Below are 57,671 nucleotides of genomic sequence, written 5' to 3'. Positions count from 1 at the left end.
CTTGCGATTGAGAAGTTCCTGGCGCAGGCCGGCGTCGTCTACGGCGGGATCGGCGCGGCCCATGACGTCGATCTTCAGGGCCGGACGCTGATGCAAGGCATAGCCGAGCGTATCGAGTTTCTTGCGGATGTCGTCGGTCAGTTCCGATGAGCCGGGTTCGAATTCGATATAGCTGAGTTCGCCTGCGCTGTCGCCGCCGAACATCGAGCTGATCAGCGCAAACGGCGAGGTGACCGCCTTGACGATCAGGTTGACGAAGACGCGCATGATGATGCCGCCGATCGAAAACTGCGGATCGGACAGCGAGCCGGAAATCGGCAGGTTGAGGTTGATGGTGCCGTTGCGGTCTTTCAGCAGGGAGACGGCCAGCATCACCGGCAGCTTGGTGACGTTGGGGCCGTCGACGTGGTCGCCGAAGGTCAACTGTTCGATGCGGACATCGTTTTGCGCGACCAGCTTGTCGTTTTCAATCTTGTATTGCACGTCCATCGACAGCTTGCCCTTGGTGATCGGGTAGCCGGCGTACTTGGCGGAATAGGGCGTCAGGCGCGGCAGCTGCACGCCGTTGGCGCTGGCTTTGACGTCGAGGAACATCGGCTTGAACAGGGGATTGAGCGCGCCGGAGATTTGCAGCGGCGCGTCGTTGTCGATCTTGCCGCGCAGGTCGATGGTCGCCGGCGCCGGCTTGTCGGAGGCGATGCTGCCGATGGTGCCGCCCATGCCGGTCATGTTGGCGGTGTAGTTGGGCTTGACGAAGTTGTCGGTGAAATTGATGTTGCCGCCTTGCAGGACCGTCTGGCCGATGCGGATGACCGGCGCATTCGGATCAGGCGCGGCAGGCGTGACCGGCGCTGTGGAGGTGGTGGTCTTGGCGACGGTGGTGGAGGGTTTGTCGTCGGCGCTGGCCGGCGTCGTGACGGAGCTCGGCGGCTGGTCTTTGGAGACGACGATGTCTTGGAGATTCAGCTTGCCCTGATCGGACAGGATGGCGCGGGCGTAGAAATCGGAGAGGGCGATTTTTTCCAGCGACACCACCGGCTTGCCGTCGATCTTGGCGTTGATGCCTTGCAGGTTCAGCACCCTCCAGCGCAGGAAGTCGCTGGAAGTCAGCTTGTCGAGCACGCGGAAATTGTTCAGGCTGGCCGAGCCGTTATATTGCAGCGCCAGCGTTTGCTTGTTGACGGGCGGCGTCAGTGCGAGCTTGCCCTTGGTGCTCAGGGTGCCGCTGGTGAGCGTGACGTTGAGGTAATCGGTGAAGTAGGTCTGGAACGGTGCAATCGGCAGGTTTTGCGCATCCAGGGCAAGGTCGATGGTCTTCAGTTGCGGCGCTGCCTGGCCGGTGACGTTGAGTTTGCCGTTCTTGTTGAGTTTGGTTTGCAGCGAGATCCTGGTGGTCTGATCCAACTGGCTGGAGAGATTGTCGACCTTCAGGTTGATGCCTTCGGCGCGCAGTTTTTGGGGCGGCGTGGTGCCGCCGTCTTCGTAGGCGATGGTGCTGTCGGTGATGGCCAGGCTGTGCAGTTTGGCTTGCCATGCCGCAGTGTTTGAAGCGGCCGGTGTTGTGGCCTTTGCAGGCGCGTCGGTTTTGGCGGAAGCGTCGGTTGCGGCGGCCGGCTTGCCCGACGCGGCGGACGTGGCAAGCAAGTCTTGCAAGTTCAATACGCCCTTGGCGTCGCGTCGCAGGTCGCCGTTCAGGCCGGCGATGCGGAACGTGTCGGCTTCCGCTTTACGCGCTTGCAAGTCGATCGATGCATTGTCCAGGGCGATGGTTTTGGCGCCGATGACGCTCGCTGCGGATTTTGCTTTGGACGCCAGTTTCAGATCGCTCACCTCGACACCGAGCTTGCCGAGTTTGACCTGGCCGCCGGCGACTTGCACCTCGGTCTGGCCCGAGACCTTGCCGCTGAGCGCGCCGTTGAGGGAACGATTGAGGTAATTCTGATAGCCGCTCAACTGTACCGATTTCAGCGTTGCATTGCCGTTGACGCTGCCTTTAAGCGGTGCGACTTCACCGGTGAAGCCGATTTCGCCGTGGCCGTTTTCGGTGAGCGACAAGGCGATTTTGGCTGGCTTGGCATCGGCGACGGTGGAGATTTCTTCTGCGTCGACGGTGATTTTTTCCAGCTGCACGACCTGGCGCGGCGCGGCGTTGGCGTCGTCCGTCCATTTGACGCTGCCGTCGCGCACCATCAATTTGCGGACGGTAATGGCCGGTGCGGCGGCAGCCGGTTTGGCGTCAGCCGTTGCAGGTGCGGCCGGCGCTGTTGGTGCTGCTTGGGCCGCGGTCTTCTTCGCCGCAGCAGGCTTGGTGTTGCTCTTGCCGATGCGGGTCCAGTTGATCTCGCCCTTGTTGTTCATCTCTGCCCATATTTCGGGCTTGTCGATAGTAATCTGGTCGATGACGCCGCTGAGTTTGACGAGGTCGAGCTTGTTGATTTTTGCCGCGATCGAACCGGCTTTCAGCAATTGCGCTGCGTTCTTTTCCTGTACCGAAATATCCGCCAGCGTCACGTCGCCGTCGAGGGCGATTTGCGGTTTGTCCTTGTCGCGGCTGAAGGTGAGGTCAAGTTGCGTGGTGAGCTTGGCGCTCTCCAGTTTGACGGGCAGCGCAACCGGGACAAACGGCACGTAGCTCGCCAGGTCCAGCTTGTTGATGTCGATGGCCAGCGTGGTGTCGAGCGAGCTGGCGAAGGGTTTGCTGCGGCCTTTGAGCGAAAACGGCGTGCCGTTGACGGTCATCGACAGGACCGGCTGGACAAAGGTATCCACGTTGCGCGGCAGGTTGGACACGAACGGCACGCCGATGTTGAGCGTGCGGATGTCGATGGTCTTGCCGGTGACTTTGTCGTCGAACAGGATGGCGCCGTTTTGCAATTGCAGGTTGGCCAGCGAGAAGAAGGTTTCTCCTTCGCTCTTCGGCATGGCGAGAATGCGGTCGATGATGTCGGAGAAATTGTAGCGGCCGATGCCTTCGTCGCTGAGGCGGACGACGTGGACCCTGGGTTCGACCAGTTTGACTTCATCGAGGATGGCGGCCAATCGCGGCAGGGAGGTGGCGGAGGCGTTGACGACCAGTTCTTTGGCGCTGAACGCGGCGGTTTTCTGATCAGGCTCGTAGAGCGTCACGTCATGTACGCGCAGGGCGAGGATGAAGGGATTGAAACTGACTTCGCCGATGTCGAGCTTGCGGCCGATTTTTGCCAGGGTCTGCTCGGCGGCGATTTTCTTGACCAGCGACGGCAGCGCCAGCCAACTGATCAGTGCGAGCAGCAGCAGGACGGTGGTGGTGTATGCGGACCAGCGCAGTGTGCGCAGTTGCCAGGCAGGACGGGGATGATTCGCCATGATCGTTTCCTCGTGGAGAAGTGCGCTCGCGGCAGGCAAACGCCTTCAATATATTTTGATGTGGCCGGAAGTCGGATGGAAGCGGGCTTCCGGCTGCACTGCAATTGCAATAAATGCGACGATTGAGATCAGGGTGATTATGACCTGATCAGGTCAAGCAGGTGTAGCGGATCGTGCAACAGTGCATCGGCTTCCCATGACGCCGGTTCCGCATGGCCGCAATAGCCCCAGGCAGCCGCCACGGTTTGCATGCCGGCCGCGCGTCCGGCCTGGATGTCGCGCAGGTCGTCGCCGACGTACCAGCAATCCTCCGCAGGCAGCTGCAGGCGACTGGCGGCTTCCAGCAGCGGCGCAGGATGCGGTTTGGTATGCGGTGTGGTGTCGCCGGAGACGATGCAGCCGGCGTGGCCCAGGCCGATCTGAGGCACCAGCGGATCGGTGAAGCGGGATGCCTTGTTGGTGACGATGCCCCAGGCCAGGCCTTGCGCTTCCAACTGTTTCAACAGATCGGGGATGCCGTCGAACAGTTTGCTTTTGACGACCAGGTTCGCTTCGTAGCGGTTCAGGAAGCTGACGCGCAATTCTTCGTAGGCGTCGTCGTCGGGCTTGATGCCGAAGGCGGCGCCGATCAGGCCGCGCGCGCCGGCCGAAGCGACGGGACGGAGCAATTCGTAGGGTGTAGGTTCCAGGCCGCGATCCGCGCGCAATGCATTGACTGCTTCAGCGAGGTCCGGGGCGGTATCGGCGAGTGTGCCGTCGAGGTCGAACAGGATGGCGCGTGGCTTCTTCAGAGGCATTGTGAATTTCTGACGTTGTTGTGGGGACGAAGCCCGTTTATCCGGGCTTCGTTTATGCCAGCGGTTACAGCGGCTTGCGGCAAGCCACCATGTAGTTGACGCTGGTGTCCTGATTGATCGAATACAGTTTGGTCAAAGGATTGTAGGAAAGCCCCTTGATGCCGTCGAGTTCCAGGTCTGCTTCGCGAATGAAACGCGCCAGCTCGGCCGGCGTGATGAATTTGGCGTAATCGTGCGTGCCCTTGGGCAGCATGCGCAGCAAATACTCCGCGCCCAGAATGGCGAACAGATAGGCTTTGGGATTGCGGTTCAAGGTGGAAAAGAATACATGGCCGCCCGGTTTCGCGAGGGCGGAGCAGGCGCGCACGATGGAGGCCGGATCGGGCACGTGTTCCAGCATTTCCATGCAGGTCACGACATCGAATTGTCCGGCTTCACGCGCGGCGAGATCCTCGGCGGCAATTTTTTCGTAGCGGACCTGAACACCGGATTCCATGCCGTGCAAGTCAGCGACTTTCAGGGCTTTTTCGGAGAGGTCGATGCCGGTGACTCTGGCGCCTTTGCGTGCCATGGATTCGGCAAGGATGCCGCCGCCGCAGCCGATGTCGACCACATTCTTGCCGGGCAATGCCGCGCGGGCATTGATCCACTCAAGGCGAAGCGGGTTGATTTCGTGCAAGGGACGAAATTCGGAAGTGGGATCCCACCAACGATGGGCGAGATCGCTAAATTTTTGCAGTTCTAGAGGATCGGCATTCATAGGATGAATGATAGCCGAAGCAATCGGCTTGCTGTCCGACACAAAACAAATTTCCATAAAAAAACCCCGCCGAAGCGGGGTTTAATTCGATTGAAAATCGCGTGCCGGCAATTACTTGTTACGTGTGCCAACAACTTCGATTTCAACGCGGCGGTTCTTGGCGCGGCCAGCTGCAGTCTTGTTGTCTGCGACTGGTTGCGATTTGCCCTTGCCTTCAGTGTAGACGCGGTTAGCTTCGACACCCTTGGAAACCAGGTATGCCTTGACCGATTCAGCGCGGCGGACGGACAGTTTTTGGTTGTAAGCAACCGAACCGACCGAGTCAGTGTGGCCAACAGCGATGATGACTTCCAGGTTCAGACCGTTCAGGTTAGCAACCAGTTCGTCCAGCTTAGCCTTACCGGCTGGCTTCAGGACTGCCTTGTCGAAGTCGAAGAATGCGTCAGCAGCGTAGGTGACTTTTTCCGATGTCGGTGCAGCGGCAGCAGCAGGAGCTGGAGCAGCAGCAGGAGCGGCAGCAGCAGCAGCTACTGGAGCAGGAGCTTCTTCGCAAGGGCCGTTAACAAATGCAGTTTGCCAGCACAGACCGAAACCGCTGCGAGTTACAACGTCACGACCGTCTTGCAGGTACAGGCTGTTTGGACGGACCTTGATGTCCTTGATTTCCTGTGCAGTCGCAGACAGAGCGATGGCTGCGGACGCAGCAGCGAAGACGAGTTTTGCTAATTTGTTCATGTTTCTCCTCTCGGGTGAGATATCCGCAGATAAACTGCGCTACAAAATTACGACATCAAAAAAACGAATAATATCATGTGTTCAGGTCGTCACACGTCCCTTTGCAGGAGCCGTGCAATGAACTTAGCCGCCATTCTGCCACAGGCTGGTGCAATCGGCGAACGTTGCCAAATAGTCCAATCAACGTTTTTAACACTCTGTTGTTTTTTGGTAACAAGACGTTTACCTCTATGAACACACTATATGAGTTGCCAAAAAAGCCAATTTTTGCGTAAAAAACCTTATTTTTCATGCCCTTGCACTGAAATAACCACACGCCGGTCAGGTGATAGGCAGCTTGTTAATTTCTTTCCGGCAAGCTTGTCGCTGCAGTTGGTGATCGGTTCATTATTGCCGGCGCCGACGGTTTGGATCGGTGCGGAAACATTTTTGCCTTTCAGAAACGCAGAAACGGCTTCTGCCCGTTTGAGTGAGATTTCCTGATTATGTTTCTGAGCGCCAAGGCGATCGGCGTGGCCGGTCACGATAATGTTGTCAATCTGGCTGCATGTTTTCAGCTTTTCGACGACTTCCTTATCCAGAATGCCGGCAGCGGCGCTATTCAATTTAGCCGTGCCGAAGCCGAAGGTCTGGTCGCCGCTCAGGGTGACGGTGAAGTTGCAGTTTTCCGCGTCGGCCGGCATGACCTGGCCGGCAGCGCTGATCGCCGTCGGATTGCTGACCAGCGCCGGCGCAATCGGATTGGCGACAGGCGGTTGCAGATCGCCGTCGCAGCCGGTCACCGAATCGGAGGGTGTCCAATAACCCGTGCGCCAGCACAGTCCGTATTGACTGCGCGCAACATTGCCCTGGTTGTCCTGGTTGTAAGCGGACGAGGCGGGCGTCGCCGGGATGTTGGTGAAATTCTGTGCGCCGGCAGAGGCGGCGAGCAGGCTGAGCAGGAGTCCGGCAGTAAATTTATATGACATATTAATTAGTATGTTGAAGCAGTGGCGAGGCGGATTAGGTTGGGATTGGCTGCAAAAGGCGCTGGCAAGGGCCGATTTTGCCGCAAAGAAAAAATGCCTCTTGCTTCGGATTTGCAATTTTTTCAGGGAAGGCTCGCATTTTAATCATAATTGCCGCCTTGCCTCCAACTGTTTATGCCGGCGGCTGCATATTGCTCCAGAGCTAAAACCCGTGGCAACAGGGCTCGCCGTGCTAGAATGCTTGGTTTAAAGTCGCTACCCGCTGTGGACGTTTCCAGCATGCTGTTGCGGGCCTGATTTAACAACCAAGATCAATACCTTCCGACTTGCCAATGGATCAATTCGCCAAAGAAACCATCCCCATTTCCCTTGAAGAAGAGATGCGCAAGAGCTACCTCGACTACGCGATGAGCGTGATCGTGGGCCGTGCTCTGCCGGACGTGCGTGACGGCTTGAAGCCGGTGCACCGCCGCGTGCTGTTTGCCATGCACGAGATGAACAACGTCTGGAACCGCCCGTTCGTGAAGTGTGCGCGTGTGGTCGGTGAAGTCATGGGTAAGTATCACCCGCACGGCGACGCTTCGATTTACGACACGCTGGTGCGTATGGCGCAGGACTTTTCGCTGCGCTACATGCTGGTCGACGGCCAGGGCAACTTCGGTTCGATCGACGGCGACGGCGCGGCGGCGATGCGTTACACCGAGTGTCGCCTCGACAAGATCGCCAACGAGCTGCTGGCCGACATCGAAAAAGAAACCGTCGATTTCGATCCCAACTACGACGGCAAGGAAAAAGAACCTTCGGTTCTGCCGACTCGCATCCCCAATCTGCTGATTAACGGTTCGTCCGGTATCGCGGTGGGTATGGCGACCAACATTCCTCCGCACAACATCACCGAAGTCATCAACGGTGCGCTGCACGTGTTGTCGAATGCCAATTGCACGGTGGATGAACTGATCGAGCTGATCCCCGCGCCGGACTTCCCGACCGGCGGCATCATCTACGGCGTCTCCGGCGTGCGCGACGGTTATCGCACCGGCCGCGGTCGGGTGGTCATGCGCGCCAAGACGCACTTCGAAGAATTCGGCCGCGAAGGCCGTACGGCGATCATCGTCGACGAGCTGCCGTATCAGGTCAACAAGAAGGCGCTGCTGGAACGTATCGCCGAACTGGTGCGCGACAAGAAGCTGGACGGTATTTCCGATCTGCGCGACGAGTCCGACAAGTCCGGCATGCGCGTGGTCATCGAACTCAAGCGCGGCGAAGTGCCTGAGGTCGTGCTGAACAATCTGTACAAGCAGACGCAGCTGCAAGACACCTTCGGCATGAACATGGTGGCGCTGGTCGATCGCCAGCCCAAGCTGCTGAACCTGAAGCAGATGCTGGAATGCTTCCTGTCGCACCGCCGTGAAGTCGTTACCCGCCGCACCATTTTCGAACTGCGCAAGGCGCGCGAACGTGGTCACGTGCTGGAAGGCCTGGCCGTTGCGCTGGCTAACATCGACGACTTCATCGCTATCATCCGTGCGGCGCCGACGCCGCCGGTCGCGAAGACCGAACTGATGGCGCGCGCCTGGGATTCGTCCATGGTGCGCGAGATGCTGGCGCGTACCGGCGCAGAAAACACCGGCGGCATCAACGCCTTCCGTCCGGAAAATCTGCCGACGCACTACGGTATCCAGAACGACGGCCTGTACAAGCTGTCCGACGATCAGGCGCAGGAAATCCTGCAAATGCGTCTGCAGCGTCTGACCGGTCTGGAGCAGGACAAGATCGTCAACGAGTACAAGGAAGTCATGGAGCAGATCGCCGACTTGCTGGACATTCTGTCCAAGCCGGCTCGCGTTACTGCAATCATCACCGACGAACTGAACGCCGCCAAGAACGACTTCGGCATCGGCGCCAAGGACGAGCGCCGTTCGACCATCGAACTCAACGCTACCGACCTCGGCACCGAAGACCTGATCACGCCGCAAGACCTGGTCGTGACCTTGTCGCACACCGGCTACATGAAGTCGCAACCGGTTTCCGAATACCGCGCGCAAAAACGCGGCGGCCGCGGCAAGCAAGCCATGGCGACCAAGGACGACGACTGGATCGACCAGCTGTTCATCGCCAACACGCATGACTACATCCTGTGCTTCTCCAACCGCGGCCGCATGTACTGGCTGAAGGTGTGGGAAGTGCCGCAAGGCTCGCGCAATTCGCGCGGCAAGCCTATCGTCAACATGTTCCCGCTGCAAGACGGCGAAAAGATCACGGTCATCTTGCCGGTTTCCGGCGAGAATCGTACTTTCCCTGAAGACCGTTACGTCTTCATGTCGACCAGCCTCGGCACCGTCAAGAAGACGCCGCTGTCCGACTTCAGCAATCCGCGCAAGGCCGGCATCATCGCGGTCGACCTCGACGAGGGCGACTTCCTGATCGGCGCTGCGCTGACTGACGGTCAGCACGACGTCATGCTGTTCTCCGATTCCGGCAAGGCCGTGCGCTTTGACGAAAACGACGTGCGTCCGATGGGCCGCACGGCGCGCGGCGTGCGCGGCATGAACTTGGAAGACGGTCAGCAGGTCATCGCCCTGTTGGTCGCCGAAAACGAACAGCAGTCCGTTCTGACGGCAACCGAAAACGGCTTCGGCAAACGTACGCCGATCACGGAATACACCCGTCACGGCCGCGGCACCAAGGGCATGATCGCCATCCAGACCAGCGAGCGCAACGGCAAGGTAGTTGCGGCAACACTGGTGGAAGCCAGCGATGAAATCATGCTGATTACCACCGGCGGCGTGCTGATCCGTACCCGCGTCGCGGAAATCCGTGAAATGGGTCGCGCAACGCAAGGCGTGACGCTGATCGCAGTGGAAGACGGCACCAAGCTGAGCGGTTTGCAGCGTGTGGTCGAGTCCGATGCCGAAGAAGACAAGGCTGAAGACGATGTCGAAGGTGCTGTTGGTTCCGAAGGTGGCGATGCTGCTGCCGGCGAAGGCGACGCACCTGCGGAATAAGCCGGGCTGAACAGAAAATGACCGGCTGATGGCCGGTCATTTTCATCCTGCCGCACTTATTGTTTTGTTTGTTCCGCCTGTTTGCCGGGCTTTCTGTTCCTGTCTTTCCTGCTTGCGTTCTTGTATCGTTGCTTCGTCTTTTCTTTATTTTTATCCTGGATCATGGTCTACAATTTTTCCGCTGGCCCGGCCGTATTGCCGAAAGAAGTATTGCAGCAAGCTGCCGATGAAATGCTGGACTGGCACGGCAGCGGCATGTCCGTGATGGAAATGAGCCATCGCGGCAAGGAATACATGTCGATCATCGAAGCAGCATTGCGCGATATGCGCGAGCTGTTTGCGGTTCCATCCGATTACAAGATCCTGTTCCTGCAAGGCGGCGCCATCGCCGAGAACGCCATCATCCCGATGAATCTGGCGGCGCTGCGCGGCAAGACCGGCGTTGCCGATTACGTCAACACCGGTTCGTGGTCGACCAAGTCGATCAAGGAAGCGCGCCGTTATTGCGAGGTCAATGTCGCCGCATCGTCCGAGGCGGAGAAGTTCGCCAGCATTCCGGCGCGCGAGTCGTGGAAGCTGTCGCGCGATGCCGCCTACGTTCACCTGTGCACCAACGAAACCATCGACGGCGTCGAGTACCAGTTCACGCCTGACGTTGCTGCCGATACCGACAATGCGCCTATCGTCGCCGACATGTCGTCGCACATTCTGTCGCGCGCGGTGGATGTTTCCAAATATGGGGTCATCTACGGCGGTGCGCAAAAGAATATCGGTCCGGCCGGCCTGACCATCGTCATCGTGCGCGAAGACCTGCTGGGCCATGCCTTGCCGATCTGTCCTTCCGCTTTCAACTGGAAAATCGTCGCCGACAACGACTCCATGTACAACACGCCGCCGACCTACGCGATTTACATCGCCGGCCTGGTGTTCCAGTGGCTCAAGCGCCAGGGCGGCGTGGCCGAGATGGAGCGCCGCAATATCGCCAAGGCGGACTTGCTGTACAACTATCTGGATAGCACTGAATTTTATAAAACCCGCATTGCCAGGGACTGCCGCTCGCGCATGAACGCGCCGTTTTTCCTGCATGACGAGACATTGAACGAGACATTCCTGACCGGCGCCAAAGAGCGCGGTCTGCTGCAGCTGAAAGGCCACAAGTCGGTCGGCGGCATGCGCGCATCGATCTACAACGCGATGCCGATTGAAGGTGTTGAGGCGCTGGTGACGTATCTCCGCGACTTCGAACAAACTCACGGCTGAGAGCGACTGGCAAAGCACCGCTGGCGGCGTTGCGCCTCCTTGCCGTGCTAGCGCACTGTCTGCGTCGGCGCGCCTTGCCACCGGCGCTTTGTCAGCCGCTCTCCGAGAGCCGGATGGAAAAACGTTTCCTGTAACGGCCGGAATAAGACTGAATCAGAAAGACCTCTATGAGTGACGATAAACTCTTACCCCTGCGTCAGAAAATCGACGCTATCGATGCGCAAATCCTCGATTTGCTGAACCAGCGCGCCCGCGTTGCGCAGGAGGTCGGCCATGTGAAGGCCGAGACCAATGCGCCGGTGTTCCGTCCCGAGCGAGAAGCGCAGGTGTTGCGCAAGGCGGCCGAGCGCAATCCCGGCCCGTTGCTGGGCTCTGACATCCAGACCATTTTCCGCGAAGTCATGTCGGCTTGCCGCGCGCTGGAAAAGCGCGTCGTGGTCGCCTATCTCGGCCCGGAAGGCACCTTCAGCGAACAAGCCGTGTATCAGCAATTCGGCCACGCCGTCGAGGGCTTGCCTTGCGTTTCCATTGACGAAGTGTTCCGCGACGCTGAAGCCGGCACTGCCGATTTCGGCGTGGTGCCGATCGAGAATTCTTCCGAAGGCGTGATCAACCGCACGCTGGATCTGCTGCTGCAAACCACGCTGCGTATCAGCGGTGAAATTTCGATCCCGGTGCATCACAGCCTGATGACCAAGGACGGCGGCATGCAAGGCATCACGCGCATCTGTGCGCATTCGCAGGCGCTGGCGCAGTGCAATGCGTGGCTGAATCAGAACTACCCATCGATCGAGCGCCAGGCCGTGGCATCGAATGCCGAAGCGGCGCGCATGGCCGGCGAAGATGTCACCGTAGCCGCCATCGCCGGCGAGATCGCCGGGCAGAAATACAGCCTGCAAACCGTCAACGCGCATATCCAGGACGATCCGCACAACCGCACGCGCTTTGCGGTGATCGGCCGTCTGCAAACTGCGCCGTCGGGGCGCGACCAGACCTCTATCGTGCTGTCGGTGCCGAACAAGGCCGGCGCGGTCTACAACCTGCTGGCGCCGCTGGCAAAACATGGCGTGTCGATGACGCGCTTCGAGTCGCGTCCGGCGCGCATGGGGGCGTGGGAATATTATTTCTACGTCGACCTTGAAGGCCATGAGCAAGACGAAAAAGTCGCCAAGGCGCTGGCCGAATTAAAAGAGAACGCTGCTTTCTTCAAGCTGCTGGGCTCTTATCCTTTCACCGTTTAAGTCATACGAAGGTTCATCATGTCCACACAATTTGGTCCGGATTACGTGCGCGCGCTCGCGCCGTATCAAGCAGGCAAACCGATCGCCGAAGTTGCGCGCGAGTTCGGCCTGGAAGAGAGCAAGATCATCAAGCTGGCATCCAACGAAAACCCGTTGGGCATGCCGGAGTCGGCCAAGCTGGCCATGCAGAAGGCCGTCGCCGATATCGGCCGCTATCCCGATGCCAACGGCTTCGACCTGAAGGCCGCCATCAGCGCCAAGTACAACGTCCCGCAAGACTGGATCACGCTCGGCAACGGCAGCAACGACATCCTGGAACTGGCGGCGCATGCCTTCGTGCAGCCGACACAGTCGGTGGTCTACGCGCAATACGGTTTCCTGGTCTATGCGCTGGCGACACAAGCCGTTGGCGCACGCGCGATTGAGGTCAAGGCCAAGGATTTCGGTCACGACTTGCAAGCCATGGCGGCGGCCATCGCCGACGATACGCGCCTGATCTATATCGCCAATCCGAACAATCCGACCGGCACCTTCCTGCCGCCGGCGGAGCTGGATGCTTTCCTCAAGGCGGTGCCGCAACATGTCGTGGTGGTGATCGACGAAGCCTACAACGAATACCTGTCCGCCGATTTGCAATATGAGTCGACCGACTGGGTGCGCACTTATCCGAATCTGATCGTCTCGCGCACCATGTCCAAGGCTTACGGGCTGGCCGGTCTGCGTGTCGGTTTTGCGATTGCGCAGCCGGGCGTGACCGATTTGCTCAACCGCATCCGCCAACCGTTCAACGTCAATTCGCTGGCGCAGGCGGCTGCGGTTGCTGCACTTAACGACAAGGCATTCTTGCAAAAGAGCGCCGAGATCAATGCGCAGGGCTACCAGCAACTGATCGCTGCATTCGACGCGCTGGGCTTGAAGTACGTGCCGTCGTACGGCAACTTCGTGCTGGTCAAGGTGGGCGATGACGAGGGCGCCGGTGCGCGCGTCAACCTGGCATTGCTGAAGAAGGGCATCATCGTGCGCCCGGTCGGCAACTACGGCTTGCCGCAATGGCTGCGCATCACCATCGGCCTGCCGGAAGAAAATGCTGCGTTTATCGACGCATTGAAAGTCGTTCTGGGCTGAAGGCTGAACATAGTGAAGAAAATAGTTGTCTTTGGCGTCGGCCTGATCGGCGGTTCGTTTGCACTGGCATTGAAAAAAGCCGGCGCCGTAGAGCGCGTGGTCGGTGTCGGTCGTACGGAAGCATCGCTGGCGCGCGCAAAGGAACTGGGCATCATCGATGAACTCAGCACCGATGTCGCCGATGCCGTGCAAGGTGCGGACCTGATCATGCTGGCGGCGCCGGTTGCTCAGACCGGTGCGATTCTGGCAAGCATTGCGCCGCATCTGCAGCCGGGCACCGTCGTCACGGATGCCGGCAGCACCAAGGCCGATGTCGTTGCCGCCGCGCGCGAAGCCCTGGGCGACAAGATCGCGCAATTCGTGCCGGGGCATCCGATCGCCGGACGTGAACAAAACGGTCCGGATGCGGCCTTGGACGATCTGTACGTGGGCAAGAAAACGGTGATTACTTCCTTGCCGGAAAACACCGAACAGGATATCGATCGTGTGGCGCAAGCCTGGCAGGCCTGCGGGGCGCTGATTCATCGCCTGACTCCGCAGGAGCACGACGCCGTCTTTGCGTCGGTCAGTCACTTGCCGCACTTGCTGGCCTACGCGCTGGTGGACGACATCGCGTCGAAGCCGCATGCGCCGATTCTGTTTCAGTACGCCGCCAGCGGCTTCCGCGATTTCACGCGCATCGCCGGTTCCTCGCCGGAAATGTGGCGCGATATTTCGCTCGCCAATCGCGCCGCTTTGCTGCACGAGCTAGACGCTTATCTGGTCCAGCTGATCCGCATGCGCAAGATGCTGGTCGAGCGCGACAGCGACGGCCTGGAAAAAATTTACGCAAATGCCCAGCAGGCACGGCACAATTGGTCTGTAGCGATCGAAACGGCCGAGCGGCAAAGTAAAGAGGGCGGCGATTAAGCCGTTGGCTAGCTGTCTTTCCGCCATCGCCGAGCCGAAGTATTTTCGCTGTCAGTCTGCTATCAGCCTGTTATTAATCCGCTATTAACCTTGTGAACCACGAATTCCGATGAAGCAAGCTTCCTATCCACATCACATCGATCTGGCGCCTGTCGCCCACGTACAAGGTACGGTCAAGTTGCCGGGCTCCAAGAGCATCTCCAACCGCATCCTGCTGCTGGCGGCCTTGTCGCGCGGTACGACGAAAATCATGGATCTGCTGGCCTCCGACGATACGCTGGTGATGCTGATGGCCTTGCAGCAGCTGGGCGTCAAATGGGAGCAGGTCGACGGCACGCAGGATTACATCGTGCATGGCGTGGACGGCGTGTTGCCGGTGCACCAGGCGGATTTGTTCATGGGTAATGCCGGCACCGCGATTCGTCCGCTGACGGCGGCGCTTGCGGTCATCGGCGGCGACTACACCTTGCACGGCGTGGCGCGCATGCATGAGCGTCCGATCGGCGATCTGGTCGATGCCCTGAACGACGTCGGCATGCAGATCGAATACACCGGCAATGCCGGCTATCCACCCCTGCATATCCGCCGCGGCATGCTCAATGCGCATCGCATGAAGGTGCGCGGCAACGTGTCGAGTCAATTCCTGACGGCGCTGCTGATGGCGGCACCCTTGATGGCCAAGAGCGAGCCGATGACCATTGAAGTCGTCGGCGAGCTGATTTCCAAGCCTTACATCGAAATTACCCTGAACCTGATGCGCCGTTTCGGCATCGAGGTGCAGCGCGACGGCTGGCAATCGTTCACGGTGGCGGCCGGCCAGCATTATCAGAGTCCGGACGTCATCCATGTCGAAGGTGATGCGTCTTCCGCGTCCTACTTCCTGGCGGCCGGCGCGATTGCCGGCGGACCGATCCGGGTGGAAGGCGTCGGCAAGGACAGCATCCAGGGGGACGTGCGCTTTGTCGAGGCCTTGCGCCAGATGGGCGCGACCATCACCATGGGCGATAACTGGATCGAGGCCTCATCCAATGGCGTGTTGAAAGCCATCGATACCGACTTCAACCACATTCCCGACGCCGCCATGACGATCGCAGTGGCGGCCTTGTACGCAGACGGCACCAGCGTCCTGCGCAATATCGCCAGCTGGCGCGTCAAGGAAACCGACCGTCTGGCTGCCATGGCGACCGAATTGCGCAAGCTCGGCGCGACCGTGGAAGAGGGGGAAGACTATCTGAGCGTGACGCCGCCCGCGCAACTGACCCCTGCGACCATCGATACTTACGACGACCATCGCATGGCGATGTGTTTCTCGCTGGCCTCGCTTGATGGCGCCGCGCGCCAGGGCACCCGCGTGCGCATCAACGATCCGAAATGCGTGGCCAAGACGTTCCCGGACTACTTTCGGGTGTTCGAGCATATTGCCGAGCAGACACTGATTTGATCGGCCAGAGTTTTTACTGATTTCACTGATAAACGGGGATTCCCATGAACGCGGCAACTATTCCCGTCATTGCCATCGACGGCCCGACTGCATCGGGCAAAGGTACGGTGGCGCAAAAAGTAGCGCAACATCTCGGCTTCCACTATCTGGATTCGGGCGCCTTGTATCGTCTGACTGCCTTGTCCGCGATCCGTCGCGGCGTGGCGATGAATGACGAACACGCCCTGGCCAAGAGCGCCGAGCATCTGAATTGCCATTTCGACGGCGGCCATATCTTTCTCGCCAACGAAGATGTCACGCAGGCAATCCGGGCGGAAGAAGTCGGCAATACAGCTTCAAAAATTGCTGTTTTATCAACGGTTCGCCATGCTTTGTATGGCTTGCAGCTGGGTTTTCGCAAGGCGCCCGGCCTGGTTGCCGACGGTCGCGACATGGGTACGGTGATCTTCCCGCATGCCCCGTTGAAGGTCTTTTTGACCGCCAGCGTGGAAGCCAGGGCGCAAAGACGCTATAAGCAATTGATTGACAAGGGTTTTCCTGCTAATATGGAAGACCTCTCGAAGGATTTGAGGGAGCGTGATGCACGGGACATGAATCGTGCGTCGGCGCCTCTCAAGCCGGCGGAAGGGGCATATCTACTGGATACTTCCGACATGACAGCCGATGCGGCGGTCAAGCAGGTGCTCAGCTGGTACGCGGCTTTATAAGCGTTTTATTAGCAGTTGTTGCTGTTTTATTTGTTGTTTTGCAATGCCATTGGTGCTCGCCAGATGCAAAGTCCGGCGAGTGTTGATAAACCTAAACCCAATATTCATCGCCCTTTGCGTGCATCGTCAGCAGTTTGATTTCTGCAAATCGCGACCGGATACTGGCCAACACCTTTCTTAAATCTATGTCTACCACTACTGTCCTGGCTCCTGGAGCCGCTGGCGCTGATGCATTTGCAGCGCTGTTTGAAGAATCGCTGTCACGTCAAGACATGCGTTCTGGTGAAGTCATTTCGGCTGAAGTCGTCCGCCTCGACCATAACTTCGTTATCGTCAACGCCGGCCTGAAGTCCGAAGCCTTCATTCCTATCGAAGAATTCAAAAATGACAACGGCGAACTCGAAGTCAACGTCGGCGATTTCATCTCCGTCGCGATCGAATCGCTGGAAAACGGTTTCGGCGACACTATCCTGTCGCGTGACAAGGCCAAGCGTCTGGCATCGTGGCTCTCGCTCGAAAAAGCGATGGAGTCCGGCGAGATCGTCGTTGGTACTGTCAATGGCAAGGTCAAGGGCGGCCTGACCGTTCTGACCAACGGTATTCGTGCCTTCCTGCCAGGTTCGCTGGTGGATACACGTCCGGTCAAGGATACAACGCCTTTCGAAGGCAAGACCCTGGAATTCAAGGTTATCAAGCTGGATCGCAAGCGCAACAACGTCGTGTTGTCGCGTCGCGCCGTCATCGAAGCATCGATGGGCGAAGAGCGTCAAAAGCTGATGGAAACCCTGAAAGAAGGCACTGTGGTTACCGGTGTCGTCAAGAACATCACCGACTACGGCGCGTTCGTGGATCTGGGCGGTATCGACGGCCTGTTGCACATCACCGATCTGGCATGGCGTCGTGTGCGTCACCCATCGGAAGTGCTCACAGTCGGTCAAGAGATCACTGCCAAGGTCCTCAAGTACGATCAAGAGAAGAACCGCGTTTCGCTGGGCGTCAAGCAACTGGGCGACGACCCGTGGACAGGTCTGTCCCGTCGTTACCCACAAGGCACACGCCTGTTCGGTAAGGTCACCAACCTGACCGACTACGGCGCATTCGTCGAAGTCGAGCAAGGTATCGAAGGCCTGGTGCACGTTTCCGAAATGGACTGGACCAACAAGAACGTCGCGCCTAACAAGGTTGTTCAGCTGGGCGACGAAGTTGAAGTCATGGTTCTGGAAATCGACGAAGAGCGTCGCCGTATCAGCCTGGGCATGAAGCAATGCAAGCCGAATCCTTGGGATGATTTCGCGATCAGCCACAAGAAGGGCGACAAGGTCAAGGGCGCCATCAAGTCGATCACCGACTTCGGCGTGTTTATCGGCCTGACCGGCAACATCGACGGTCTGGTTCACCTGTCCGACCTGTCCTGGACTGAAACCGGCGAAGAAGCTGTCCGCCGCTTCAAGAAGGGCGACGAGCTGGAAGCCGTTGTTCTGGCAATCGACGTCGAGCGTGAGCGCGTTTCCCTGGGCGTCAAGCAACTGGAAGGCGATCCGTTCAACAACTTCGCTGCAATGAACGACAAGGGCGCACTGGTTACCGGTACCGTCAAGTCGGTCGAGCCTAAGGGCGCAGTGATCCAGTTGTCCGACGAAGTCGAAGGCTACCTGCGTGCATCCGAAATCTCGCGCGACCGCGTTGAAGATGCCGGTACCCACCTGAAGGTCGGCGACAGCGTTGAAGCACTGGTCATCAACATCGACCGCAAGGCACGCAGCATCCAATTGTCGATCAAGGCAAAGGACAACGCTGAGACTCAGGAAGCAATGCAAAAGATGTCTTCGGACTCCAGCGCCGCTTCCGGTACCACCAGCCTGGGTGCACTGCTGAAGGCAAAGCTCGACAACAAGAACTGATTAGTCGAGCATAATGACCAAGTCTGAGCTGATCGCTCGCCTGGCTGAGCGTTATCCGCAACTTGTCGCCAAGGATGCGGATTACGCGGTCAAAACCATCCTCGATGCAATGGTCGATGCACTTGCAACCGGCCAGCGTATCGAGATCCGTGGTTTTGGCAGCTTTGCGTTAAATCGCAGGCCGCCTCGCATCGGTCGCAATCCCAAGTCGGGTGACAAAGTGATGGTGCCGGAAAAGCGCGTACCTCATTTCAAGCCCGGCAAGGAATTGCGTGAGCGTGTCGACGCCATGGTGGGGCAACCCATCAAGGAAGACTAAGTTGTTGCGCCTGCTGCAGAGCAAGCGGGACCGTTGAGCGCACTGAGTGTAAATAGCGCTTAACAAATCAAACGGCATCTTTGGATGCCGTTTTTTTTCACGTACAATTTCAACTCTGCCGTATCGGCGATCCGGTTAAACAGGTTTCCTGCCGTTTGATCGTCCGTGCAGCATGCTGTACCTTGTCGCCAGGCCATTGCGGCCGGGCCAATACATCAAAAAAAGGATTAGCGCCATGAAGATAATTTCAAGACTGATTGCGGCCATCCTGTTTATTCTTTTCTTTTTCTTTGCGCTGAAAAACACGCAAGAAATCACGCTGCATTTCTTCCTCGGTTATGAACGCACCGATCCGCTGGTGCTGGTCTTGCTGGTCTGCTTCGTCGGCGGCGCCATTCTGGGCGTGCTGGCCATGACGCCGGTCGTGTTCCGCCATCGCCGCGAAGCTTCCAGGCACAAGAAAGCCGTCTCGACGCTGCAGAAAGAACGCGAAGCGCAGCAGCTGGCGCAGATCCAGCCGCCGCAACCGGATAGCATTGTTCCTGTTCCACCGCAGCATCTCATCTAAAAAAAGATTTTTATGGAATTTGAATTCTGGTGGCTGCTGGGTATTCCCGTCTTCTTCGGGCTGGGCTGGATTGCGGCGCGTGTCGATATCAACCAGTTGATTTCCGAATCGCGCACCTTGCCGCGCGGTTACTTCAAGGGATTGAATTTCCTTCTGAATGAACAGCCGGACAAAGCGATCGATGCGTTCATCGAAATCGTCAAGCTGGATCCGGAAACGGTCGACCTGCACTTCGCGCTGGGCAATCTGTTCCGCCGCCGCGGCGAAACCGAACGCGCCATCCGCGTCCACCAAAACTTGCTGGCGCGTCCCGATTTGCCGGCTGAGCACAAGGCGCATGCGCAATACGAACTCGGTCAGGATTACCTGAAAGCGGGCTTGCTGGATCGTGCGGAAGAAACCTTCCATCTGCTCAACGACACGCAATATGGCGCCCAGGCCGGTCGCGCCTTGCTGGAAATTTATCAACGCGAAAAAGAATGGGCGCGCGCCATCAAGGCCGCCGAGACCTTGCAAGCCTCCGGCGCAGGCGGGCGGCAAAAGGAAATCGCACAGTTCTATTGCGAACTGGCGGAAGATGAGCTGGTGCACACCAATCCCGACGCCGCCATGAACATGCTGGAAAAAGCGCTGGCCACGGACCGCAAGAGCGTGCGCGCGAATATCCTGCTGGGCGACGTTTATCTGGCCAAGGGCGATGTGGAAGCGGCATTGCTGGCCTGGCGCCGGGTCGAGCACCAAAGCGTGCCGCATGCCGCCTTGGTGGCGCAGCGTTTGCTCGACGGCTATCAAGCCGTAGGTCGCATGAAGGAGGGCTTGAATTTGCTGCGCGCCTATCTGGCCGAAGCTTCTTCCATCGATTTGCTGGAAGTGGTTTTCAAGGCGGTGCTGGAGCTGGAAGGCGTTGAAGCGGCCAACCAGCTGGTGAGCGATGAGCTGCGCCGTACGCCTACCTTGCTGGGTCTGGACAAATTCCTGGAAGCGCGCATGATCAATGCGCCGGCGGAAATCCGTCCTGAGTTATCGGTGGTCAAGACGCTGGTGCACAGCTATACGCAAAAGCTGGCGCGCTACCAGTGCACGCATTGCGGCTTCAAGGCGCGCCAGTTTTACTGGCATTGCCCCGGCTGCAATCATTGGGAAACCTATCCGCCGCGCCGTACTGAAGAATTGAATGTGATGAACTAGAGTGCTCAGGCGCTCGCATCTGTAGGAATACTATGAAAATTACCATTATCGGCACCGGCTATGTCGGGCTTGTTACCGGAGCCTGCCTGGCAGAGCTGGGCAACGATGTGTTTTGCCTGGACGTCGATCAGTCCAAGGTCGATATCCTCAACAACGGCGGCATTCCTATCCATGAGCCGGGATTGGAAGACGTCGTGGCGCGCAACCGCGCTGCCGGCCGCCTGACGTTTTCTACCGATGTCGCCGCCAGCGTAGCGCATGGCGATGTCCAGTTCATCGCAGTGGGCACGCCTCCGGATGAAGACGGCTCTGCCGATCTGCAATACGTCCTCGCAGCGGCGCGCAACATCGGCAAGTACATGACCGGTTTCAAGGTCATCGTCGACAAATCGACGGTGCCGGTCGGCACGGCCGATCGTGTGCATGCAGCGATCCGGCAAGAGCTGGAACAGCGTGCTGTCAAGGACGCGTCCTTCTCGGTGGTGTCCAATCCGGAATTCCTCAAGGAAGGCGCCGCGGTTGAAGACTTCATGCGTCCGGATCGCATCGTCATCGGTCACGACAATACGCCGGAAGGGCAGCAGGCGTATTCGACGATGAAGAAGCTGTATGCTCCCTTCAATCGCAATCACGAGCGCACCTACTGGATGGATGTGCGTTCCGCGGAGTTCACCAAGTACGCCGCCAACGCCATGCTGGCCACGCGCATCTCGTTCATGAACGAACTGGCCAATCTCGCGGACAAGGTCGGCGCCGACATCGAGGCTGTGCGTCACGGCATCGGCTCCGATCCGCGTATCGGCCACAGTTTCCTGTACGCCGGCTGCGGTTACGGGGGTTCGTGTTTCCCGAAAGACGTGCAGGCGCTGGAACGCACGGCGCGCGACTACGGCCAGGAATTGCATATCCTGCGCGCAGTGGAGCAGGTCAACAACAACCAGAAGCACGTGCTCGGCAAGAAGGTGGTGACGCGCTTCGGTGAAAATCTGCAAGGCAAGCATTTCGCCATCTGGGGCCTGGCGTTCAAACCGAATACCGACGACATGCGTGAAGCCTCTTCGCGCGTCTTGCTGGGCGAACTGATCGAGCGCGGCGCCACGGTCGCCGTGTATGATCCGGTGGCCATGAAGGAAGCCCGGCGCGTGCTGGCGCTGGATTTTGCCGATAACCAGGAAGCGCTGGCGCGTATCCGTTTCTGCGAAAGCCCGATGGATGCGCTGCAGGATGCGGATGCACTGGCCATCGTGACCGAATGGAAGGCGTTCAGAAGCCCCGATTTCGATCAGCTCAAGCGCAAGCTCAAGAACCCGGTCATCTTCGATGGCCGCAATCTGTTTGAGCCGCAAGTGATGGCCGACATCGGCGTTGAATATCATGGCATCGGCCGTTCCATCCTGACCAAGGCGTAAGTTCATGGCGACAACACTTTCTTCCGCGAACAACGCCCGTATCCTGATCGTCGGCGACGTCATGCTGGACCGCTACTGGTTCGGCGAAGTCAATCGCATCTCGCCGGAAGCGCCCGTGCCCGTGGTGCGCGTCGAACGTCGCGAAGAGCGCCTGGGCGGCGCCGCCAACGTGGCGCGCAATGCCGCGACCCTGGGTGCGCAAACCGGCCTGCTTGGGGTCATCGGGCAGGACGAGGCCGGTTCGGTGGTCGAGGGCCTGCTGTCCGAGCTGGGCATCGACAGCTACCTCAATCGCGATCAGGCCATCTCGACCATCATCAAGCTGCGCGTGATCGGCCGCCAGCAGCAACTGGTGCGGGTCGATTTCGAAGATGCGCCGACCGACACCGTACTGCGCGACAAGCTGACGCAATACAATGCGCTGGCCGGCAATTATGACGTCATTATTCTGTCCGACTACGCCAAGGGCAGCCTGGTCAATGTCGCCGACATGATCAGCGTCGGCCGCAAGCTCGGCAAGCGGATCCTGGTGGATCCCAAGGGCGATGATTTCTCGCGCTACAAAGGCGCTTCCATCCTCACGCCGAACCGTTCCGAACTCATCCGGATTGTCGGCCAGTGGAAGACCGAAGAGGAGCTGACTGCAAAGGCGCAGAACCTGCGCCAGGCGCTCGAACTGGAGGCCCTGCTGCTGACGCGCTCCGAAGAAGGCATGACGCTGTATCTGGAGAACGAGGTCGTCAATTTCCCTGCCGTTGCGCGCGAGGTATTCGACGTCTCCGGCGCCGGAGACACGGTGATTGCGACCCTGGCCGTGATGCTGGGGAACGGCGCGGCGCTGCCGGAAGCGGTTCGGATCGCGAATCTGGCCGGCGGCATCGTGGTCGGCAAGCTGGGGACGGCGACGGTTACGCGCGAAGAACTTTCGCTCTAATTTATTCTGGTTTTATTTGGTTGTTTTTTAGTCAACTATTGTTCCGAGGCATCGTTAAATCATATAGCCGGCCGATTTGCTCTGCCGGTGTTGTCAATCACTGATTCAACGCTTACCTCGAAAGGAACACTATGTTGAAAAAAATCTTGCTGGCACTTTGCGCGTTCGTCATGAGCACCGGTCTGGCATTTGCCCAGGTTGACGTTAACAAGGGCGATCAGGCTGCACTGGACGGTATCAAGGGTATCGGCCCGGCGATGTCCAAGCGTATTCTGGATGAGCGCAAGAAGGGCGACTTCAAGGACTGGACCGACTTTGAAACCCGCGTCAAAGGCGTGGGCGACAAAAGCGCCAACAAGCTGTCCGATGCCGGCCTGACGGTCAACGGCCAGCCTCGCAGCAAGTCGCTGGTCACCGGCAAGGGCGAGGCGAAACCTTTCCCTAAAAAAATGAAGGATCAGGATGCCAAGGCGGACAAGCCGGCAGCGACCAAGGGCTGACGAGGCCGATAACGCAGTACGGCAATTGCATGTCGAAAACCCCGCTTGGCGGGGTTTTTTGTTCATGTGGCCGTAAATTGTCATTTAGTCCGATGTTGGCTTGCGCATAAAAATAATCGGCATTACAGTCATCAATAATGATCAACAATAAACAGCCTTGATTTGCCGATATGGCAATTTTCCGGGCGTGCGGTGCAGGCGCCGCCGGACAGGGGGGGGAAATACGGTTACACCAGCATGGCGCGCATGCGTCTCCAGTCTGCGCGCCAACGAGTTCTGTCAATTACCGGGCAAGAAGGGACTTATGAACATTGCTGACATTCCCGTTGACGAGCAAGCGCGCGTCGGCGACTTGCACAACCTGCACATTCTGGATACGCCTCCCGAAGAACGCTTCGATCGTCTGACGCGGCTGGCGCGTCGCCTGTTTGCAGTACCGACAGCCGTGGTGAGCCTGGTGGATGCCAAACGGCAATGGTTCAAGGCGCGTGTCGGCATCGATGCCTGCGAAACCGGGCGCGATGTGTCGTTTTGCTCCCATGCGATCTTGCGCGACGACGTCATGGTGGTGAGCGACGCTTTGCAAGACCCGCGCTTTCACGACAATCCGCTGGTCGTGGGCGATCCGTTCATCCGCTTCTATGCAGGATGTCCGATCCGCAGCCCGCAAGGCTACAAGCTGGGCACCTTGTGCTTGCTCGACACCATTCCGCGTGAGTTTGACGAGGACGACAAAACCATGCTGGCCGACCTGGCGCGCATGGTCGAGCAGGAAATGGCCGCCGTGCATCTGGCAACCATGGATGAACTCACCAAATTGTCCAACCGCCGCGGGTTCGAATCGCTCTCCGAGCATGCGCTGAGCATGTGCAAGCGCTTGGGCAAACCGGCGTCCCTGCTGTATTTCGACCTCGATCTGTTCAAGCAGATCAACGACCGCTTCGGTCACGCCGAGGGCGATCGCGCACTGGTGAATTTCGGGCGCATCCTGCTTGCCAATTTCCGTGAATCCGATGTGATCGGTCGTCTTGGCGGCGATGAATTTGCCGTGTTCCTGACCAATACGGCGGCGCAGGAAACGGCGGCGGTGCTGGCGCATCTGGGCACGTCGGTCAACGAATACAATCAGGCCAGCAAGCGCGGTTACGATCTGCTGTACAGCGTCGGCGCGGTCGAATATGATCCGGCTGCGCATGATACGATTGGCGACCTGATGAACAACGCCGATGCCCTGATGTATCAGCAAAAGAAGCGTCGCCGCGAAGCGCCATGATTCCTTTTGCCTGAGACGCCGGGCAAACGCCATCCAATAACAGCGATAGATTAATGACTTATCTGCAGCCAGTAATTCTCTCAGGCGGCTCCGGTACACGCTTGTGGCCGCTTTCCCGCGAACAATACCCCAAACAGCTGTTGCCGCTGGTCGGCGCCGATACGATGCTGCAGGCGACCGCCTTGCGTATCCGGGATGGCGGCGACGACTATGCCTTGATCGAAGCGCCTGTGGTCGTCTGCAATGAAGAATACCGATTCATCACTGCCGAACAATTGCGTGCCGTCGGCAAGCAAAGCAAACACATCGTGCTGGAGCCCGTTGGCCGCAACACCGCGCCGGCGCTGACGCTCGCCGCCTTGCTCGCCAGCCAGGACAAGGCTGATCCGATCTTGCTGGTGATGCCGGCCGACCATGTGATTCGCGATGTGGATGCGTTCCAGGCGGCGATCAACAGGGCGGTTCCTCATGCGGCGGGCGGGGCGATGGTGACCTTCGGCATCGTCGCCGATCGTCCGGAAACCGGCTACGGCTACATTCAGCGCGGCCAGGCCATCGACGGCGTGTATGCGATCGACCGCTTTGTGGAAAAGCCGAACGCCGAAACCGCGCAGCGCTACATCGATTCCGGCGACTATCTCTGGAACAGCGGCCTGTTCATGATGCGGGCCAGTGTCTGGCTGCGCGCCATCGATCATTTTCAGCCGGAGATGGCGCAAGCCTGCCGCAAGGCATTCGACGGCGGCAAGCAGGACAACGATTTTTATCGGGTTGACAAGGCTGCGTTCGAAGCGTGCCCGGCGGATTCCATCGACTATGCGGTAATGGAAAAACTTGCGGGAGCATCGGCCCTGGGTATCGACGGCCGGATCATTCCGCTGGACGCCGGCTGGTCTGATGTCGGCGCCTGGGACGCATTGTGGGACGTGTCCGAAAAAGACGCCGCCGGCAATGTTGCGCGCGGCGATGTCATGCTGGTGGATGCGTCGAACAACCTGGTGTTCGCACAGGAGCGCCTGGTTGCCTGCGTGGGCATCGACAACCTGGTGATTGTCGAGACCTCGGACGCCGTCATGGTGGCCGACAAGAGCAACATGCAGGAGATCAAACAGATTGTCGCCCGGCTGAAGGGGCAGCAGCGCGGCGAAGCCGTGACGCATCGCAAGATCCATCGTCCCTGGGGCTGGTACGACTCCATCGACGCCGGCGAGCGTTTCCAGGTCAAGCGCATTGTGGTCAATCCAGGTTGCACCTTGAGCTTGCAAATGCACCATCATCGCGCCGAACACTGGATTATCGTCAAGGGCACGGCGCGCATCACGCGCGGCGAAGAAGTCTTCCTGCTGTCGGAAAACCAGTCGACCTATATTCCGCTGGGCGTTACGCATCGCCTGGAAAATCCCGGCAAGTTCCCGCTGGAAATGATCGAAGTGCAATCCGGCAGCTACCTGGGCGAGGACGATATCGTCCGCTTCGAAGATACTTACGGACGGAAATAGTCCGCTCTTCAGGCTGGCATCGTCCGGCGCTTGCCCGGTCAATCAAGCCAATTCCGCGATAGTCGGTTAAGACGGGCCCGAAATAGAATAAAATGCCCGTCTGACCCAACGCCGCTATCCAAACGCACCCCAAGTTTATGTCCTACCAAGTTCTCGCCCGTAAATACCGCCCCCGCAGCTTCGATACGCTGGTCGGGCAGGAACACGTCGTGCGGGCGCTGACACATGCACTGGATCAGCAGCGCCTGCACCACGCCTATCTGTTCACCGGCACCCGCGGCGTCGGCAAGACCACGCTCTCGCGCATCCTGGCCAAGTCGCTCAATTGCGTAGGCGCTGACGGCAACGGCGGCATTACCGCGCAGCCTTGCGGCGTGTGCGAAGCCTGCGTCGCCATCGATGCCGGCCGTTTTGTCGACTACATTGAAATGGATGCCGCCTCCAACCGCGGCGTCGATGAAATGGCGCAGCTGCTGGAGCAGGCGATCTACGCGCCGTCCAATGCCCGCTTCAAGGTCTACATGATCGACGAAGTGCACATGCTCACCAACCACGCCTTCAACTCCATGCTGAAGACGCTGGAAGAACCGCCTGAGCACGTCAAGTTCATCCTGGCGACGACCGATCCGCAAAAGATTCCCGTGACCGTGCTGTCGCGTTGCCTGCAGTTCAATCTGAAGCAAATGCCGCCGGGCCACATCATCGGCCACCTGGACAATATCCTCGGCCAGGAAAACATCGAATTCGAAGCACCCGCGCTGCGTTTGCTGGCGCAAGGCGCGCACGGCTCCATGCGCGACGCCTTGTCGCTGACCGACCAGGCGATTGCCTACGCTGCCGGCAAGGTCACGCTGGAAGCAGTGCAGGGCATGCTCGGTGCGCTTGATCAGTCCTACCTGATCCGCGTGCTCGATGCATTGGCGGCGCAAGATGGCGCAGCCTTGTTGTCGGTCGCCGATGAAATGGCTACGCGCAGCCTGTCGTACAACGCCGCGTTGCAGGATCTGGCGACGCTGCTGCACCAGATCGCACTGGCGCAAACCGTGCCGGCTGCGCTGGCCGAAGACGCGCCGCAACGTGAAGACATCGTGCGTCTGGCATCCCAGTTCAATCCTGAAGAAGCGCAGCTGTTTTATCAGATCGCCGTCCACGGCCGTAACGAGCTGGGTCTGGCGCCGGACGAATACGCCGGCTTCAGCATGACCTTGCTGCGCATGCTGGCGTTCCGTCCGGTTGCTGCAAACGCTGCCGGTTCTGCCGGCAGTGCACCGGCAGCGCCGGTTGCCAGAACCGCTGCGCCGGCCCGGCCGACACCGGCCGCCGCGCCCCTGAGCGCCGCGCCGCAAGTCGCTACCACCAGCACACCGGTTTCGCGTCCGCCTGCTGCTGCGCCGGCTGCCGCAGCAGGTTCGGCCAACTCGGCGCGCGCCGCTGCACTGGAAGCGGCCCGCGCAGGATCGGGCAAGAGTTCGCCGCGTTCCGCCGCTGCCGCCACCGCTGCTCCGGCTCCTGCGCCGGCACCGGTTCAGGCCGCCCCTGCGCCGGCACCGGCGCCTGTGCTGGCGGATGTGTCCGACGACATGCCGCCGCCCTGGGACGAAGAGCCGGCCGGCGCCGACGCTCAAAAAAAAACTGAACAATATTCTGCAGCCGCCGCAAACGAGGCCGTAAGCCGCGTTGTACCGGACAATGCGCAGGAAGCCGAAGACGCCATCGTCGTCGCGCCGCCGGCGGCCGTCAGCACCGTCACGCCCGCCATGCAGGCGCAGACCGCGCAAGTCGCCGCCTCGCTCGGCTGGGACGGCAACTGGCCGCACCTGGCTGCCGAGTTGCCGCTGCGCGGCATGGTGCAGCAGATGGCGCAACAGAGCGAGCTGGTGCGATGCGAACAAGTCGGCAATGCCGTCTGCTTCCATTTGCGCATCCCGGTGGAAACCTTGCGCGCCTCGGGCAATGTCGACAAACTGACGGCTGTGCTGAGCGAGCGCTTCGGCAAGAGCGTCAGGGTAGAAACTGAAATCGGCATGGTGGCGCATACCGCCAATGCCAAAGCGGAAGCCAATCGTGCCGAACGGCAACGCGAAGCGGAGCAGACCGTGCAAAATGATCCCTTCGTGCAAGTCATGATGCGCGAGTTCGGCGCTTCCATCGTCCCGGGGTCGGTGCGGCCGCTGTAAGGGACAATCCGCGGACATGCCGCAACTGCCGATGTGCCATTTCCGCCACGGCATGAGAAAGATGAATCAACTTAGCTACCAAGGAGTACGACCATGATGAAAGGCCAACTGGCAGGCTTGATGAAGCAAGCTCAAGCGATGCAGGACAACATGAAGAAAATGCAAGACCAGCTTGCATTGATCGAAGTCGAAGGACAGTCCGGCGCAGGGCTGGTCAAAGTCGTGATGACCTGTAAGAATGACGTCAAGCGCGTCTCTATCGATCCGTCGCTGCTGGCCGACGACAAGGACATGCTGGAAGATCTGGTTGCCGCCGCCTTCAACGACGCAGTGCGCAAGGCTGAAGCGACATCGCAGGAAAAAATGGCAGGCATGACTGCCGGCATGCCGTTGCCGCCAGGGTTCAAGATGCCGTTCTGAACGATGTGTCGGTGTGATGTTGCAGCTTGCTGTCGACGCGGCAGCGGCTGCTTTCTGAAGGAGGCATCATGTTCGTTATCTCGATTACCTATACCAAGTCGGCAGGCGAAATAGACGCGTTGCTGACGGCGCATAAGCAATTCCTGAACGAACAGTATGCCGACGGCGTGTTCCTGATGTCGGGCCGCAAGATTCCCCGCAGCGGCGGCATCATCATCGCCGACGCTGCCGACCGCGCCGAACTGGAAGCCATCATCGAAACCGATCCGTTCTACATCGGCGACGTCGCAGAATATGAAATCACCGAGTTTGTTCCATCCATGACGGCCGAAGCGCTTTCCGTCTTCCGGCATACCTCAGATCGAAATTGAAAACCCCTTCCAGTCTCACCCTGCTTACGGAGTCCCTGCGTACGCTTCCGGGCATCGGTCCCAAATCGGCGCAGCGCATGGCCTACCATCTGCTGCAGCATGACCGCGACGGCGCCTTGCAATTGAGCCGCGCGCTTGCCCAGGCGGCCGAGACGATCCGCCACTGCGCCCTGTGCAACACCTTCACCGAACAAGTCATCTGCGACACCTGCCAGGACGGCGAGCGCGACACCACGGTGCTGTGCGTGGTCGAGACCCCCAGCGATCAACTGATGATCGAGCAGACGCTGACCTTCAAGGGTTTGTATTTCGTGCTCATGGGACGCCTGTCGCCGCTGGACGGCATCGGCCCCAAGGACATCCATCTGGAAAAACTGATTACGCGCGCCACCGACGGCGTCGTCTCTGAAGTGGTGCTGGCCACCAATTTCACCAACGAAGGCGAAGCCACCGCGCACTACATCAGCGAAACGCTCAAGGCGCGCGGCCTCAGGGTCAGCCGTCTGGCGCGCGGTGTGCCGGTCGGCGGCGAACTGGAATACGTCGACGCCGGCACCATCGCACGCGCCATGCTGGACCGGCGTGCAACATAGTCCGGAGACGGCGGCAGAAGCAAGGCGCCGCACATAACAAAGCAGGAGAGGAGATTCGGGACACGCCGGCTTCGGAGGCTGATCATATCGACCCAGGTCGATATGGTCGAGGCAGTCGATACATCAGCCGCAGCCACTGTCCCGACCATAAAAGTATGGAAAAGAAACAAACAAGCGGCCCCCTGGCCGGCATCAAGGTACTCGAACTCGGCACGCTGATCGCCGGCCCGTTCTGCTCGCGCATGCTGGCGGAGTTCGGCGCCGACGTCATCAAGGTCGAAGCGCCCGAAGTCGGCGACCCGTTGCGCCAATGGCGCGTCCTCAAGGACGGCACCTCGCTGTGGTGGTCGGTGCAGGCGCGCAACAAGAAAAGCCTCACGCTGAACATGAAAGACCCGCAGGCGCAGGACATCGCCCGCCGCCTTGCGTTGGACGCCGACATCATCATCGAGAACTATCGCCCCGGCGTGCTGGAAAAGTGGAACCTCGGCTATGAAGCGCTCAAGAAGCTCAATCCCGCCACCATCATGGTGCGCCTGTCCGGCTACGGCCAGACCGGTCCGCTGAAGGACTTGCCCGGCTTCGGCGCCATCGGCGAATCGATGGGCGGCATTCGCTATGTCTCCGGCCACGCCGACCGGCCCCCGGTGCGTATCGGTATTTCCATCGGCGATTCGGTGGCTGCCTTGCACGGCGTCATCGGTGCAATGATGGCCTTGCGCCATCGCGACGTCACCGGCGGCCGCTGGAACGGCAAGGACGGCGAGCTGTGCGTGGCAGGGCAAGGCCAGATGGTGGATGTCGCGCTGTATGAGTCGGTGTTCAACATGATGGAATCGCTGGTGCCGGAATTCGACCAGGCCGGCGTCGTGCGCGAACGCACCGGCGGCGCCTTGCCCGGCATCGTGCCGTCCAACACCTACACCACAGTCGACGGCAAGAACATCGTCATCGCCGGCAATGGCGACGCCATCTTCAAGCGCCTCATGATCGCCATCGACCGCAACGACATGGCCGACGATCCGCAACTGGCGCGCAACGACGGCCGCGTGCCGCGTACCGAAGAGATCGACCAGGCCATTCAGGCCTGGTGCGACACCCGCACCATCGACGACGCGCTGGCCATCCTGCAGGCGGCGGACGTCCCGGTCGGGAAGATTTACTCGGTGCGCGACATGATGAGCGATCCGCAATTCCTGGCCCGCAACATGTTCGAACAACACGCGTTTGCCGATGGCACGCCTATCAAGTTACCGGCCGTAACACCCAAATTGTCGGAAACGCCGGGCGGCACAAAATGGATCGGTCCGGGCCTCGGCGAGCATAACGATGAAATCTTGCGTTCGCTGGGGTATGATGACGCACAAATTGCGCAGTTGCGGCAAGACAAAGTCATCTGAAGGCAGTCATTCCAGGAACTGTCCGGCATTAAGAATCAGTCAGCATAAGCAAGCACAAATAAGCACGCTCATAGGAGGAGACCACATGAAATTCAACCTGAAGCAATTCGCGATCGCCCTGGCCCTGTTCCTGGCCGGTTACGTGACGTTCAATACCAATCTGTTCGCACAAACGCTGGAAAAACCGAAGGTATCGATCGCCGTCGGCGGCAAAAATTTGTTTTATTACCTGCCTTTGACCGTGGCCGAGCAACTGGGCTACTTCAAGGATGAAGGCCTGCAAGTCGAAATCTCCGACTTCGCCGGCGGCGCCAAGGCCCTGCAAGCCATGGTGGGCGGCAGCGCAGACGTGGTGTCCGGTGCGTATGAGCACACCATCAACATGCAGGCCAAGAATCAGTCCATCGTCGCTTTCGTCTTGCAAGGCCGCGCACCGCAAATCGTGTTCTCGGTCAACAACAAGACCATGCCGAACTACAAGACCATCGCCGACCTGAAAGGCAAGAAGATCGGCGTGACTGCGCCCGGTTCTTCGACCAGCGTCATGGCCAGCTACGTTCTCGCCAAGGGCGGCCTGAAACCGACCGACGTGTCCTTCATCGGCGTCGGTGCAGCGGCCGGCGCCTTGTCGGCCATCCGTTCCGGCCAGATCGATGCCATCGCCAATCTGGATCCGGTGATCGCCATGCTGGAACAAAAGGGTGAAATCAAGACCATTGCCGACACCCGCACGCTGAAAGACACCAATGAAGTATTCGGCGGCCCGATGCCGGCAGCGACCCTGTATGCGCCGGAAGCCTTCATCAAGAAATATCCGAACACCACGCAAGCGCTGACCAACGCCATGGTGCGCGCGCTGAAATGGATCCAGAAGGCCGGTCCTTCCGACATCATCAAGGCCGTTCCGGAGAGCTATCTGCTGGGCGACCGCGCGCTGTACATCGCCGCCTTCCTGAAGGTGCGCGAAGCGATCTCGCCGGACGGCACCTTTCCGGATGCAGGCCCGGCAATTGCGCTGAAGACGCTGCAAGCCTTTGAACCGGATCTGGCCAGCAAGAAGATCGACCTGTCCAAAACTTACACCAACGACTTCGTCAAGAAGGCGAACGCCAAGTACAAGTAAGTGGCCTTCATCAGTCACGACACACGGGCGCCTGCGGGTGCCCGTCTGCAATTTGCAGTCCGGTATTTTTGTATTTTATGAAATCCCTTCCGATGTTCTTTTCGATGTTTTTTTCTAACGCACCAGCATTCGGCCTGGCCGGAGATTCCCCGATATGACGCCAGCACTTTTTCTCGACGACATTACCTGCACCTTTGTTTCCAAGGACGATCGCACGCAGCGTTATACCGCCGTCGCCAATACCACGCTGGCTATCGCGCCGGGCGAATTTGTCTCCGTCGTAGGGCCGACCGGTTGCGGCAAATCGACTTTGCTCAACGTCGGCGCCGGTTTGTTGCAACCGTCCTCGGGCAGCATCAAGGTGTTCGGCGAAGAGCTGGTCGGCATCAACAAGCGCGCCGGTTACATGTTCCAGGCCGAAGCGCTGATGCCATGGCGCAGCGCGCTGGAGAATGTCATCGCCGGCCTGCAATATCGCGGCATCGATGATCGCGAAGCCAAAGAGCTGGGCGAACAATGGCTGGCGCGCGTCGGCCTCAAGGGCTTCGGTGACCGCTACCCGCACCAGTTGTCCGGTGGCATGCGCAAACGCGTGGCGCTGGCGCAGACGCTGATCATGGATCCGGACATCATCCTGATGGATGAACCGTTCTCCGCGCTTGACATCCAGACCCGCCAGCTGATGGAAAACGAAGTGCTCGATCTGTGGAACGCCAAGAAAAAAGCGGTGCTGTTCATCACGCATGACCTCGATGAAGCCATCGCCATGTCCGACCGCGTGGTGGTGCTGTCGGCCGGTCCGGCGACGCATCCCATTGGTGAATTCACGATCGACCTGCCGCGTCCGCGCGACGTTGCCGAGATTCGCACGCATCCACGTTTTGTCGAACTGCACCAGCAAATCTGGTCAGTCTTGCGCGACGAAGTGCTCAAGGGATATCAGCAACAAAAAACTGCGGCCTGAATCTTCAGCCGGCCGACATAGAAAACTGAACAAAGAATCGTCATGTGGAAACTCCTCAAACCAAGTCATAAAAATCTGCGCTTCTGGCAACTGCTGGTGCTGGTCGTCGTGCTCGGCGTCTGGCACATCGCCACGCGCAATGAGCAGACCGCCTTCTTCTTCGGCGAACCGCTCAAGGTCGCCGTGCGCATCTGGCAATGGTTCACCGTCGGCAGCGGCTCGCTGGAAGTCGGCTTCGGCGACACGACTTTCTTTACGCTGAATTTCCCCGCCGAGATTTATTCCCACCTGCTGGTCACATTGACCGAAACGGTGCTGGCCTTCGGTATCGGCACCGTGCTGGGTCTGGGCATCGGCCTCTGGCTGGCGCTGTCGCCGGTGGCATCGGCCATCCTCGATCCTTACGTCAAGGCCGCCAACTCGATGCCGCGCGTGATCCTGGCGCCGATCTTCGCGATGTGGTTCGGCCTGGGCATCTGGTCCAAGGTCGCGCTGGCGGTGACGCTGGTGTTCTTCATCGTGTTCTTCAACGTCTATCAGGGAGTAAAGGAAGTCAGCCCGGTGGTGCTCGCCAATGCGCGCATGCTCGGCGCCAATGCCCGTCAGTTGTTGCGCACGGTGTATCTGCCGTCGGCGACCTCGTGGGTGTTTTCCAGCTTGCATACGTCCATCGGCCTGGCCTTCGTTGGCGCAGTGGTGGGCGAGTACCTCGGCTCGGCGCGCGGCGTCGGCTATCTGATTTTGCAGGCGGAAGGCAGCTTCGACATCAATACCGTGTTCGCCGGCATCGTGGTGCTGACGGCGTTTGCGCTGGTGCTGGACGTGGCGGTCGGGGTGATCGAAAAGCGCCTGATGAAGTGGCAGCCGAAATCGGGCGAGACCGAAAAGCTGTAATCGCTTTTGCGGCTGGCAAGCTGCAGTTTTACGAAAGAAAAGAGGCGGATATCCCGCCTCTTTTTATTTATGTTTCGCGAAAAGCGGCGGCCATGATCGAAGCTTTTCGGCAAGCGTACGACTTGTCGGCGCGTTACAAATTGCGCAGGAACTTGGCTTGAGCAGGGGTTTCTCAATTGGCTGTTGCCGGTTTCGGCAACAGCTTTTGTTTATTCCCTTTCAGGAGAACGCCATGGGCATTCTGAGCAACATTTTCAGCAAGATTTTCCTTCTTCCCATCCCACCCAGAATGACGCAGCCAATACCACCGCGCCTGCATCGGATACCGGCGTCGTCGCAGGACAGGTGACTCCCCTGGTCGATGTGGAAAGCATCCTGAACGACATGGCGGCGAAGAATCCGCAAAAACTGAATTGGCAGATTTCCATCGTCGATCTGATGAAGCTGCTCAATCTGGACAGCAGCCTGGCTGCGCGCAAGGAGCTGGCGACGGAGCTCTTGTATCAGGGCGACACCAACGACTCTGCCTCAATGAACATCTGGCTGCACAAGCAGGTCATGACCAAGCTGGCGGAGAATGGCGGCAAGGTGCCGGATGAATTGAAGAACTGAAATGGAATCTTCCTTGCCATAAAAAAGAGGCGCTGTGGCGCCTCTTTTTTATTGGATTGATTGCCGGACGTGAATGCGTCACATGGCAGAGCGCGTTTCGTCAATCATTTGATTCAGCGTGTGCGTGTCTGCACAGAACAGGCGGATGCCTTCCGCCAGCTTTTCCGTCGCCATGGCGCTTTCGTTCAACCGGAAGCGGAACTCCTTTTCCGAAGTCTTCGGAGGGCGGTGGTCTTGCTCTTGCGCTGCTTCGCGGGTCAGATTGCGTGTCACCGGCTCATTGCTTTCGGTGAGTTTTTTCAACAGATCGGGGCTGATGGTCAGCAGGTCGCAGCCCGCCAGTTCGACGATCTGGGAGGTATTGCGGAAGCTGGCGCCCATCACTTCAGTCTTGTAGCCGAAATAGCTGTAGTAATCGTAAATGCCGCGCACCGACTGCACGCCAGGATCGTTGGCGCCAGTGAATTCCGTGCCTTCTGCCTTCTTGTACCAATCGTAGATGCGGCCGACAAATGGTGAAATCAGACGGACATTGGCTTCTGCACAGGCAATTGCCTGCGGTAACGAAAACAGCAAGGTCATATTGCAACGGATGCCCTGGCGTTCCAGTACTTCCGCCGCACGGATACCTTCCCAAGTGGAGGCGATTTTGATCAGAACACGCTCTTGAGGGATGCGGGCACGGGCATACAGCTCAATGAGCTTGCGGCCCTTATCGATGGTGGCTTGAGTATCGAACGACAAGCTGGCATCGACTTCGGTAGAAACACGGCCAGGAACGATTTTCAGAATTTCGGCGCCGAACGCCACCAGCAGGTGGTCCATGATCTCGTGCTCATTCCACCTGTTGTCGCGCACGGCCTTTTCCAGCAGCGGCTTGTATTCGTCCTTCTTCACTGCCTTCAGGATCAGCGAAGGATTGGTCGTCGCGTCACGCGGCGCAAATTCCTTCATGGACTCGAAGTCGCCGGTGTCGGCAACCACAGTGGTGTACTGCTTGAGCTGTTCTAACTGGTTCATGGCGAGCGATCTCTTGTGAATGGGCCAAATGGCATTTTACGTAAGTTTTGCGGCGCTATCGTTTTTTCGGCAGCGGCGCGCCGACGGCGTTTAGCGATTCCAGATACGCGCCGAGCGGATGGTAGAAATCGGTCTTGCCGTGCGGCGGCTTTTCAGGGCCGTAGCGCGTGTTGTCGCGTTGCAGGATGCGGTACCAGCCGCCGCGTTCCTGATCGATCAGGTGCTGCATGCTGTACTGCCAGAGCTGGTCGTAGACTTCCCAGTAGATCGCCTCGCCGGTGCGTTGCGCCAGCAGGGCGGCAGTGGCCAGCGATTCGGCCTGTACCCAGAAATACTTGTCGCCGTCGCACACGCTGTTGTCGGGGGCAATGCCGTAGAACAGGCCGCCGTTTTCCTCATCCCAGGCGACTGGAATCGTGACGTCGAACAAGGCGCGTGCACGCGGCGCCAGCCAGCTGGCATCGTCTTGCAGATGTTCGGCATGGCGTTCGAGGATCAGCAGCAGCTTGGCCCATTCCGTCATGTGGCCCGGCTGGTAACCCCAGGGGCGGAACATGTTGGTGTTGTCGTGTTTGTTGTAGTCCCAGTCGATCTTCCAGTCGGCGCTGTAGTGTTCCCAGATCCAGCCGTTGGCAAGCGCCGCCTGACGCACGGTGATGTTGCGCGCCAGGCGTTCCGCGCGATGCAGGAAGCGGACGTCGCCGGTGGCTTCATAGGCAGCCAGCAAGGCTTCGCAGCTGTGCATGTTGGCATTCTGGCCGCGGTAGGACGACACCACGCCTTCGGGTGTCGCCTCATCGGCGTAGAGGCCGTGCTGTTCGGACCAGAACAGCTTTTCCATGTGCGCGAAGGTGGCGTCAATGTGGGCGCGCGCTTCTTCCACGCCGATGTCGCAGGCATGTGCGTAGGCCAGCAGTACGAACGCCAGGCCGTAGCAATGTTGCGTGCGGTCGAGCGGGACACCGTTCTTGAGTACCCAGGCATAGCCGCCGTAGCTGGGTTGCCAGTGCTGTTCCTGCAAAAACTTCAGGCCGTGGCGCACCGCATCGCGATGCGCTTCCTTGCCGGTGGCGCGGTACGCCAACGCGTGGCAAAACACCATGCGCGTGCTGTTGACCAGATGGCGGCTGTTGTCGTAGACGCTGCCGTCGTCATTGAGGTAGTGAAAGAAGCCGCCGGCCGGGTCGAACGCGTGTTGCGTGAAGAAATCGATATCGCTTTGCAGGCGCTGGTGCAGGAAGGCCGGTGTGCGGAAGGCGGTAGTCGGTGTCGTTGCTGATGTCATGGAAAAAGCTCAACGAGTGATTGATAACTGAGGGCGAAAGCCTGGCCCTCCAGAGTAAAGGAAAGATGCGATCAAAGAAAGATCAGCGGAAGAAAGAGTCGAACTGCATGTCGAATTTTTGCAGGGATTTCTGCGCGTTTTGCATCTTCTTGCGGAATTCCGGACCGCGGCGCAGCGCCAGGCCGACCGCCAGGATGTCGATCACCACCAGATGCGCCAGGCGCGCCGAGATCGGCGTGTAAGGGTCGATGTTGAAGCTCAGATCGATCGGCACCAGCACCGTCGCCAGTTCCGCCAGCGGCGTGCCGCTCGGTCCCAGCACGATGATGTCGGCGCCGCCCTTGCGCGCCAGTTGCACGCTGCGCAGCAATGCCGCATTGCCGCCGCGCTGCGAGATCGCCACCACGGCGTCGCCGGGCTTGAGCAGCGATGCCGCAATACTGTGGATGTGCGGGTCGGAGTAGGCCACGGTCGGTACGCCCGAGCGGAAGAACTTGTGCTGGGCATCGTTGGCGACGATGCCGGAAGTGCCCTGGCCGTAGAACTCGATCTTGCTGGCGCGCGTCAGGACGTCGAGCGCCAGCTGGATGGCGTCCGGATCGAGATGGTTGCGCAAATCGAGCAGGGTATTGATCGAGCGGCTGCAGATCTTGTTGACCAGGTCGACCGCCAGGTCGTCCTGTCCCAGCGACTCGTTGGCGCCGGGCAGGGCCAGCGCCAGGCTTTGCGCCAGCTTGAGTTTGAAGTCGTGCCAGCCCTCGTAGCCGATGGCGCGGCAAAAGCGGATCACGGTCGGCTCCGACACTTCGGCATTCTTGGCCAGCGCCGTCAGGTTCTCTTGCAGCGCAAGCTGAGGATTGGCGAGGATGGCAGCCGCGACCTTCTTCTCCGATTTGGAGAGCGAGTTGATATGGGTGCGGATGGAGTCGAGTAGCATGGCGCTTCTGTTCAGTCTTTGAATTAAACTTCCGGCAGCGCTTCTTCACGCCATTGCAAACCGTCGCGGCCGATCAGCGCGCTTGCCGCTGCGGGGCCCCAGGTGCCGGCGCTGTAGGGGATAGGATCGCTTTCTTCCTGGTCCCAGTGTTCGAGGATGGGCTCAACCCATTCCCATGCCGCTTCCAGTTCATCGCTGCGCATGAACAGCGTCAGCTGGCCGCGCAGCACGTCGAGCAGCAGGCGCTCGTAGGCTTCCATGCGCGGCGTCTTGAATTTCTCGCGGAAATCCAGTTCCAGCTCGACCGGCTTCAGGCGCATGCCGTCGCCGGGCGTCTTGGCCATCAGGTTCATGTGCAGGCCTTCGTCCGGTTGCAGGCGGATCACCAGGCAGTTCGGCGTGCCGTTGCTCTGCGCGAAAATCGAATGCGGCACGCTTTTGAAGCGCACTACGATTTCAGCCAGGCTGTCGGCCATGCGCTTGCCGGTGCGCAGGTAGAACGGCACGCCGGCCCAGCGCCAGGTGTCGATTTCCGCCTTGACGGCGACGAAGGTCTCGGTGCGTGAATCGGGATTGGCGTCTTCTTCCTTGCGATAACCGGGAACGGCGACGCCGTTGACGTGGCCGGCGCGGTACTGGCCGCGCACCACGTTCATCGCCAGCGTGCTCGGCGTGAAGCGTTTGAGCGAGCGCAAGACTTTCAGCTTCTCATCGCGCACGGAGTCGGCCGAGTTGGAGACCGGCGGTTCCATGGCGACGATGCACAGCAGTTGCAGCAAATGGTTTTGCAGCATGTCGCGCAGCGCGCCGGAGGTGTCGTAATAGTCGAAACGTCCGCCCACGCCGAGTTCCTCGGCGATGGTGATCTGCACGTCGGAGATCCACTCGCGGCGCCACAGCGGTTCGAACAGCACGTTGCCGAAGCGCAGCGCCAGCAGATTCTGCACCGCTTCTTTTCCAAGATAGTGATCGATACGGAAGATCTGCGACTCGTTGAAGTAGCGGCCGACCTGCGCGTTGATGTCCTTGGCGCTTTCCAGGTCGTGGCCCAGCGGTTTTTCCAGCACCACGCGCGCGTTCGGCGTCGCCAGACCGGCTTGCGACAGGTTGTCGCAGATCATGGAGAACAGGGTCGGCGGCGTCGCCAGGTAGAACACGTGCGAGATCGCCGGATCGTTGCGCAAGGCCGCGACCAGGTTCTGGTAGGTGGCGGTTTCCTTGGCGTTGAGCGAGACGTACTGGATGCGGCCGCAGAAGCGTTGCCAGACGTCGGCATCCATGGTCGCGCTGCTGATGTGCGGTTTGGAGTTCTGTTCGACGATCTGCAGGAAGTCTTCGTTGCTCTTGTTGTCGCGGCCGATACAGATGATGCGTGCGGTCGGCACCAGATCGCGCGCGCGGTCGCGGGCGTACAGCGCTGGCAGCAGTTTGCGCATCGCCAGGTCGCCGGTGCCGCCGAATAAAACCAGGTCAAAGTCGGAAATAGCCATAGCAGTCTTCTTGTCTCAGTCAGTTGTTCGGTAAATATTGTTTGATGAATCCGGCGCTCAGGACAGCGCTTGTTTCGCCAGTGCGATCAAGGCATTGGTCGAGCAGTCGTGGCGCGCCGGCACGGCTTCGCCGGACAGCTCGGACTGGATGGTCTTGGCCAATACCTTGCCCAGTTCCACGCCCCATTGGTCGAAGCTGTTGATGCCCCAGATCGTGCCTTGCACGAAAGTCTTGTGTTCATACAAGGCGATCAGCGCGCCCAGCGACGCCGGCGTCAGCTCATCGAGCAGCAGCGTGTTGCTCGGGCGGTTGCCGTTGAAGGTCTTGTGCGGCAGCAGGAAATTGATTTCGTCTTCGTCCACGCCTTGCTTGCTCAGGTCCTCACGCACTTCTTCGGCTTGCTTGCCGCGCATGAAGGCTTCCGACTGCGCGAAACAGTTCGCCAGCAACACGGCGTGGTGGCCGGGCAGGTCGTGGGTCGGTTTGAGCACGGCGATGAAATCGATGGGCGTGATGTCGGTGCCCTGATGCAGCAACTGGAAGAAGGCGTGCTGGCCGTTGGTGCCGACATCGCCCCAGATGAACGGACAGGTCGCCACGCCGACCGCTGTGCCGTCGCGCGTGATGCGCTTGCCGTTGCTCTCCATCTCCAGCTGCTGCAGATAAGCGGGGAAGTGGCGCAGGTCGTGGTGATACGGCGCAATCGAGAGCGATTCGCTGTTGAAGCAGTTGCGGTTCCAGATACCGATCAGCGCCTGGATGATAGGCATGTTCCGTTCCAGCGGCGCTTCGCAGAAATGCTTGTCCATCGCATGCGCGCCGGCCAGCAGGTCGCTGAAGTTCTTGAAGCCGATCGCCAGCGCAATCGACAGGCCGATGGACGACCACATCGAATAGCGTCCGCCGACCCAGTCCCAGAACGGAAACATGTTCTCGGGATCGATGCCGAAGGCGCGCACCGCCTCGGTGTTGGTCGACACCGCGACGAAATGCTTCGCCAGATCGGCCTCGCCCGCGCGCTGCAGGAACCAGTTGCGCGCCGAGGTGGCGTTCATCATGGTTTCTTGCGTGGTGAAGGTCTTGGAGGCGACGATGAACAGTGTTGTGTCGACGTCAACTTGTTGTAGGACTTCGTCCAGATCGTGGCCGTCGACGTTGGAAACGAAGTGCATCGTCAGGCGCGGATGGGCAAAGGTGCGCAGCGCCGTGCAGGCCATTTGCGGGCCCAGATGCGAGCCGCCGATGCCGATATTGACGATGTCGGTGATGGCCTTGCCGCTGCGGCCCAGCCACTGGCCGTCGCGCACGCGCTCGACAAAGCCGTGAATGCGATCCAAAACGGCATGAACGTCGGCGCCGATGTGCTGTCCATCTACTTGCAGGCTCTGGCCGCGCGGTGCGCGCAGGGCGGTATGCAGGACGGCGCGGTGTTCGGTGAAATTGATCTTGTCGCCGTTGAACATGGCGGCGCGCCGGGTTTCCACGCCGCGCTCACGCGCCAGCTCGAACAGCAACTTGAGCGTAGTATTGTCGACGCGGTTCTTGGAGTAATCGAACAGGATGCCGGCGGCCTTCACGGTCATGTGGTCGAAGCGTTTGGCGTCGGCGGCGAACAGGTCGCGCATGTGCCGCTCGCGAACATCGGCGTGGTGAGACAAAAGTGCTTGGAAGGCTGCGGTCGCTGTGAGTGCTGTGTGCGGCATGTTCTGCAATCTTGGCTAGAGTGGGAAGGGTCGGGAAGAATCTTTACTATACATGAATTACTGATTTTATGGTAATTTCACTACAATAATCGCCGCGTCATTCAGCCTTGAAATTGGCTTGTAACGCAGTTGTCATAGGTTGGTAAGAAAAATCGGCAATTGGTTTCATTTGTAGTGCGCGTGAATAAAACAACTGAAAGACGGAGTTTTATTTAAAGTTTTGTAGTAAAATTACATTTGTTAACGCTATCAGGAACCCAACATGTCTCTCAACGCTACCTTAGCCAGCGTCACGCGACGCATCGCCGAACGTAGTCGGCCTTATCGAACTGCCTATCTGGCGCGCCTCGATGCTGCGCGTCATGAAGGGGTGCAACGCAGTGCGCTGTCCTGTACCAACCTGGCGCACGGTTTCGCCGCCTTTCCCGCCAACGACAAGCTGAAACTGAAACAGGATCGCGCGTTGTCGGTGGCGATCGTCTCGTCCTACAACGACATGTTGTCGGCGCATCAACCTTTCGAACGTTTCCCGCAGATCATCAAGGATGCCATCCGTGAAGACGGCGGCGTGGCGCAATTCGCCGGCGGCGTGCCCGCCATGTGCGACGGCATCACCCAGGGCCAGACCGGCATGGAGCTGTCGCTGTTCTCGCGCGACGCCATCGCCATGGGCACTGCAGTCGCCTTGTCGCACAACATGTTCGACGCCGCGCTGTACCTGGGCGTGTGCGACAAGATCGTGCCGGGCCTGCTGATCGGCGCATTGCATTTCGGCCACATTCCTGCCGTGTTTGTTCCCGCCGGTCCGATGACCAGCGGCATGACCAACAGCGAAAAGGTCAAAATCCGCCAGCTGTATACGGAAGGCAAGATCGGCCGCGCCGAACTGCTCGAAGCCGAATCGAAGTCCTACCACGACGCCGGCACCTGCACCTTCTACGGCACCGCCAACAGCAACCAGATGCTGATGGAAGCCATGGGCCTGCACCTGCCGGGCGCCGCGTTCATCACGCCCAACACGCCGATGCGCGACGTGCTGACCGCCGCCGCCGCCAAGCAGGCGCTGAAGATCACTGCGCAAGGCCAGCAATACACGCCGGTCGGCCGTCTGGTCGACGAAAAATCCATCGTCAACGCCATCGTTGCCTTGCTGGCAACAGGCGGTTCCACCAACCATACGCTGCATCTGGTTGCCATCGCCAAGGCCGCCGGTCTGGTGATCGACTGGGATGATTTCTCCAAGCTGTCGTCGGTGGTTCCGCTGGTGACCCGCATTTATCCGAACGGCACCGCCGACGTGAACCATTTCCACGCCGCTGGCGGCACCGGTTTCGTGTTGCGCGAGCTGATCGATGCCGGCCTGATGCACGACGACGTCATGACCATCCTCGGCCAGGGCTTGCGCGCGCATTGCACAGAACCATTGCTGGAAGACGGCAAGGTCACCTGGAAGGCGACACCGAAGGACAGCGGCGACGACACCGTGCTGCGTCCGGCCACCAACCCATTCTCCGCCGACGGCGGTCTCAAGCTGTTGCAGGGCAATCTGGGCCGCTCGGTCATCAAGGTTTCCGCCGTCAAGCATGAGCATCGCGCCGTGCAGGCGCCGGCCATTGTGTTCCATTCGCAGGAAGCCTTCATGAAGGCCTTCAAGGCCGGCGAGCTCGACAAGGATTTCGTCGCCGTACTGACGTTCCAAGGGCCGCGCGCCAACGGCATGCCGGAACTGCACGCGCTGACCCCGGCGCTGGGCATCCTGCAGGACAAGGGCCGCCACGTGGCGTTGGTGACCGACGGCCGCATGTCGGGCGCATCGGGCAAGGTGCCGGCGGCCATTCACGTGACGCCGGAAGTTTTGGCCGGCGGACCGTTGGGTTTTGTGCGCACAGGCGATATGATTCGTCTGGACGCCGAAGCCGGCATCCTGGAAGCCCTGGTGTCGGAAGCCGAATGGGCCGCACGCACATCGGACACCGCCAACCTGGCAGGCAACCAGACCGGCATGGGCCGTGAATTGTTCAGCGTCTTCCGCGCCAACGTGAGCGCGGCGGAAGAGGGCGGCACCAGCTTCGGTTTGCCGCCAATCTTGGAACCGGATCACGCTCTTACTGCGAGGCCGTGATCCAGCGTCGGGCGGTGCTCGGAATCCTCATGTACTAAAGTACACTCCGGTTCCTCCGCTCCGTCCGCCACTGGCTGACGACCTCTCGCTACAGAGCGTGAACCGGTTTTTATAAAATAGAAAGCGACAGTATGAATATCCTCGAAATCATGCGTACCTCGGCGGTTATCCCTGTGATCGCCATCGACAAACTGGAACATGCCGTGCCGCTGGCCAAGGCGCTGGTCGCAGGCGGCATCCGCGTGCTGGAAATCACCTTGCGTACTGAACACGGCCTGCCGGCGATCCGCGCGATTGCCGAGCAGGTGCCGGGCGCCATCGTCGGCGTCGGCACCCTGACCAGCCCGGAAGAATTCGCCGCCTCGCGTGACGCGGGCGCGGTGTTCGGCGTTTCGCCAGGCCTGACGGCTGCGTTGATCGCGGCGGCCAAGTCCAGCGGCCTGCCTTTGCTGCCTGGTGTGATGACGCCGTCGGAAGTGATGGCGGCGCGCGAAGCCGGTTTCCGCCAGCTGAAGCTGTTCCCGGCCGTGCCTGCGGGCGGTGTCGGCATGCTCAACGCAATCGCCGGTCCATTGGCCGACGTCACCTTCTGCCCAACTGGCGGCATCTCGCAAGAGACCGCATCGCAATTCCTGGCATGCAAGAACGTCGCCTGCGTCGGCGGTTCGTGGCTGACACCGAAGAACGCCATCGAGATCGGCGACTGGAACAAGATCACGGCCCTGGCCAAGGCTGCCAGCGCGTTGCGTCCTTAAGCCGGAACCGGCTTCGACAGCGCTTCTTCTCGGAAGCGGTGCCGGCGGCAACAACATGGAAGCACATGCATCGACTATCCGATGCATGTGCTTTTTGTTTTTGTGCAGGGTAAAAACACGGTTGGCAAACAAACTGTAAGATTTCCCGGAACCGAACGACCAAAAGGCAGCAAGCATCCTGCAAGCTTCATACTCTGTTCATCCAGGCAACCAAGGGAAACGCCATGAAAATCTTCAAAACGCTAGTCGTCTTTCTACTCCTGCAAGCCGGTGTCGCCGTTTCCGCATTCGCCGCCGGACAGCATTTCACGCAAGCGCAGTTTGACGCGCTCAACAAGAGCGGCAAACCTGTCGTCGTGCACGTTCACGCGGACTGGTGCCCGACCTGCCGCGCGCAGGACCCCATCGTCTCCGCGCTGATCAAGGATCCTGCGTTCAAGAACGTCAGTTTCCTTGAGGTCGACTTCGACGCCCAGAAAGACATCGTCAAGGCGTTCAACGTCACGCAACAAAGCACGCTGATTGTCTTCAAGGGCGGCAAGGAGCAGGGGCGTTCCACGGGCGACACCCGCAAGGCGTCCATCGACAGCCTGATCAACAAGGCGCTCTGATCGCAGACTGAAAGCAGGCATCGTGGATTTCGGCATCACCTCCTATTTCGTCGCCCTGGCGGCAGGCGTGCTCTCGACCTTGTCGCCTTGCGTGTTGCCGCTGTTGCCGGTGATCATCGGCTCGGCCGTCCACGAGCATCGCTACGGGCCGTTTGCCGTCGCGGCCGGCATGTCGGCCTCGTTCGCCGTGATCGGCACCGTGCTGGCAAGCGCCGGTGCGCGTCTGGGCGTGGGGCAGGGCGACTTTCAGCTGGTGGCTGCGATTGTCCTGGTCCTGATCGGCGTCGTGCTGTTGTCAAAAAAATTGCAGGAGCGTTTTGCCGTCGCCACGTCAGGCGCCAGCGGCGCCGGCAGCAGGATCTTGTCGAGACTGAATGTTGGCGGATTGCGCGGGCAATTCCTGGTGGGTTTGCTGCTCGGACTGATCTGGAGTCCCTGCGTCGGCCCGACGCTGGGCGCGGCGATTACCCTGGCCAGCCAGGGACGCGACTTGCCGCAGATCGTGGCGATGATGGCGGTGTTCGGCTTGGGCGCCGGCTTGCCGATTGCCTTGCTGGGCATGCTGTCGCGTCAGGCGATGCTGAAGATGCGCGGCAAGCTGCAAGGCGCCGGCTCGTGGGGGAAGAGTGTGCTGGGTGTGTTGTTTATCGCCATCGGCGTGCTGATCCTGACGGGATGGGACAAGTCGGTGGAAATTTTCCTGCTCGACCATTCACCGGCGTGGCTCACGACGCTGACGACCTCGCTCTAGGGATTTGCTTCAGAGCCGGATTTTGCCTCGGTTCAATGCGTCGACAGCATCGCCGTTGCCCAGGGAAAATGCTTCTTTCACCGTGGCGCGCGCGGTGCAATCCCAGGTCGAAACCGGTACGCGCATGCTCGGTTGCCAATACCAGCGCCCCTCTCTTCTGAACATGGTCGGCAGCTTGGGGTAGAAGCGCGTGAGCAGCACCAGCGTGCGTGACTTGTCGGCATCGCTTTGCTGCGGTATCGGTGCGTTGTCGATATAGCCGCCATCGATGGCATAAGCGCCGTGAATCCGGCGCGACGACATGAATGGCGGCGCGGCTGCGGCTGCCGATAGCAGCGATTGCGCATCTTCGTGCCCGGCCGCTTCGTGTATGGCGTGAAATTCCTGGCGCAGACCCAGCAGCTTCGGCAGGCGTGGATGGATGCTATGCCACAGATATTTATCCGCGACATAGGCCAGCGTGCCGGCTACCACCGAGCCGCTTACCCCCAGCAGGCGTGCCGGCCGCGTGATGGCGACATGGAGGCGGGAAGGGGATTGCCGGATCTGTTCAAAATTGCCGACGTGGACAAAGCTGCGCAGCCATTCAGGATAGATTTCCTGATGCGCAAATTGCATCTTCAAACTGCGCAATTGGCCCCAGTCAACAATACGCTGATTGGCGGCATACAAGCGCAGGCAGGCATCAAGCGCTGCCTTCGGTCCGTCGGTCAGGCACGATGCGGCAACGGCAGCGCCGGCGCTGGTGCCAATCAGCGTCCCCGGCAATTGCCAGCCTTGGTCCATCAGATAGGAAATCAGCCCGCCCTGCCACCAGCAGCGGTTGCCGCCGCCGGCGAAGGCGACGGTATCGATTTCATCGAGAGGAAGGTGCTCGACCGTTTCGATCTTCAACATGCGTTGCTGAGGTTCAGGCAGTTGACACCGCAGCGCTTTTCTTCCGGTACGCAACGATCAACAGCACGATGCCCAGCACAATCATCGGCACCGACAGCATCTGTCCGGCCGAGATGGTGATGCCGCCGAAGCTGACATTGTAATCCGGCGTGCGGAAGTATTCGGTAAAGAAGCGCGCGCAGCCGTACAGCATCGAGAACATGCCGGCCACCGCCATGCGCGGACGCGGCTTGCGGGCGAAGAACCACAGGATGATGAACAGCAGAATCCCGTCCACCAGCATCTGGTAAATCGGCGAAGGATGGCGCGGCAGATTGTCGACGTTGGGCCAGATCATTGCCCACGGCAGCGACGGATCGGCGATGCGGCCCGGCAGTTCGGCATTGATGAAGTTGCCCAGGCGGCCGGCGGCGTAGCCGAGCGGCACCATCGGCGCGATGAAATCCATGATGTCCATCAGATGGCGGCCGCGCTTGCGGCCCCAGATATACATCGCAATCAGCACGCCGAGGAAGCCGCCGTGGAAAGACATGCCGCCCTTCCACACCGCGATGATGTCGGCAGGATTGGCGAAGTAATAGCTCGGGTTGTAGAACAGCACCTCGCCGAGACGGCCGCCGATCACCACCCCCAGCACGCCATAGAACAGCATGTCGTCGAGGTCCTCCTTTTTCCAGCCGACGGCGGCGATGTGCGGCTGCTTGATGCGCAGGCGGCCCAGCGCGATGAACTGGGCAAACGCCAGCAGATACATCAGGCCGTACCAGTGCACCTGCAGCGGGCCGACGGAAAAGGCGATCGGGTTGGGCATCGGGTGTATCAGCATGAAAACTCTTTCAGAACGAATGTTGGGGGACTACAGTAACTGCAGCAGCGTCAGGTCGCGGGCGGCGTCGCCACCATGCCGAGAAACGCGCGCAGCACCGGTGAAGCGCTGTCGCGCCGCCAGGCCAGCCCGGTTTCGATCAGGGGCGTCTTGCCGGTCAGCGGGCGGTAGTCGACGCCGGGGCGCTGCAGGTTAGACACGGATTGTGGCACAAGTGCCATACCCATGCCAGCCGACACCAGGCCGACGATGGTTTGCATCTGGATCGCTTCCTGTCCGATATGCGGCGTCACGCCGGCGTCACGGAAGCAGCTCACGATGGTGTCATGGAAGGCTGGCGAAATACGGCGCGGGAAGATGATCAGCGGCAGCTCGCGAATCGACTTGAGCGCAATCGCATTCTTGCCGCGCACCACGCCGCTGGGGATCGCCGCCACCAGCGGCTCGGACAGCAGCGGCAGATAATCGAGCGCGCTTTGCGCCTTGTCCGGTAAGGGCGGCAGCAGCAGGCCGGCGTCGATCTTGCCTTGCATCAGGTCTTCCAGCTGAATATCGGTGGTCGCTTCGCGCAAGTCGATCTGGACTTGCGGATAGCGCGCCCGGAATTGTTGCAGCAGCGGCGGCAAAATACTGTAATCCGCAGTCGAAATGAACGATAGTGACAGCAGGCCCGAAGCGCCGCTGGCCGCGCGCCGCGCCAGGTCGGGCAGGGCACCGGCCTGTTGCAGGATGCGCTGGGCTTCCGGCAGCAGCGCCATCCCGGCCGGCGTCAGGGCGACGCTGCGCTTGGTGCGCGCAAACAGCGGCGTGCCCAGCATTTCCTCCAGCGCCTGGATGGTCTGGGACAGCGGTGGCTGGGTCATGTGCAGGCGGATGGCGGCGCGGCCGAAATGTTTTTCTTCGGCAACGGCCACGAAGTAGCGTAACTGGCGCAATTCCAGTCGGGAATCGGAACTCATATGTAATCCGTCTTAATCGATGGTGAATCATATATTTGACAGAAGACATTGCGCAAGGCAATCTAACTCGATAACTTGCAGCCGGAACGACGTCCGCAATGTAGATGGACAGGTTCACGCCAGCTTGGCTTCTGGCGTGAGCTGTAGCGAACCTGTTTGCGATCTGTAGCGAGAGGTCATCAGCCGGTGGCGGCCGGAGCGGAAGAACCGGAGTGTACTTAAGTACATGAGGATTCTGAGCACCGCCCGACGCCGGATCATGACCTCGCAGTAAGATCCCAAACAGGTTCTAATGGAATCAACCAGGAGACACGCATGCCATTCAATCGCCGCTCAAAGAACATTACCCAGGGCGTTTCGCGCAGCCCGAACCGCTCGATGTATTACGCCCTGGGTTACGAAAAGGAAGACTTCGACAAGCCGATGATCGGCATCGCCAACGGCCACTCCACCATCACACCGTGCAACTCGGGCCTGCAAAAATTGGCCGACGTGGCGATCTCCGCCATCAAGCAGGCCGGCGCCAATCCGCAGGTGTTCGGCACGCCGACCATCTCCGACGGCATGTCGATGGGCACGGAAGGCATGAAGTATTCGCTGATTTCGCGCGAAGTCATTGCCGACTGTATCGAGACCGCCGTCAACGGCCAGTGGATGGACGGCGTGGTCGTCATCGGCGGCTGCGACAAGAACATGCCGGGCGGCATGATCGCGCTGGCGCGCACCAACGTGCCGGGCATCTACGTCTACGGCGGCACCATCAAGCCGGGCAACTGGAAGGGCAAGGACCTGACCATCGTGTCGGCCTTCGAAGCCGTGGGCGAGTTCTCCGCCGGCCGCATGTCGCAGGAAGACTTCGACGGCATCGAGCGCAACGCCTGCCCGTCGTCCGGCTCCTGCGGCGGTATGTACACCGCCAACACCATGTCATCGGCGTTTGAAGCGCTGGGCATGGGCCTGTTCTATTCCTCGACCATGGCCAATCCCGACGACGAAAAGACCGGCTCCGCCGCCGAGTCTGCCCGCGTGCTGGTGGAAGCGGTCAAGAAAGACATCAAGCCGCGCGACATCATCACCCGCAAGTCCATCGAAAACGCCGTCTCGCTGATTATGGCGACCGGCGGTTCCACCAACGCCGTGCTGCACTTCCTGGCCATCGCCCACGCGGCGGAAGTCGAATGGACCATCGACGACTTCGAGCGCGTGCGCCAGAAAGTGCCGGTCATCTGCGACCTCAAGCCGTCCGGCAAATATGTCGCCACCGACCTGCACAAGGCCGGCGGCATTCCTGCGGTGCTGAAAGTGCTACACCAGGCCGGCATGCTGCACGGCGACTGCCTGACCATCACCGGCAAGACCCTCGCCGAAGAACTGGAAAGCATCCCCGACCTGCGCGCCGACCAGGACGTCATCCGACCTATCGACAAGGCGCTGTACAAGCAAGGCCACCTGGCCATCCTCAAGGGCAATCTGGCGCCGGAAGGCTGCGTGGCCAAGATCACCGGCCTCAAGAATCCGGTCATCACCGGCCCGGCGCGCGTGTTTGATGACGAATACAGCGCCATGGACGCCATCCTGAGCGACAAGATCCAGTCGGGCGACGTGCTCGTGATGCGTTACCTGGGGCCGAAGGGCGGCCCGGGCATGCCGGAAATGCTGGCGCCGACGTCCGCGCTGATCGGCAAAGGCCTGGGCGAATCCGTCGGCCTGATCACCGACGGCCGTTTCTCGGGCGGCACCTGGGGCATGGTGGTCGGCCACGTGGCGCCGGAAGCCTTCGTCGGCGGCCTCATCGGTCTGGTGGAAGAGGGCGACTCGGTCACCATCGATGCGCGCCAGTTGCTGATCCAGCTCAACGTCGACGACGCCGAAATCGCCCGCCGCCGCGCCAGCTGGAAGCAGCCCGCACCGCGCTACACGCGCGGCGTGCTGGCCAAATATGCAGCACTGGCGTCGACCGCAAGCAAGGGGGCGGTCACCGGCTGATCGCCGTCGCGCAGCACAATAAAAAAGCCGGAGCGATCCGGCTTTTTTATTGTTGAAGCCCAGGGCCTATGCCGATTCTTGCTCAGTCTCCGGCCATGCGTCGAGTCCCAGCAATTTGCGCCCGAGCGCATCGAGTTGTGCCACTTCGAAATGCGTCTTCTCGAATGCGCGCGGATCGCCGGGAAAAGGATCGCCGAGCGGCGCCGTCTGCGCCGCCCAGGTATGAATTCTGGCCTGACGCAATTCCTCATTCTCGAAATCGGCGGGAAACATGGAAATGTACTGCGCCATCCGCACCCGGTTTTCCGCGCGGTTGGGCCGCACGCCATGCGCGAGCAGGCTGTTGAAAATCAGCAGGTCGCCGGCTTCCATCTCGGTATTGACGATAGTGTGGTCGCCGATGTCAGGTTTGAAGGGATTGGCGCCCTCGGGTTGGCGGCTCCACCATTGCTCGATCTCGGCGAAGATGCTCGGGATGCATTGAAAACCGCCGACCTCGCGGTCCTGTTTCTTCAACGAGAGCACGCCTTGCACCGCGATGGGCAAGGGCCGCTGCGAGATGTCGACGTCAAAATGGATGAAACCGTTGACCTGAGCCGCTGCGCGCGCGCCGCGATTGGGCGGATTGAGGTTGGCGCGGTCGATCGCCACCCACAGATCTTCGCGATCCCAGATATCCACGAAGGCATCGTACACGCGCGGATGCTGGCGTGTCGCCCACATCGCCGGCGCGTTGTAGACCTCGATCATGCCGGCGTTGTTGAGCTCCTTCATCTTGTGGTCGCGCAATTGCGGCCGATACCAGGTCGTCTCATCGTGCGGGTCCATTTCCTGAAACTGCCAGAGCATATCGGCCACGGCATCCACTTTTTCTTGCGGTACGGCTTGTCGGACGATGATGTAACCCTTGCTGGTCCAATGCCGCCAGTCCGCCTCGCTGAGCACGCGCAAGGGCAGCTTCTTGCGGATCTGCGCCAGCGGCGTGGTCGCGCCTTTGGCGGCGGGATGGTTGCCGTGGCCGTCCTTGTCGGTGCCGGCATTGATGGCGTATGAGGTCATTGGCGGTCTCCATGCTCTTTGTTGTGGAGAGGAAATTCTATGCGCCGCCCCGGGGTGTCGCACCTGCATATCGATGCCTATACTGATACTATTAAGGCGTTTTTATGTCTTCGACGTCCCTGATCGGTATGAAAGCCATGCCATGCGCGCCATCTTCGAAGCGATAACTCCCGAGCCAGGATCGTCCTGGGCCTTTCTTGACCGGCGTTTGTCCGAAGGAATTCCTTTCGAATGGCATCACCATCCGGAATACGAGCTGACCCTGACGCTCAACAGCCGCGGCTATCGCTATATCGGCGACGACGTCGAGCCCTACGACGATGGCGATCTGGTGCTGATCGGTCCTGGTATTCCGCATAGCTGGCTGTCGCGCGAAGTGATCGATCCGCAATTGCCGCATACGGCGCTGGTGATCTGGTTTACTCAGGAATGGGTAGCCGGACTGGCAGCATCTCTGCCGGAATTCAGTCAGGTACAGGGCATACTCGCGCGCGCCTCGCAGGGTTTGCGTTTCGGTGCGGATGCCAGGCAAGCCGTCACGGCATCGATCGTCGCCATGCGTGAAGCCCCTGTGACCGCCCGACTGCTACTGCTGTTGAACGTACTGCACGAGCTTTCGCTCGACCACGACGCGGCACCCTTGTCCAATGTTCCGCGGCTTGACAATCCTCGGCTGTCGGCCGAGCCGCGCATCGCGCGTGTGCTCAATCACCTGCACACGCATTTTGCGACGCCGCTTGCGGCGGCCGAGATGGCGACAATCGCCTGCGTCAGCGTCTCCGGTTTTCATCGCATGTTCCGTCGGCATACGCGCATGACGATGGTCGACTATCTGAGCCGTCTGCGCATCGGTCGCGCCTGCTCTTTGCTGATCGCCAGCTCGCAGGCAATCTCATCGATTGCCAGTGAAGTGGGCTACACCAATTTGTCACTGTTCAACCGGCAATTTGCGCGCATCAAGGGTGAAGCGCCGAGCGCTTTTCGCAAGCGTCATCGCACCGTGCTCGGCGCGGCGGCGCATTGACACACGCCAAGCGGACTTACGCTCGGGAGGAACGGAAAAGGTATTGCGTGCCTTCTTGTATGCTCCGTGCACTGTCGTGAAAACATGATGTTTATATGCGCCAGCCCATACAAGCGACCTTGCAAAGAGTTGTAGAATACGCATAACTTCTTGGAGGGTAATAATGAAACAGTCTCTACTCATCGCCTCGGTTGTGCTGGCATCCGGCTTCTCCGCCCAGGCATTTGCTCAGGCCGCGCCGGCCGATCTGGCCAAGTCCAAAAACTGCATGGCCTGTCACTCCGTCCAGACCAAGATCGTCGGTCCGGCATTCAAGGATGTGGCGACAAAGTACAAAGGCCAGAAAGACGCCGAAGACAAGCTGACGCAAAAAGTCTTGAAGGGCGGTTCCGGCGTGTGGGGTGCGATCCCGATGCCGGCCAACGCGCAGGTTTCGGAAGCCGAAGCCCGTACGCTGGTGAAGTGGGTGCTAACGCAGAAGTAATTGTACGAAAGCACCTTGCAGTACATGCTGTACCAATAAGAAAGCGCTCAATGAGCGCTTTTCTCTTGCCTGTTTCCGATGCCCGGCAGGTCGCTCGATCATGCCGGGAAAACCGGCGGTGAATGGCGCCGGAGCCGGCCATAAAAAAACGCGCCTGATTTTCATCAGGCGCGTTCTTCATGGTGAAGCGGAAGCTTACTTGACCACAGCCAGCAGGGTGCGTTCACCCTTCTTGTATGTGTACAGTGTCAGCGAACCGTTCTTGATGTCGCCCTTGTCGTCGAAAGCGATGGTGCCGGTCACGCCCTTGTGGCTGATCTTGGCCAGTTCAGGCAGGTACTTGGCTGGTTCAGCCGAGTTTGCCTTCTTCATCGCGTCAGCGACAGTCATCGTTGCGTCGTAAGCGTAAGCAGCGTTATAGACGACTTCGATGCCGAACTTCTTCTTGTACGCTGCGCGGAAATCGTCCATGCCCTTCTTGCCGGACGCGTCCACACCGCCTGCTTCAGCGCAGACCACTTGATCATCGATCAGGCCATCGCCGGCCAGACCTGGCAGGGAGCCGGTGCAGATACCGTCGCCGCCCATGAACTTGGCATTGATGCCCAGTTGCTTCATCTGACGCAGCATCGGGCCGCCGACAGCGTCCATACCGCCGAAGAACACGACTTCAGGCTTCTTGGCCTTGATCGAAGTCAGGATCGCGTTGAAGTCGGTTGCCTTGTCGTTGGTAAATTGTTTACCTACGATGGTAGCGCCCGCGCCTTGTGCACCCTTGGCGAATTCTTCAGCAACGCCCTGGCCGTATGCAGTACGGTCATCGATCACGGCGACGTTCTTGGTCTTCAGTGCTGTCACAGCGTATTTACCCAGCACGGCGCCCAGTTGCGCATCGTTGGCGACAACGCGGAAGGCGGTCTTGAAGCCTTGTTGCGTGTACTTGGGGTTGGTAGCCGATGGCGACACTTGCGGGATGCCGGCGTCGTTGTAAATCTTGGAAGCAGGGATGGTGGTGCCGGAATTCAAGTGACCGATAACGGCGGCGACCTTCTGGTCGACCAGCTTGGTTGCAACGGCAGTCGCTTGCTTAGGATCGGAAGCGTCGTCTTCACCGACCAGTTCGAATTTGACTTTTTTGCCGCCGATGGTGAAACCCTTGGCGTTCAGTTCGTCGATGGCCATACGGGCGCCGTTTTCGTTGTCCTTGCCCATGTGGGCGTTAGGACCGGAGAGAGGGCCGACGTGAGCGATCTTGATGACTTCTTGCGAATAAGCTGAGCCAGCGAAAGCCAATGCGATTGCGCCAGTAATAATTGTGCTCTTGAGTTTCATAAATTCCCTCTGTAGATTGAAATAAACTACGCTTGCTATGCCACTGATTGGTGGCTGCCAAAAATCAAGCCGACGCGCATCTTCTGGGTTCTCCTCCGAAGCAGCCGGTTATCCCGATTTTGCAACAGCCCCTTTTTTTGCTTATTCAGAGACGTTGTATAGACATCGCTTCATAGACCGGTTTCACAGACTACAAAACACACTGTACTATTCAACGTCAGTTTCCGAATAATGCAGACGGTACAACATAAGAAACAGCTTGCAAAGGCTTTTTGAGTGCCTGACTGAAAAAAATTGAACTTTCGTTTTTATGCCCAAATACCATACGCTCGATAAGGTCGACCGCAAGCTCCTGAACTTGCTGCAAAAAGACAATCAGATTCCGACCCGTATCCTGGCGGAGAAATTGCACATCTCGCAACCGACCTGTCTGCGCCGCATCCGCGAGCTGCGCGAAGCCGGCATCATCAACGCCGAAGTGGCGATGGTCGACCCGTTTGCGCTCGGCTACGGCATGCTGGCCTTCCTTGAAATCTCGCTCAACAATCAGTCCGACGAGCATATGCAGGAATTCGAGCAGCGCATGGCCAAAGAGGCCGAAGTGATGCAGTGCTATTTCGTATCGGGCGAATATGACTATTTTCTGGCGGTGCATGTGATCGATATGGATGCGTACTATCAGTTTGTGCGTCGTGTCATTTCCGGCTCCGGCAATGTCCGCCACTTCCAGTCGCGTTTTCCGATGAAGCGCGCCAAATTCGCCACACGGATCACGTTCGACGAAAAGGCTGCAGAAATTCAGGTGCGTGTGCCGGAGTAGGGCAAAGCAACAAGAGGGCTTATTAGCACGTTCTGTGCCTGCCCTTGCAGGCCGATCGGCGGCAAGCGGCTGAATGGTTCTTTCCCGCGCCGGCTTTGCTTATCTCCGCGCATCTCCGCATATTTTCCCTGTGTCCCTGCCAAGATAAAATTTGCAGACGCCATGTCGATTGTGCTAACTTTGCGCCTGTCAGCGACGATACGGTGCAGCAACTTTATACTGTGCACCAAATCCAATCGTCGTAGTCCATCGGCTGCAACTGCTCTTTCAGTACGCTGAAAATAGGTTGACTAAGCCGAGCCCGCAGAAACCAGCTGACACAGGCCGGCATATCGCCGCCGTCCGCTAACCAACGAAGCAAACTCAATCGGGGCAGCCTGCCAGTCTGCTGCTTGTCCCGGCAAGAGGGCTCATCCATTCCACGTATCGACGCATTGCCGCACAGAGGGCAAGCATCGTGCGTCCAATCCGAAACTGGCGCGGCATCTGCCACAAGCCGGTCGCCAGTCGTACATCGTCAACCGGGCCGCCCGTCGGCCAGCCTTACAAGGGGAACACACCGCATGCATGCTGTTGAACTGTTTATCCAGGACCTTGCCGTGATCATGCTGATCGCCGGCGTCGTCACCGTCGTGTTCAACCGCTTCAAGCAACCGGTGGTGCTCGGCTATATCGTCGCCGGCGTCATCATCGGCCCGCACACGCCGCCATTCAACTTGATCCAGGACGACAAGACCGTCCACATCCTGTCCGAGCTGGGCGTGATCTTCCTGCTGTTTTCGCTGGGCCTGGAGTTCAGTCTCAAGAAGCTCGCCAAGGTCGGCGCCACGGCGGTCGTCGCGGCCGTGGCCGAGATCATGCTGATGATCTGGATCGGTTACGAGATCGGCATCTATTTCGGCTGGAAAACCATGGACGCGGTCTTCCTCGGCGCCATGCTGGCGGTGTCCTCGACCACCATCATCGTCAAGGCGCTCAACGAGCTGGGCATGAAGAACGAGAAGTTCGCCCAGATCATCTTCGGCATCCTGATTGTCGAAGACATCCTCGCCATCGGCATGATCGCGCTGCTCTCCGGCATCGCCACCAGCGGCTCGGTGGATTCCGGCGAAGTGGTCAATACCGTCGGCAAGCTGCTGCTGTTCATGATCGTCTCGCTGGTGGTCGGCATCCTGGTCGTGCCGCGCCTGCTGAATTACGTGGCGCGCTTCAAGAGCAACGAGATGCTGCTGGTCACTGTGCTGGGCATCCTGTTCGGTTTCTGCCTGCTGGTGATGAAGCTGCAATACAGCGTCGCGCTGGGCGCCTTCCTGGTCGGTGCGGTGATGGCCGAGTCGCGCCAGATCCACCGCATCGAACGCCTGATCGAATCGATCCGCGACATGTTCAGCGCCATCTTTTTCGTCGCCATCGGCCTGCTGTTCGATCCGAAGGTGCTGGCGCAGTACTGGCTGCCGATCCTGGTGATCACGCTGGCGGTGGTGTTCGGCAAGCTGTTCAGTTGCGGCATCGGCACCTTCCTGGCAGGCCACGGCGGCCGTACGCCGATGCGCGTGGGCATGGGGCTGGCGCAGATCGGCGAGTTCTCCTTCATCATCGCCGCGCTCGGCGTGAGCCTGAAGGTCACCAGCGATTTCCTCTACCCGATCGTGGTGGCGGTGTCGGCGGTGACCGCGCTGCTGACGCCTTATCTGATCAAAGCGGCGGATCCTCTGTCGAGCAAAGCCGTCTCGCTGGTGCCGAAAAAAATCTCCGGCATCCTCGGCATGTATTCGGGCTGGCTGGAAAGCCTGCAACCGCAAGGCGAGCGGGCGGAGATCAGCAAAATCATCCGGCGCATCCTGTTGCAGGTGCTGGTCAACATCGCGCTGGTGGTGGCGATTTTCCTGGCGGGAGCTTTCTTCGTGGACGGCATCAGCCGCTGGCTGTCGGCCTGGATCAGCGACCGGCAAATCCACAAAGCCGTGATCTGGGGCGGCGCTCTGGTATTATCGCTGCCTTTCCTGATCGCGACTTACCGCAAGCTGCAGGCGCTGGCGATGTTGTTGGCCGAGGTCGGCGTCAAGCCGGAGTTCGCCGGTGCGTACACCACGGGCGCACGGCGCGTGATTGCCGAAGTGATACCGGTGATGTCGATTGTCGGTATCATGTTGCTGATCTTTGTCCTGAGCGCCAGCATCTTACCGCCGCTCAACCTGCTGGCCTTTGTGCTGCTGGGTGCGGCAGGGCTGCTGTGGTTGTTGTGGAGCAAGCTGGTCAAGTTGCATTCCCGACTACAGATTGCCCTGTTCGAGACGCTGGACGAAAAGCCCGAGGACTCACACTAAGTTCGCACTAAACTGCCCCCAATTCGCTTTCACTTTTTTCTTACTCTGTCATGACTCAAGACGAACTCAAACAAGCAGTAGCGCGTGCCGCCATCGAATATGTAGTTGACGGTGAAATCATCGGCGTCGGCACCGGCTCGACCGCCAATTTCTTCATCGATGAACTGGCCAAGATCAAGGATCGCATCAAGGGCGCCGTGGCTTCTTCGGAAGCGACGGCCGAACGCCTGCGCGGTCACGGCATCAAGGTGTTCGACCTCAACGACGTGGAAACCATGCCGGTCTATATCGACGGCGCCGACGAGATCAACGCCGCAGGCGCAATGATCAAGGGCGGCGGCGCGGCGTTGACGCGCGAGAAGATCGTGGCGTCGGTGGCGCAGAAGTTCGTCTGCATCGCCGACGGCTCCAAGCTGGTCGACGTGCTGGGCAAGTTTCCGCTGCCGGTGGAAGTGATTCCGATGGCGACCAGCGTGGCGGCGCGCAAGTTGTCGGCGCTGGGTTGCGAGGCGAAGTTGCGCATGAAGGATGGCAAGCCGCTGGTGACGGACAATGGTTGCAATATTCTGGACGCGGTCGGCCTGAGCATTACCGAACCGGCCGAGATGGAAGCGGCGATCAACAATATCGTCGGCGTGGTGACAGTCGGTTTGTTCGCGCGTCAGGGCGCGAATGTCTGTTTGCTGGGCACGCCTGACGGTGTGAAGAAGCTGGAGTTCTGAAGACTCCCGTTTCTCGCCTCGATGAAAAAAGCCGCCTCACCGGGCGGCTTTTTTATTTGGGTTGTTTTGTTCCGACTAGGCGGTTGTCTGTAGCTGATTCGTTTTTTCTTCGGACGACCGTG

General features: G+C 59.6%; 49 protein-coding genes, 1 other RNA gene and 1 pseudogene (1 of these 51 running past the window's edge). 36 read left to right on the top strand and 15 right to left on the bottom strand.

The window, feature by feature from the left end; genetic code table 11:
* From AKL25_RS19955 to AKL25_RS19935, 5 genes are all read right to left on the bottom strand, one after another.
* Window positions 1-3,345, bottom strand: partial view of a DUF748 domain-containing protein gene (locus tag AKL25_RS19955; RefSeq protein ID WP_050479463.1) — the 5' portion only. The gene continues 384 nt to the left of window position 1, outside the view; the window shows 3,345 of its 3,729 coding nt (coding positions 1-3,345); it begins with the start codon at window positions 3,343-3,345; the stop codon falls past the left edge of the window.
* Window positions 3,346-3,482: 137 nt separating this feature from the next.
* On the bottom strand, window positions 3,483-4,142 hold the full coding sequence (locus AKL25_RS19950) for an HAD family hydrolase (protein ID WP_050479462.1): 660 nt from the start codon (window positions 4,140-4,142) through the stop codon (window positions 3,483-3,485).
* Between the two features lie 64 nt (window positions 4,143-4,206).
* A complete protein-coding gene (gene ubiG, locus AKL25_RS19945) occupies window positions 4,207-4,902 on the bottom strand; it encodes a bifunctional 2-polyprenyl-6-hydroxyphenol methylase/3-demethylubiquinol 3-O-methyltransferase UbiG (protein ID WP_050479507.1) in 696 nt (231 codons plus the stop codon).
* A gap of 111 nt (window positions 4,903-5,013) precedes the next feature.
* The gene (ompA, locus tag AKL25_RS19940) at window positions 5,014-5,637 is read right to left on the bottom strand and encodes an outer membrane protein OmpA (RefSeq protein WP_050479461.1); all 624 of its coding nucleotides are present in this window, start codon (window positions 5,635-5,637) and stop codon (window positions 5,014-5,016) included.
* Window positions 5,638-5,918: 281 nt separating this feature from the next.
* Complete coding sequence (locus AKL25_RS19935; RefSeq protein ID WP_240475806.1) at window positions 5,919-6,722, bottom strand: OmpA family protein; 804 nt, start codon at window positions 6,720-6,722, stop codon at window positions 5,919-5,921.
* Window positions 6,723-6,937: 215 nt separating this feature from the next.
* Between AKL25_RS19935 and gyrA the strand changes: the two genes are divergently transcribed.
* The 25 genes and pseudogenes from gyrA (at window position 6,938) to AKL25_RS19810 (ending at window position 34,438) form a co-directional block, all read left to right on the top strand.
* Window positions 6,938-9,610, top strand: coding sequence for a DNA gyrase subunit A (gyrA, locus tag AKL25_RS19930; RefSeq protein WP_050479459.1), 2,673 nt, complete (start codon window positions 6,938-6,940; stop codon window positions 9,608-9,610).
* Window positions 9,611-9,772: 162 nt separating this feature from the next.
* On the top strand, window positions 9,773-10,870 hold the full coding sequence (serC, locus tag AKL25_RS19925) for a 3-phosphoserine/phosphohydroxythreonine transaminase (protein WP_050479506.1): 1,098 nt from the start codon (window positions 9,773-9,775) through the stop codon (window positions 10,868-10,870).
* Window positions 10,871-11,037: 167 nt separating this feature from the next.
* Window positions 11,038-12,111 (top strand): prephenate dehydratase, encoded by a 1,074-nt coding sequence (gene pheA, locus AKL25_RS19920; RefSeq protein ID WP_050479458.1) that lies wholly within the window; start codon window positions 11,038-11,040, stop codon window positions 12,109-12,111.
* Between the two features lie 18 nt (window positions 12,112-12,129).
* Window positions 12,130-13,236 carry a histidinol-phosphate transaminase gene (gene hisC, locus AKL25_RS19915; RefSeq protein ID WP_050479457.1) on the top strand — a complete coding sequence of 369 codons (1,107 nt, stop codon included), beginning with the start codon at window positions 12,130-12,132 and terminating at the stop codon, window positions 13,234-13,236.
* Window positions 13,237-13,248: 12 nt separating this feature from the next.
* On the top strand, window positions 13,249-14,145 hold the full coding sequence (locus tag AKL25_RS19910; protein WP_050479456.1) for a prephenate dehydrogenase: 897 nt from the start codon (window positions 13,249-13,251) through the stop codon (window positions 14,143-14,145).
* 109 nt (window positions 14,146-14,254) lie between these two features.
* Window positions 14,255-15,586 carry a 3-phosphoshikimate 1-carboxyvinyltransferase gene (aroA, locus tag AKL25_RS19905; RefSeq protein ID WP_050479455.1) on the top strand — a complete coding sequence of 444 codons (1,332 nt, stop codon included), beginning with the start codon at window positions 14,255-14,257 and terminating at the stop codon, window positions 15,584-15,586.
* A 44-nt stretch (window positions 15,587-15,630) separates the two neighbouring features.
* Window positions 15,631-16,293 carry a (d)CMP kinase gene (gene cmk, locus AKL25_RS19900; protein WP_050479454.1) on the top strand — a complete coding sequence of 221 codons (663 nt, stop codon included), beginning with the start codon at window positions 15,631-15,633 and terminating at the stop codon, window positions 16,291-16,293.
* Window positions 16,294-16,478: 185 nt separating this feature from the next.
* Window positions 16,479-18,194: a 30S ribosomal protein S1 gene (rpsA, locus tag AKL25_RS19895; RefSeq protein WP_081493360.1), complete on the top strand. Its 1,716-nt coding sequence runs from the start codon at window positions 16,479-16,481 to the stop codon at window positions 18,192-18,194.
* A gap of 13 nt (window positions 18,195-18,207) precedes the next feature.
* Window positions 18,208-18,513: an integration host factor subunit beta gene (locus AKL25_RS19890; protein WP_007876341.1), complete on the top strand. Its 306-nt coding sequence runs from the start codon at window positions 18,208-18,210 to the stop codon at window positions 18,511-18,513.
* A 235-nt stretch (window positions 18,514-18,748) separates the two neighbouring features.
* The gene (locus AKL25_RS19885) at window positions 18,749-19,081 is read left to right on the top strand and encodes a LapA family protein (RefSeq protein WP_050479453.1); all 333 of its coding nucleotides are present in this window, start codon (window positions 18,749-18,751) and stop codon (window positions 19,079-19,081) included.
* Window positions 19,082-19,093: 12 nt separating this feature from the next.
* Window positions 19,094-20,269, top strand: coding sequence for a lipopolysaccharide assembly protein LapB (gene lapB, locus AKL25_RS19880; RefSeq protein WP_050479452.1), 1,176 nt, complete (start codon window positions 19,094-19,096; stop codon window positions 20,267-20,269).
* A gap of 32 nt (window positions 20,270-20,301) precedes the next feature.
* Window positions 20,302-21,678, top strand: coding sequence for a UDP-glucose dehydrogenase family protein (locus AKL25_RS19875; RefSeq protein ID WP_050479451.1), 1,377 nt, complete (start codon window positions 20,302-20,304; stop codon window positions 21,676-21,678).
* A gap of 4 nt (window positions 21,679-21,682) precedes the next feature.
* Window positions 21,683-22,612: a D-glycero-beta-D-manno-heptose-7-phosphate kinase gene (rfaE1, locus tag AKL25_RS19870; protein ID WP_050479450.1), complete on the top strand. Its 930-nt coding sequence runs from the start codon at window positions 21,683-21,685 to the stop codon at window positions 22,610-22,612.
* Window positions 22,613-22,743: 131 nt separating this feature from the next.
* A complete protein-coding gene (locus AKL25_RS19865; protein WP_050479449.1) occupies window positions 22,744-23,112 on the top strand; it encodes a ComEA family DNA-binding protein in 369 nt (122 codons plus the stop codon).
* A 304-nt stretch (window positions 23,113-23,416) separates the two neighbouring features.
* Window positions 23,417-24,385 carry a GGDEF domain-containing protein gene (locus AKL25_RS19860; protein WP_050479448.1) on the top strand — a complete coding sequence of 323 codons (969 nt, stop codon included), beginning with the start codon at window positions 23,417-23,419 and terminating at the stop codon, window positions 24,383-24,385.
* Window positions 24,386-24,438: 53 nt separating this feature from the next.
* The gene (locus tag AKL25_RS19855; RefSeq protein ID WP_050479447.1) at window positions 24,439-25,884 is read left to right on the top strand and encodes a mannose-1-phosphate guanylyltransferase/mannose-6-phosphate isomerase; all 1,446 of its coding nucleotides are present in this window, start codon (window positions 24,439-24,441) and stop codon (window positions 25,882-25,884) included.
* 137 nt (window positions 25,885-26,021) lie between these two features.
* Window positions 26,022-28,061, top strand: coding sequence for a DNA polymerase III subunit gamma/tau (locus tag AKL25_RS19850; RefSeq protein WP_050479446.1), 2,040 nt, complete (start codon window positions 26,022-26,024; stop codon window positions 28,059-28,061).
* 93 nt (window positions 28,062-28,154) lie between these two features.
* Window positions 28,155-28,481 carry a YbaB/EbfC family nucleoid-associated protein gene (locus tag AKL25_RS19845; protein WP_050479445.1) on the top strand — a complete coding sequence of 109 codons (327 nt, stop codon included), beginning with the start codon at window positions 28,155-28,157 and terminating at the stop codon, window positions 28,479-28,481.
* A gap of 68 nt (window positions 28,482-28,549) precedes the next feature.
* The gene (locus AKL25_RS19840; protein ID WP_050479444.1) at window positions 28,550-28,852 is read left to right on the top strand and encodes a YciI family protein; all 303 of its coding nucleotides are present in this window, start codon (window positions 28,550-28,552) and stop codon (window positions 28,850-28,852) included.
* On the top strand, window positions 28,849-29,445 hold the full coding sequence (gene recR, locus AKL25_RS19835; protein WP_050479443.1) for a recombination mediator RecR: 597 nt from the start codon (window positions 28,849-28,851) through the stop codon (window positions 29,443-29,445). The genes AKL25_RS19840 and recR overlap by 4 nt, the downstream gene beginning before the upstream one ends.
* Before the next feature lie 155 nt (window positions 29,446-29,600).
* Complete coding sequence (locus AKL25_RS19830; protein ID WP_050479442.1) at window positions 29,601-30,845, top strand: CaiB/BaiF CoA transferase family protein; 1,245 nt, start codon at window positions 29,601-29,603, stop codon at window positions 30,843-30,845.
* 85 nt (window positions 30,846-30,930) lie between these two features.
* On the top strand, window positions 30,931-31,968 hold the full coding sequence (locus tag AKL25_RS19825) for an ABC transporter substrate-binding protein (protein WP_050479441.1): 1,038 nt from the start codon (window positions 30,931-30,933) through the stop codon (window positions 31,966-31,968).
* Between the two features lie 154 nt (window positions 31,969-32,122).
* Window positions 32,123-32,932, top strand: a complete 810-nt coding sequence (locus AKL25_RS19820) for an ABC transporter ATP-binding protein (RefSeq protein WP_050479440.1) — start codon at window positions 32,123-32,125, stop codon at window positions 32,930-32,932.
* Window positions 32,933-32,974: 42 nt separating this feature from the next.
* Window positions 32,975-33,826, top strand: a complete 852-nt coding sequence (locus AKL25_RS19815; RefSeq protein ID WP_050479439.1) for an ABC transporter permease — start codon at window positions 32,975-32,977, stop codon at window positions 33,824-33,826.
* A gap of 232 nt (window positions 33,827-34,058) precedes the next feature.
* A pseudogene (locus tag AKL25_RS19810) lies at window positions 34,059-34,438 on the top strand (DUF3597 domain-containing protein).
* 78 nt (window positions 34,439-34,516) lie between these two features.
* Here the strand turns inward: AKL25_RS19810 and tal are convergent.
* The 5 genes from tal to pgi all read right to left on the bottom strand — a co-directional run bounded on the left by tal (window position 34,517) and on the right by pgi (window position 40,874).
* A complete protein-coding gene (tal, locus tag AKL25_RS19805) occupies window positions 34,517-35,458 on the bottom strand; it encodes a transaldolase (RefSeq protein WP_050479438.1) in 942 nt (313 codons plus the stop codon).
* A gap of 55 nt (window positions 35,459-35,513) precedes the next feature.
* Entirely contained in the window at window positions 35,514-36,743 is a 1,230-nt protein-coding gene (locus AKL25_RS19800) for an AGE family epimerase/isomerase (RefSeq protein WP_050479437.1), read from the bottom strand.
* Between the two features lie 82 nt (window positions 36,744-36,825).
* Window positions 36,826-37,680, bottom strand: a complete 855-nt coding sequence (locus AKL25_RS19795; protein WP_050479436.1) for an SIS domain-containing protein — start codon at window positions 37,678-37,680, stop codon at window positions 36,826-36,828.
* Window positions 37,681-37,703: 23 nt separating this feature from the next.
* Window positions 37,704-39,170 carry a glucose-6-phosphate dehydrogenase gene (gene zwf, locus AKL25_RS19790; RefSeq protein WP_050479435.1) on the bottom strand — a complete coding sequence of 489 codons (1,467 nt, stop codon included), beginning with the start codon at window positions 39,168-39,170 and terminating at the stop codon, window positions 37,704-37,706.
* A gap of 57 nt (window positions 39,171-39,227) precedes the next feature.
* Window positions 39,228-40,874, bottom strand: coding sequence for a glucose-6-phosphate isomerase (gene pgi, locus AKL25_RS19785; protein WP_050479434.1), 1,647 nt, complete (start codon window positions 40,872-40,874; stop codon window positions 39,228-39,230).
* Between the two features lie 262 nt (window positions 40,875-41,136).
* On the opposite strand from pgi, the gene edd reads away from it, so the two are divergent.
* The 5 genes from edd to AKL25_RS19765 all read left to right on the top strand — a co-directional run bounded on the left by edd (window position 41,137) and on the right by AKL25_RS19765 (window position 45,113).
* Window positions 41,137-42,996, top strand: a complete 1,860-nt coding sequence (gene edd, locus AKL25_RS19780; RefSeq protein ID WP_050479433.1) for a phosphogluconate dehydratase — start codon at window positions 41,137-41,139, stop codon at window positions 42,994-42,996.
* Window positions 42,997-43,025: 29 nt separating this feature from the next.
* Window positions 43,026-43,100, top strand: a non-coding RNA gene (locus AKL25_RS23895) — sX9 sRNA.
* 27 nt (window positions 43,101-43,127) lie between these two features.
* A complete protein-coding gene (gene eda / locus AKL25_RS19775; RefSeq protein ID WP_050479432.1) occupies window positions 43,128-43,751 on the top strand; it encodes a bifunctional 4-hydroxy-2-oxoglutarate aldolase/2-dehydro-3-deoxy-phosphogluconate aldolase in 624 nt (207 codons plus the stop codon).
* 224 nt (window positions 43,752-43,975) lie between these two features.
* Window positions 43,976-44,362 (top strand): thioredoxin family protein, encoded by a 387-nt coding sequence (locus tag AKL25_RS19770; RefSeq protein WP_050479431.1) that lies wholly within the window; start codon window positions 43,976-43,978, stop codon window positions 44,360-44,362.
* Window positions 44,363-44,384: 22 nt separating this feature from the next.
* Entirely contained in the window at window positions 44,385-45,113 is a 729-nt protein-coding gene (locus tag AKL25_RS19765; protein WP_205627279.1) for a cytochrome c biogenesis CcdA family protein, read from the top strand.
* 9 nt (window positions 45,114-45,122) lie between these two features.
* On the opposite strand, the gene AKL25_RS19760 is transcribed toward AKL25_RS19765, so the two are convergent.
* The 3 genes from AKL25_RS19760 to AKL25_RS19750 are packed head-to-tail and all read right to left on the bottom strand — an operon-like array spanning window position 45,123 to window position 47,795.
* Entirely contained in the window at window positions 45,123-46,010 is an 888-nt protein-coding gene (locus tag AKL25_RS19760; protein WP_050479430.1) for a patatin-like phospholipase family protein, read from the bottom strand.
* A gap of 13 nt (window positions 46,011-46,023) precedes the next feature.
* Window positions 46,024-46,836, bottom strand: a complete 813-nt coding sequence (gene lgt, locus AKL25_RS19755; RefSeq protein ID WP_050479429.1) for a prolipoprotein diacylglyceryl transferase — start codon at window positions 46,834-46,836, stop codon at window positions 46,024-46,026.
* A gap of 50 nt (window positions 46,837-46,886) precedes the next feature.
* Complete coding sequence (locus tag AKL25_RS19750; RefSeq protein ID WP_050479428.1) at window positions 46,887-47,795, bottom strand: LysR family transcriptional regulator; 909 nt, start codon at window positions 47,793-47,795, stop codon at window positions 46,887-46,889.
* A gap of 315 nt (window positions 47,796-48,110) precedes the next feature.
* On the opposite strand from AKL25_RS19750, the gene ilvD reads away from it, so the two are divergent.
* The gene (gene ilvD, locus AKL25_RS19745) at window positions 48,111-49,781 is read left to right on the top strand and encodes a dihydroxy-acid dehydratase (RefSeq protein ID WP_050479427.1); all 1,671 of its coding nucleotides are present in this window, start codon (window positions 48,111-48,113) and stop codon (window positions 49,779-49,781) included.
* Between the two features lie 66 nt (window positions 49,782-49,847).
* Here ilvD and AKL25_RS19740 read toward each other — a convergent pair whose 3' ends face one another.
* A complete protein-coding gene (locus AKL25_RS19740; RefSeq protein ID WP_050479426.1) occupies window positions 49,848-50,840 on the bottom strand; it encodes a phytanoyl-CoA dioxygenase family protein in 993 nt (330 codons plus the stop codon).
* 142 nt (window positions 50,841-50,982) lie between these two features.
* On the opposite strand from AKL25_RS19740, the gene AKL25_RS19735 reads away from it, so the two are divergent.
* Window positions 50,983-51,864 (top strand): helix-turn-helix domain-containing protein, encoded by an 882-nt coding sequence (locus AKL25_RS19735; RefSeq protein WP_050479425.1) that lies wholly within the window; start codon window positions 50,983-50,985, stop codon window positions 51,862-51,864.
* Window positions 51,865-52,027: 163 nt separating this feature from the next.
* Window positions 52,028-52,348, top strand: a complete 321-nt coding sequence (locus tag AKL25_RS19730; RefSeq protein ID WP_050479424.1) for a c-type cytochrome — start codon at window positions 52,028-52,030, stop codon at window positions 52,346-52,348.
* A gap of 195 nt (window positions 52,349-52,543) precedes the next feature.
* On the opposite strand, the gene AKL25_RS19725 is transcribed toward AKL25_RS19730, so the two are convergent.
* Window positions 52,544-53,680 (bottom strand): branched-chain amino acid ABC transporter substrate-binding protein, encoded by a 1,137-nt coding sequence (locus AKL25_RS19725; protein WP_050479423.1) that lies wholly within the window; start codon window positions 53,678-53,680, stop codon window positions 52,544-52,546.
* Window positions 53,681-53,990: 310 nt separating this feature from the next.
* Between AKL25_RS19725 and AKL25_RS19720 the strand changes: the two genes are divergently transcribed.
* The 3 genes from AKL25_RS19720 (at window position 53,991) to rpiA (ending at window position 57,549) form a co-directional block, all read left to right on the top strand.
* Window positions 53,991-54,500 (top strand): Lrp/AsnC family transcriptional regulator, encoded by a 510-nt coding sequence (locus tag AKL25_RS19720; protein ID WP_007876291.1) that lies wholly within the window; start codon window positions 53,991-53,993, stop codon window positions 54,498-54,500.
* A 563-nt stretch (window positions 54,501-55,063) separates the two neighbouring features.
* The gene (locus tag AKL25_RS19710; RefSeq protein WP_050479421.1) at window positions 55,064-56,827 is read left to right on the top strand and encodes a cation:proton antiporter; all 1,764 of its coding nucleotides are present in this window, start codon (window positions 55,064-55,066) and stop codon (window positions 56,825-56,827) included.
* Between the two features lie 50 nt (window positions 56,828-56,877).
* Window positions 56,878-57,549, top strand: a complete 672-nt coding sequence (gene rpiA, locus AKL25_RS19705) for a ribose-5-phosphate isomerase RpiA (protein WP_050479420.1) — start codon at window positions 56,878-56,880, stop codon at window positions 57,547-57,549.
* The last annotated feature ends 122 nt before the right edge of the window (window positions 57,550-57,671 follow it).

The sequence above is a fragment of the Herbaspirillum rhizosphaerae genome, assembly GCF_001189965.1.
GTDB lineage: Bacteria > Pseudomonadota > Gammaproteobacteria > Burkholderiales > Burkholderiaceae_D > Herbaspirillum > Herbaspirillum rhizosphaerae.
This window is presented reverse-complemented; position numbering and strand designations above follow the sequence as displayed.

Excerpts from the sequence above, each read along its gene's own strand:
- AKL25_RS19950 (WP_050479462.1), bottom strand. The coding sequence starts at position 4,142 with ATGCCTCTGAAGAAGCCACGCGCCATCCTGTTCGACCTCGACGGCACA.
- ubiG (WP_050479507.1), bottom strand. The coding sequence starts at position 4,902 with ATGAATGCCGATCCTCTAGAACTGCAAAAATTTAGCGATCTCGCCCAT.
- ompA (WP_050479461.1), bottom strand. The coding sequence starts at position 5,637 with ATGAACAAATTAGCAAAACTCGTCTTCGCTGCTGCGTCCGCAGCCATC.
- gyrA (WP_050479459.1), top strand. The coding sequence starts at position 6,938 with ATGGATCAATTCGCCAAAGAAACCATCCCCATTTCCCTTGAAGAAGAG.
- serC (WP_050479506.1), top strand. The coding sequence starts at position 9,773 with ATGGTCTACAATTTTTCCGCTGGCCCGGCCGTATTGCCGAAAGAAGTA.
- pheA (WP_050479458.1), top strand. The coding sequence starts at position 11,038 with ATGAGTGACGATAAACTCTTACCCCTGCGTCAGAAAATCGACGCTATC.
- hisC (WP_050479457.1), top strand. The coding sequence starts at position 12,130 with ATGTCCACACAATTTGGTCCGGATTACGTGCGCGCGCTCGCGCCGTAT.
- aroA (WP_050479455.1), top strand. The coding sequence starts at position 14,255 with ATGAAGCAAGCTTCCTATCCACATCACATCGATCTGGCGCCTGTCGCC.
- cmk (WP_050479454.1), top strand. The coding sequence starts at position 15,631 with ATGAACGCGGCAACTATTCCCGTCATTGCCATCGACGGCCCGACTGCA.
- rpsA (WP_081493360.1), top strand. The coding sequence starts at position 16,479 with ATGTCTACCACTACTGTCCTGGCTCCTGGAGCCGCTGGCGCTGATGCA.
- AKL25_RS19890 (WP_007876341.1), top strand. The coding sequence starts at position 18,208 with ATGACCAAGTCTGAGCTGATCGCTCGCCTGGCTGAGCGTTATCCGCAA.
- AKL25_RS19885 (WP_050479453.1), top strand. The coding sequence starts at position 18,749 with ATGAAGATAATTTCAAGACTGATTGCGGCCATCCTGTTTATTCTTTTC.
- lapB (WP_050479452.1), top strand. The coding sequence starts at position 19,094 with ATGGAATTTGAATTCTGGTGGCTGCTGGGTATTCCCGTCTTCTTCGGG.
- AKL25_RS19875 (WP_050479451.1), top strand. The coding sequence starts at position 20,302 with ATGAAAATTACCATTATCGGCACCGGCTATGTCGGGCTTGTTACCGGA.
- rfaE1 (WP_050479450.1), top strand. The coding sequence starts at position 21,683 with ATGGCGACAACACTTTCTTCCGCGAACAACGCCCGTATCCTGATCGTC.
- AKL25_RS19865 (WP_050479449.1), top strand. The coding sequence starts at position 22,744 with ATGTTGAAAAAAATCTTGCTGGCACTTTGCGCGTTCGTCATGAGCACC.
- AKL25_RS19860 (WP_050479448.1), top strand. The coding sequence starts at position 23,417 with ATGAACATTGCTGACATTCCCGTTGACGAGCAAGCGCGCGTCGGCGAC.
- AKL25_RS19855 (WP_050479447.1), top strand. The coding sequence starts at position 24,439 with ATGACTTATCTGCAGCCAGTAATTCTCTCAGGCGGCTCCGGTACACGC.
- AKL25_RS19850 (WP_050479446.1), top strand. The coding sequence starts at position 26,022 with ATGTCCTACCAAGTTCTCGCCCGTAAATACCGCCCCCGCAGCTTCGAT.
- AKL25_RS19845 (WP_050479445.1), top strand. The coding sequence starts at position 28,155 with ATGATGAAAGGCCAACTGGCAGGCTTGATGAAGCAAGCTCAAGCGATG.
- AKL25_RS19840 (WP_050479444.1), top strand. The coding sequence starts at position 28,550 with ATGTTCGTTATCTCGATTACCTATACCAAGTCGGCAGGCGAAATAGAC.
- AKL25_RS19830 (WP_050479442.1), top strand. The coding sequence starts at position 29,601 with ATGGAAAAGAAACAAACAAGCGGCCCCCTGGCCGGCATCAAGGTACTC.
- AKL25_RS19825 (WP_050479441.1), top strand. The coding sequence starts at position 30,931 with ATGAAATTCAACCTGAAGCAATTCGCGATCGCCCTGGCCCTGTTCCTG.
- AKL25_RS19820 (WP_050479440.1), top strand. The coding sequence starts at position 32,123 with ATGACGCCAGCACTTTTTCTCGACGACATTACCTGCACCTTTGTTTCC.
- AKL25_RS19815 (WP_050479439.1), top strand. The coding sequence starts at position 32,975 with ATGTGGAAACTCCTCAAACCAAGTCATAAAAATCTGCGCTTCTGGCAA.
- tal (WP_050479438.1), bottom strand. The coding sequence starts at position 35,458 with ATGAACCAGTTAGAACAGCTCAAGCAGTACACCACTGTGGTTGCCGAC.
- AKL25_RS19800 (WP_050479437.1), bottom strand. The coding sequence starts at position 36,743 with ATGACATCAGCAACGACACCGACTACCGCCTTCCGCACACCGGCCTTC.
- AKL25_RS19795 (WP_050479436.1), bottom strand. The coding sequence starts at position 37,680 with ATGCTACTCGACTCCATCCGCACCCATATCAACTCGCTCTCCAAATCG.
- zwf (WP_050479435.1), bottom strand. The coding sequence starts at position 39,170 with ATGGCTATTTCCGACTTTGACCTGGTTTTATTCGGCGGCACCGGCGAC.
- pgi (WP_050479434.1), bottom strand. The coding sequence starts at position 40,874 with ATGCCGCACACAGCACTCACAGCGACCGCAGCCTTCCAAGCACTTTTG.
- edd (WP_050479433.1), top strand. The coding sequence starts at position 41,137 with ATGTCTCTCAACGCTACCTTAGCCAGCGTCACGCGACGCATCGCCGAA.
- eda (WP_050479432.1), top strand. The coding sequence starts at position 43,128 with ATGAATATCCTCGAAATCATGCGTACCTCGGCGGTTATCCCTGTGATC.
- AKL25_RS19770 (WP_050479431.1), top strand. The coding sequence starts at position 43,976 with ATGAAAATCTTCAAAACGCTAGTCGTCTTTCTACTCCTGCAAGCCGGT.
- AKL25_RS19760 (WP_050479430.1), bottom strand. The coding sequence starts at position 46,010 with ATGTTGAAGATCGAAACGGTCGAGCACCTTCCTCTCGATGAAATCGAT.
- lgt (WP_050479429.1), bottom strand. The coding sequence starts at position 46,836 with ATGCTGATACACCCGATGCCCAACCCGATCGCCTTTTCCGTCGGCCCG.
- AKL25_RS19750 (WP_050479428.1), bottom strand. The coding sequence starts at position 47,795 with ATGAGTTCCGATTCCCGACTGGAATTGCGCCAGTTACGCTACTTCGTG.
- ilvD (WP_050479427.1), top strand. The coding sequence starts at position 48,111 with ATGCCATTCAATCGCCGCTCAAAGAACATTACCCAGGGCGTTTCGCGC.
- AKL25_RS19740 (WP_050479426.1), bottom strand. The coding sequence starts at position 50,840 with ATGACCTCATACGCCATCAATGCCGGCACCGACAAGGACGGCCACGGC.
- AKL25_RS19735 (WP_050479425.1), top strand. The coding sequence starts at position 50,983 with ATGCGCGCCATCTTCGAAGCGATAACTCCCGAGCCAGGATCGTCCTGG.
- AKL25_RS19730 (WP_050479424.1), top strand. The coding sequence starts at position 52,028 with ATGAAACAGTCTCTACTCATCGCCTCGGTTGTGCTGGCATCCGGCTTC.
- AKL25_RS19725 (WP_050479423.1), bottom strand. The coding sequence starts at position 53,680 with ATGAAACTCAAGAGCACAATTATTACTGGCGCAATCGCATTGGCTTTC.
- AKL25_RS19720 (WP_007876291.1), top strand. The coding sequence starts at position 53,991 with ATGCCCAAATACCATACGCTCGATAAGGTCGACCGCAAGCTCCTGAAC.
- AKL25_RS19710 (WP_050479421.1), top strand. The coding sequence starts at position 55,064 with ATGCATGCTGTTGAACTGTTTATCCAGGACCTTGCCGTGATCATGCTG.
- rpiA (WP_050479420.1), top strand. The coding sequence starts at position 56,878 with ATGACTCAAGACGAACTCAAACAAGCAGTAGCGCGTGCCGCCATCGAA.